The sequence below is a fragment of the Wolbachia endosymbiont of Drosophila tsacasi genome, assembly GCF_028982115.1.
Lineage (GTDB): Bacteria > Pseudomonadota > Alphaproteobacteria > Rickettsiales > Anaplasmataceae > Wolbachia > Wolbachia pipientis_B.
In genome coordinates this window covers 1-43,539 of sequence record NZ_JAPQLJ010000047.1, presented here as the reverse complement: position 1 = coordinate 43,539, position 43,539 = coordinate 1, and the positions used below count along the sequence as shown (strand labels likewise).

54 protein-coding genes and 2 pseudogenes are annotated in these 43,539 nt (G+C 34.5%); 12 read left to right on the top strand and 44 right to left on the bottom strand.

Annotated elements, in window-relative coordinates; genetic code table 11:
• From OZD70_RS03700 to ychF, 3 genes are all read right to left on the bottom strand, one after another.
• Positions 1-848 (bottom strand): IS110 family RNA-guided transposase (locus OZD70_RS03700; protein ID WP_275020111.1); only part of this gene is annotated, 848 nt, incomplete at its 3' end.
• Between the two features lie 14 nt (positions 849-862).
• On the bottom strand, positions 863-1,093 hold the full coding sequence (locus OZD70_RS03695; RefSeq protein WP_275020106.1) for a hypothetical protein: 231 nt from the start codon (positions 1,091-1,093) through the stop codon (positions 863-865).
• A gap of 65 nt (positions 1,094-1,158) precedes the next feature.
• Positions 1,159-2,253, bottom strand: coding sequence for a redox-regulated ATPase YchF (ychF, locus tag OZD70_RS03690; protein WP_275020988.1), 1,095 nt, complete (start codon positions 2,251-2,253; stop codon positions 1,159-1,161).
• 118 nt (positions 2,254-2,371) lie between these two features.
• Here ychF and OZD70_RS03685 point away from each other — a divergent pair, with 118 nt between their 5' ends.
• The 3 genes from OZD70_RS03685 (at position 2,372) to OZD70_RS03675 (ending at position 4,476) form a co-directional block, all read left to right on the top strand.
• Entirely contained in the window at positions 2,372-2,968 is a 597-nt protein-coding gene (locus tag OZD70_RS03685) for an OTU domain-containing protein (RefSeq protein ID WP_275020987.1), read from the top strand.
• 8 nt (positions 2,969-2,976) lie between these two features.
• Positions 2,977-3,222 (top strand): hypothetical protein, encoded by a 246-nt coding sequence (locus OZD70_RS03680; protein ID WP_275020985.1) that lies wholly within the window; start codon positions 2,977-2,979, stop codon positions 3,220-3,222.
• 81 nt (positions 3,223-3,303) lie between these two features.
• Entirely contained in the window at positions 3,304-4,476 is a 1,173-nt protein-coding gene (locus OZD70_RS03675) for a CCA tRNA nucleotidyltransferase (RefSeq protein WP_275020983.1), read from the top strand.
• On the opposite strand, the gene OZD70_RS03670 is transcribed toward OZD70_RS03675, so the two are convergent.
• Positions 4,473-6,065 (bottom strand): coiled-coil domain-containing protein, encoded by a 1,593-nt coding sequence (locus tag OZD70_RS03670; RefSeq protein ID WP_275020982.1) that lies wholly within the window; start codon positions 6,063-6,065, stop codon positions 4,473-4,475. The genes OZD70_RS03675 and OZD70_RS03670 overlap by 4 nt on opposite strands.
• 135 nt (positions 6,066-6,200) lie before the next feature.
• Complete coding sequence (locus OZD70_RS03665; protein ID WP_182182730.1) at positions 6,201-6,734, bottom strand: HK97 family phage prohead protease; 534 nt, start codon at positions 6,732-6,734, stop codon at positions 6,201-6,203.
• A 908-nt stretch (positions 6,735-7,642) separates the two neighbouring features.
• Between OZD70_RS03665 and gap the strand changes: the two genes are divergently transcribed.
• The 4 genes from gap to OZD70_RS03645 all read left to right on the top strand — a co-directional run bounded on the left by gap (position 7,643) and on the right by OZD70_RS03645 (position 11,184).
• A complete protein-coding gene (gene gap / locus OZD70_RS03660) occupies positions 7,643-8,629 on the top strand; it encodes a type I glyceraldehyde-3-phosphate dehydrogenase (protein WP_275020980.1) in 987 nt (328 codons plus the stop codon).
• Positions 8,626-9,384 carry a twin-arginine translocase subunit TatC gene (gene tatC / locus OZD70_RS03655; RefSeq protein WP_275020978.1) on the top strand — a complete coding sequence of 253 codons (759 nt, stop codon included), beginning with the start codon at positions 8,626-8,628 and terminating at the stop codon, positions 9,382-9,384. The genes gap and tatC overlap by 4 nt, the downstream gene beginning before the upstream one ends.
• A gap of 368 nt (positions 9,385-9,752) precedes the next feature.
• Positions 9,753-10,463, top strand: coding sequence for a hypothetical protein (locus tag OZD70_RS03650; protein ID WP_275020976.1), 711 nt, complete (start codon positions 9,753-9,755; stop codon positions 10,461-10,463).
• A 16-nt stretch (positions 10,464-10,479) separates the two neighbouring features.
• Positions 10,480-11,184: a hypothetical protein gene (locus OZD70_RS03645; RefSeq protein ID WP_275020974.1), complete on the top strand. Its 705-nt coding sequence runs from the start codon at positions 10,480-10,482 to the stop codon at positions 11,182-11,184.
• A 133-nt stretch (positions 11,185-11,317) separates the two neighbouring features.
• Here OZD70_RS03645 and OZD70_RS03640 read toward each other — a convergent pair whose 3' ends face one another.
• The 5 genes from OZD70_RS03640 to coxB all read right to left on the bottom strand — a co-directional run bounded on the left by OZD70_RS03640 (position 11,318) and on the right by coxB (position 18,257).
• Complete coding sequence (locus OZD70_RS03640) at positions 11,318-14,431, bottom strand: YhdP family protein (protein ID WP_275020973.1); 3,114 nt, start codon at positions 14,429-14,431, stop codon at positions 11,318-11,320.
• Positions 14,424-14,861 (bottom strand): ribonuclease HI, encoded by a 438-nt coding sequence (rnhA, locus tag OZD70_RS03635; RefSeq protein ID WP_275020972.1) that lies wholly within the window; start codon positions 14,859-14,861, stop codon positions 14,424-14,426. The genes OZD70_RS03640 and rnhA overlap by 8 nt, the downstream gene beginning before the upstream one ends.
• 176 nt (positions 14,862-15,037) lie before the next feature.
• Positions 15,038-15,925 (bottom strand): heme o synthase, encoded by an 888-nt coding sequence (locus tag OZD70_RS03630; protein WP_182182740.1) that lies wholly within the window; start codon positions 15,923-15,925, stop codon positions 15,038-15,040.
• A 1-nt stretch (position 15,926) separates the two neighbouring features.
• A complete protein-coding gene (gene ctaD / locus OZD70_RS03625) occupies positions 15,927-17,477 on the bottom strand; it encodes a cytochrome c oxidase subunit I (protein WP_275020971.1) in 1,551 nt (516 codons plus the stop codon).
• A gap of 15 nt (positions 17,478-17,492) precedes the next feature.
• Positions 17,493-18,257 carry a cytochrome c oxidase subunit II gene (gene coxB, locus OZD70_RS03620; RefSeq protein ID WP_182182743.1) on the bottom strand — a complete coding sequence of 255 codons (765 nt, stop codon included), beginning with the start codon at positions 18,255-18,257 and terminating at the stop codon, positions 17,493-17,495.
• An 855-nt stretch (positions 18,258-19,112) separates the two neighbouring features.
• Between coxB and OZD70_RS06000 the strand changes: the two are divergent.
• From OZD70_RS06000 to OZD70_RS03610, 3 genes and pseudogenes are all read left to right on the top strand, one after another.
• Positions 19,113-19,283 (top strand): annotated as a pseudogene (locus OZD70_RS06000) (transposase); the annotation flags it as partial.
• Between the two features lie 62 nt (positions 19,284-19,345).
• Positions 19,346-19,987, top strand: a complete 642-nt coding sequence (locus OZD70_RS03615) for a DNA adenine methylase (protein WP_275020969.1) — start codon at positions 19,346-19,348, stop codon at positions 19,985-19,987.
• A gap of 227 nt (positions 19,988-20,214) precedes the next feature.
• A pseudogene (locus OZD70_RS03610) lies at positions 20,215-21,103 on the top strand (HaeIII family restriction endonuclease).
• A gap of 52 nt (positions 21,104-21,155) precedes the next feature.
• Here OZD70_RS03610 and OZD70_RS03605 read toward each other — a convergent pair.
• Positions 21,156-22,676 (bottom strand): HlyD family type I secretion periplasmic adaptor subunit, encoded by a 1,521-nt coding sequence (locus OZD70_RS03605; RefSeq protein ID WP_275020966.1) that lies wholly within the window; start codon positions 22,674-22,676, stop codon positions 21,156-21,158.
• 266 nt (positions 22,677-22,942) lie between these two features.
• On the opposite strand from OZD70_RS03605, the gene fabG reads away from it, so the two are divergent.
• Entirely contained in the window at positions 22,943-23,677 is a 735-nt protein-coding gene (gene fabG, locus OZD70_RS03600) for a 3-oxoacyl-[acyl-carrier-protein] reductase (protein WP_275020964.1), read from the top strand.
• Positions 23,678-23,772: 95 nt separating this feature from the next.
• The gene (locus tag OZD70_RS03595) at positions 23,773-24,108 is read left to right on the top strand and encodes a TrbC/VirB2 family protein (protein WP_096616790.1); all 336 of its coding nucleotides are present in this window, start codon (positions 23,773-23,775) and stop codon (positions 24,106-24,108) included.
• 28 nt (positions 24,109-24,136) lie between these two features.
• Here OZD70_RS03595 and OZD70_RS03590 read toward each other — a convergent pair whose 3' ends face one another.
• The 33 genes from OZD70_RS03590 to tuf form a co-directional block, all read right to left on the bottom strand.
• Positions 24,137-25,417 (bottom strand): M48 family metalloprotease, encoded by a 1,281-nt coding sequence (locus OZD70_RS03590; protein WP_275020961.1) that lies wholly within the window; start codon positions 25,415-25,417, stop codon positions 24,137-24,139.
• Positions 25,418-25,488: 71 nt separating this feature from the next.
• Positions 25,489-26,133, bottom strand: a complete 645-nt coding sequence (ribB, locus tag OZD70_RS03585; RefSeq protein WP_182182755.1) for a 3,4-dihydroxy-2-butanone-4-phosphate synthase — start codon at positions 26,131-26,133, stop codon at positions 25,489-25,491.
• A gap of 6 nt (positions 26,134-26,139) precedes the next feature.
• A complete protein-coding gene (gene greA, locus OZD70_RS03580; protein ID WP_096616796.1) occupies positions 26,140-26,634 on the bottom strand; it encodes a transcription elongation factor GreA in 495 nt (164 codons plus the stop codon).
• A 9-nt stretch (positions 26,635-26,643) separates the two neighbouring features.
• A complete protein-coding gene (gene atpA / locus OZD70_RS03575) occupies positions 26,644-28,185 on the bottom strand; it encodes a F0F1 ATP synthase subunit alpha (RefSeq protein ID WP_275020959.1) in 1,542 nt (513 codons plus the stop codon).
• Positions 28,182-28,742: an ATP synthase F1 subunit delta gene (atpH, locus tag OZD70_RS03570; RefSeq protein ID WP_275020958.1), complete on the bottom strand. Its 561-nt coding sequence runs from the start codon at positions 28,740-28,742 to the stop codon at positions 28,182-28,184. Before atpH ends, atpA begins: the two co-directional genes overlap by 4 nt.
• A 26-nt stretch (positions 28,743-28,768) precedes the next feature.
• Positions 28,769-29,134, bottom strand: coding sequence for a YraN family protein (locus OZD70_RS03565; protein ID WP_182182761.1), 366 nt, complete (start codon positions 29,132-29,134; stop codon positions 28,769-28,771).
• 23 nt (positions 29,135-29,157) lie between these two features.
• The gene (gene rplQ / locus OZD70_RS03560) at positions 29,158-29,586 is read right to left on the bottom strand and encodes a 50S ribosomal protein L17 (protein ID WP_275020955.1); all 429 of its coding nucleotides are present in this window, start codon (positions 29,584-29,586) and stop codon (positions 29,158-29,160) included.
• Between the two features lie 7 nt (positions 29,587-29,593).
• The gene (locus OZD70_RS03555) at positions 29,594-30,661 is read right to left on the bottom strand and encodes a DNA-directed RNA polymerase subunit alpha (protein WP_275020953.1); all 1,068 of its coding nucleotides are present in this window, start codon (positions 30,659-30,661) and stop codon (positions 29,594-29,596) included.
• A gap of 21 nt (positions 30,662-30,682) precedes the next feature.
• Positions 30,683-31,069, bottom strand: coding sequence for a 30S ribosomal protein S11 (gene rpsK / locus OZD70_RS03550; RefSeq protein ID WP_275020952.1), 387 nt, complete (start codon positions 31,067-31,069; stop codon positions 30,683-30,685).
• 24 nt (positions 31,070-31,093) lie between these two features.
• Positions 31,094-31,462: a 30S ribosomal protein S13 gene (gene rpsM, locus OZD70_RS03545; RefSeq protein WP_275020950.1), complete on the bottom strand. Its 369-nt coding sequence runs from the start codon at positions 31,460-31,462 to the stop codon at positions 31,094-31,096.
• 59 nt (positions 31,463-31,521) lie between these two features.
• Positions 31,522-32,163 (bottom strand): adenylate kinase family protein, encoded by a 642-nt coding sequence (locus OZD70_RS03540; protein ID WP_275020948.1) that lies wholly within the window; start codon positions 32,161-32,163, stop codon positions 31,522-31,524.
• The gene (gene secY, locus OZD70_RS03535; RefSeq protein ID WP_275020947.1) at positions 32,160-33,488 is read right to left on the bottom strand and encodes a preprotein translocase subunit SecY; all 1,329 of its coding nucleotides are present in this window, start codon (positions 33,486-33,488) and stop codon (positions 32,160-32,162) included. Before secY ends, OZD70_RS03540 begins: the two co-directional genes overlap by 4 nt.
• 3 nt (positions 33,489-33,491) lie before the next feature.
• Complete coding sequence (rplO, locus tag OZD70_RS03530) at positions 33,492-33,962, bottom strand: 50S ribosomal protein L15 (RefSeq protein ID WP_182182771.1); 471 nt, start codon at positions 33,960-33,962, stop codon at positions 33,492-33,494.
• 3 nt (positions 33,963-33,965) lie between these two features.
• A complete protein-coding gene (gene rpsE / locus OZD70_RS03525) occupies positions 33,966-34,478 on the bottom strand; it encodes a 30S ribosomal protein S5 (protein ID WP_275020946.1) in 513 nt (170 codons plus the stop codon).
• 12 nt (positions 34,479-34,490) lie between these two features.
• Entirely contained in the window at positions 34,491-34,862 is a 372-nt protein-coding gene (gene rplR / locus OZD70_RS03520; RefSeq protein ID WP_275020945.1) for a 50S ribosomal protein L18, read from the bottom strand.
• 5 nt (positions 34,863-34,867) lie between these two features.
• Complete coding sequence (gene rplF, locus OZD70_RS03515) at positions 34,868-35,413, bottom strand: 50S ribosomal protein L6 (protein ID WP_182182776.1); 546 nt, start codon at positions 35,411-35,413, stop codon at positions 34,868-34,870.
• 16 nt (positions 35,414-35,429) lie between these two features.
• On the bottom strand, positions 35,430-35,825 hold the full coding sequence (rpsH, locus tag OZD70_RS03510) for a 30S ribosomal protein S8 (protein ID WP_064124654.1): 396 nt from the start codon (positions 35,823-35,825) through the stop codon (positions 35,430-35,432).
• A 21-nt stretch (positions 35,826-35,846) separates the two neighbouring features.
• Complete coding sequence (gene rpsN / locus OZD70_RS03505; protein ID WP_182182778.1) at positions 35,847-36,155, bottom strand: 30S ribosomal protein S14; 309 nt, start codon at positions 36,153-36,155, stop codon at positions 35,847-35,849.
• A gap of 16 nt (positions 36,156-36,171) precedes the next feature.
• Positions 36,172-36,705, bottom strand: a complete 534-nt coding sequence (rplE, locus tag OZD70_RS03500; protein ID WP_275020944.1) for a 50S ribosomal protein L5 — start codon at positions 36,703-36,705, stop codon at positions 36,172-36,174.
• A 6-nt stretch (positions 36,706-36,711) separates the two neighbouring features.
• Entirely contained in the window at positions 36,712-37,029 is a 318-nt protein-coding gene (gene rplX, locus OZD70_RS03495) for a 50S ribosomal protein L24 (RefSeq protein WP_410543793.1), read from the bottom strand.
• On the bottom strand, positions 37,029-37,388 hold the full coding sequence (rplN, locus tag OZD70_RS03490; RefSeq protein ID WP_275020943.1) for a 50S ribosomal protein L14: 360 nt from the start codon (positions 37,386-37,388) through the stop codon (positions 37,029-37,031). Before rplN ends, rplX begins: the two co-directional genes overlap by 1 nt.
• A 13-nt stretch (positions 37,389-37,401) precedes the next feature.
• A complete protein-coding gene (gene rpsQ, locus OZD70_RS03485) occupies positions 37,402-37,638 on the bottom strand; it encodes a 30S ribosomal protein S17 (protein WP_182182783.1) in 237 nt (78 codons plus the stop codon).
• Entirely contained in the window at positions 37,631-37,834 is a 204-nt protein-coding gene (gene rpmC, locus OZD70_RS03480; RefSeq protein WP_182182785.1) for a 50S ribosomal protein L29, read from the bottom strand. Before rpmC ends, rpsQ begins: the two co-directional genes overlap by 8 nt.
• Positions 37,835-37,845: 11 nt before the next feature.
• Positions 37,846-38,259 (bottom strand): 50S ribosomal protein L16, encoded by a 414-nt coding sequence (gene rplP / locus OZD70_RS03475; RefSeq protein ID WP_182182787.1) that lies wholly within the window; start codon positions 38,257-38,259, stop codon positions 37,846-37,848.
• Positions 38,260-38,270: 11 nt separating this feature from the next.
• Positions 38,271-38,885: a 30S ribosomal protein S3 gene (rpsC, locus tag OZD70_RS03470; protein ID WP_275020942.1), complete on the bottom strand. Its 615-nt coding sequence runs from the start codon at positions 38,883-38,885 to the stop codon at positions 38,271-38,273.
• Between the two features lie 39 nt (positions 38,886-38,924).
• Positions 38,925-39,275, bottom strand: coding sequence for a 50S ribosomal protein L22 (gene rplV / locus OZD70_RS03465; RefSeq protein WP_096616838.1), 351 nt, complete (start codon positions 39,273-39,275; stop codon positions 38,925-38,927).
• 5 nt (positions 39,276-39,280) lie between these two features.
• A complete protein-coding gene (gene rpsS / locus OZD70_RS03460; RefSeq protein WP_275020916.1) occupies positions 39,281-39,565 on the bottom strand; it encodes a 30S ribosomal protein S19 in 285 nt (94 codons plus the stop codon).
• Between the two features lie 3 nt (positions 39,566-39,568).
• Complete coding sequence (rplB, locus tag OZD70_RS03455) at positions 39,569-40,393, bottom strand: 50S ribosomal protein L2 (protein WP_275020914.1); 825 nt, start codon at positions 40,391-40,393, stop codon at positions 39,569-39,571.
• 1 nt (position 40,394) lies between these two features.
• Positions 40,395-40,682 (bottom strand): 50S ribosomal protein L23, encoded by a 288-nt coding sequence (locus OZD70_RS03450; RefSeq protein ID WP_275020912.1) that lies wholly within the window; start codon positions 40,680-40,682, stop codon positions 40,395-40,397.
• Positions 40,679-41,293 carry a 50S ribosomal protein L4 gene (rplD, locus tag OZD70_RS03445; protein ID WP_275020910.1) on the bottom strand — a complete coding sequence of 205 codons (615 nt, stop codon included), beginning with the start codon at positions 41,291-41,293 and terminating at the stop codon, positions 40,679-40,681. Before rplD ends, OZD70_RS03450 begins: the two co-directional genes overlap by 4 nt.
• A gap of 2 nt (positions 41,294-41,295) precedes the next feature.
• Entirely contained in the window at positions 41,296-42,018 is a 723-nt protein-coding gene (rplC, locus tag OZD70_RS03440; protein ID WP_275020908.1) for a 50S ribosomal protein L3, read from the bottom strand.
• A gap of 18 nt (positions 42,019-42,036) precedes the next feature.
• On the bottom strand, positions 42,037-42,357 hold the full coding sequence (rpsJ, locus tag OZD70_RS03435; protein ID WP_096616846.1) for a 30S ribosomal protein S10: 321 nt from the start codon (positions 42,355-42,357) through the stop codon (positions 42,037-42,039).
• A gap of 5 nt (positions 42,358-42,362) precedes the next feature.
• On the bottom strand, positions 42,363-43,535 hold the full coding sequence (gene tuf / locus OZD70_RS03430) for an elongation factor Tu (RefSeq protein WP_182183220.1): 1,173 nt from the start codon (positions 43,533-43,535) through the stop codon (positions 42,363-42,365).
• Positions 43,536-43,539 lie beyond the last annotated feature (4 nt).

Here is a 43,539-nt window from a genome sequence, read left to right as displayed (position 1 = left end):
TGCAGTTCCTCGTGCAAAGCAAAGTCAGGCTTACTTTTTCTGTGCTTATTCTTTTCCTTACTCAACTGTTTACTTTCGTTAGATTTTGTTTCAAACGTTTTGTAATAGACCTCAATATTTCTATCACATTCTGCTATTTTTTCTTGATAAATATTATATAGTTCAAATTCTTGCTTTAGCGTGAATACATGTTCCTCTCTATAATCGCCAGCTAACGCTTTTGCTATAGTAGACTGATCATTTTTTATTCGTGCATCCCTGAATTGAGCCAATTTCCCAGAATCTCTTTCGCCTTTAATTATAGCCTTGATAATTTTCATACCAGTTACTTCTGTTATATCTCTTATAACTCTATGCAGTTGTATATTCATTTGAATTAATGCCTTCTGCATACGCAGAACATGTGTAGATGCACTTTCAGTGAGGTTCTTACGTTGTCGCACGTAACTACGCAATACACACATCTGGCTATCTGGCCTAAATGACCCTTGGAGTAATCCATAACTATGTAGTTGTTGTAACCACTGACAGTCCTGAACATCTGACTTTCTCCCAGGTACATTTTTTACATGTCGCGCATTTACCAACTTAACTTCAAAACCGTAAGATTCCAGTATTTGAAACAAAGGAATCCAATATACACCAGTTGATTCCATCGCTACGGTTGTAACTTTACACTTTTTTAACCACCTTGCTAAATTATGAAGGTCTTCAGTGAAGCAGCCAAATTTTTGAACACGTTGCTCATCTCTTCTCTCGGGTATACATACATAATGTACAGCCGAACCAACATCTATCCCTGCTGCATCAGGATTCATTACCTCTAATTTACTTTTTGTCATTGTAATTGACCTCCTATAACTTATAATGAAGAAGTATTTAAGCTTGGGACGGTTAGATTATACAATCTTCTAATCGAGGTAGTTGTAATAGACTCCATCAGTGGTTTAACCGTTCCTCCAAAACCATGCTCCCAAACGGGCACTCTAGCACCATTGAGCGTTCCGGTTATAACTGCAAAAATACTTCTTAATAAATTATATTTAAAAATTGTTATAGCACTGGATAAAATAGTTTCTTTCAGGTTTAACAAGATTTTTCCTTGTTCGATGCTCCTAAACGAATACACTGTAGAAGGAGGAGTTTCTTCTCCCAAAGCTACACATTAAACCTAAAGTGCATTATATCGCCATCTTGCACGATATAATCTCTGCCTTCAAAGCGAATTTTTCCTGCGTCTTTGCAAGCTGATTCACTTCCATATTTTATATAGTCTGCAAAGCTTATTGTCTCTGCTTTTATAAAGCCTTTTTCAAAATCAGTGTGAATTACACCTGCTGCTTTGTCAGCTGTTGATCCTATTTTTACTGGCCATGCCCGTGCTTCTTTGGGGCCCACAGTAAAGAAAGTTATCATACTCAGCACTTCATACATAATATGCGCTACTCCATCAAGACCTGATTCTTGTAAGCCAAATTCTGACAAGAAACTCTGTTTTTCCTCTTCACTATCAAGATTTGCAATATCTGCTTCAAGTTTTGCTGAAATGCAATAAAATTTGCTTTTATTTTCCTCCGCCATTCTCTCTACCTTTTTAGATAATTCATTGCCAGTTATAACATTTGTATCTTCAACATTGCAAACGTACATAACGGGCTTTGTTGTCAGCAATTGAAGCAACTTCATCTCATCTCCATCGATATTCTCCAAACTTCTTGCAGATTTACCTAATTTTAAAGTAGCTAATACCTCTTGCATTAATTCAAGTTGTCTCTTTAGCTCTTTATCACCTTGCTTTGCTTTCTTTTCCAATTGAGAAAGCCTTTTTTCTATGCTATCAATATCAGCTAGGATTAATTCCATTTCCACTACTTCAGCATCTGATATTGGATCTATTTTACTGTGTACATAGCTGATATCGTCATCCGTAAAGCACCTGAGCAGATGAACGATGGCATCAACTTCTCTGATATGGCTTAAAAATTTATTACCGAGCCCTTCACCTTTGCTCGCACCCTTTACCAGGCCTGCAATATCCACAACTTCTAATTGGTTATAGATTGTCTTCTCTGAACCGGCAATTGCTGCGATTTGTTTCAAGCGCTGATCTTTTATCGAAATCCTGCCTATATTTGGCTCGATTGTACAAAAAGGGTAGTTCGCAGCTTCAGCTACACTTGACTCTGTAAGTGCATTAAATAAGGTTGATTTTCCTATGTTTGGTAACCCAACTATACCACAGTTAAAGCTCATATTTGCTATTTAAAGCCATAATTATTGCATAATTTAAAAATTTCTGCTATACTTAATTAGTCGCTTATTAACAATTTTGTTGGTATAGTAACATATAGCTTAAATTAAGGTAAAAGTTATGTTTGAATCTAGGAAACGGAAGCTACTAAGTGATTTTCATGATGTTAAGAGTGAAGTAACTTCTTTAAATAGTAATTCTTACCCTGACAATTTCCATATAGGACAAGCAATTGGTAATGGAAGCTGTTTTTTTGACTCGTTTAGACAAAGTTTAGAGCAACAAAAGGGGATAGAAGTTACTGTCGAGCAGTTACGAGAAAACTGCAAGGAATTTGCACAAAACAATCCGCCAGAATGGTTTGTACATTCTATTGCTAACAGTTACGATAATGATGGCCAGCACCATAGTGAAACTATAGATGATTATACAGCAAACATTATGCGTAACGATAGATGGGGCGGTCCTGAAGTTGAAGGCAGAATACTTTGTGAGAAGTATGATGTAAAATTGCATGTTATAGAGAACCAGACTGTTGATAACCAAGATCTGTCTTTGCATCAATTAATAGATGATTCAGGTTCAAAAAGTACAGGTGAAGTTGATTATGACGACAGTAGTGTTTTGCATGTAATAAACAAAGGCCATGCTCATTTCGAGCCATTGCTTGATAGGAAAAAAAGTTTAGCAAAACAAGAGCAAAAAAACTTCAAATAGACGAGATCTTGGAATATTGTAACCTTTCAAAGGATATCTCTGAGAGAGCAGAGGTTGAGAAGAGATTTGATGAGTTATTGGCAGAAAATGCTGATGGAAAAATTTGTGATGTTGTAGAACAGTGCGTTAGTGATATAAAGCAGCACATAGGGCGTTCTGAAGAGCAAAACCCTTCAAGTTTACTAAGTTCAAGATGTGGTACGGAATCGATGGCAGAACAACCATTTCATCCACAACAAATACTTGTAGAATAAATTTTCATAGCCCTGTATATTTTTATATAGGGCTTTTTGCTTGCATTTCATATAATATGAACTGCAGCATATACTAACTAAATGCAAGTTGACCATGAGACTAGTTTAATTATCGATGCCATAGAGGAATTTGGTGGTGAGGCTAGGCTTGTCGGCGGGTGTGTGAGAGACTCAATTTTGCAGCGTGACGTTCGCGACATTGACCTCGCTACCAATCTTCTGCCTGATCAAGCAATTAAAGCGTTAAAACTCCGTAATATAAAAACTATTCCAACTGGCTTAAAACATGGAACTATCACTGCAATCTTAAATCAGAGGTCTTTTGAAATTACAACACTAAGACATGATGTGAAATGTGATGGCAGGCATGCGAAAGTAGAATTTACTAATAATTGGCAAACAGATGCTTCAAGGCGTGACTTTACATTTAACGCTCTATATGCAGATAAGCATGGCCATATATATGATTACTTTGGTGGTATAGAGGACTTAAAGGCGCGAAGGTTAAACTTTATAGGCAACGCTGAAGATAGAATTAAAGAAGACTATCTACGTATTTTAAGAGCATTTCGTTTTCATGCAAAAATATGTATCGGAGATTTGAGTGATGAAATACTAAGCGTATGCAAAAAGCATTCGCATATGATCCAAAACCTCTCTGGAGAGAGAATAAGAGATGAAATACTTAAATTGCTGGAGTGCAATGATCCTTTTCCAACACTTAAGAGCATGCAAGAATCTAATGTTTTGCAAAAGATTATCCCAAAAGAAGTAAAATGCGAAATTCTGTCTTCGTCACTTCTTTTCGGCATTGATGCGCTAGTAAAATTAGCGTTACTCCTTAGGACCACCAAAAATGACAGGCTAAGTCTTGGAGAATATGTAAGCAAGTTTCTACGTCTTTCGAACAAGCAAAAGAAAAAGCTGTCGTTTTTACTATCCAACAATATCAAAATAGAACTCTCAGAAAAAGAGCAAAAAAAATACATATCTTTGTTTAGTAGAGAATTATATTGTGATTTAGTGAAAATTTGTGGTGTTGAGTCTGGAGAAAATATTGATAAATACATTTCGTTTGCTAACACATTCAATATTCCAAAATTTCCTTTATCTGGCGATGATTTAATAAGTATAGGTCACCAGCCAGGAAAAAGTTTAGGTAGGAGCTTGGAGTTGCTAAAACAACATTGGGAAGACAGCTCCTACACTTTAACAAAAGAGGAGCTGGTGCTTTATGGTAAGGGTCTACTTTAGTCTACTCCCTGAGCATTCAATAAATGTACGCTTACAGTATTAGCATGACCCATCGAGGAATTAGGTGTGTATTCTTTTGATAAAAATTTATCTCTTATGCTTGATGTCAGTTTTAACTCTTGAATCTTATCTAAAAAAAATCTCATTCTAGCTTCTACTAGCTCTTTCACAACATTTTTTTTAAGTAAATTTCCTGAGTTATTATTATTATTATTTTCGCTATTAAAGCTGTGCAAGATAGAGTTTACAATCTTATTTACCCCTTCTTTTTGTTTGAATTCTTTTACGCATTTTCTAACAGGAAGTGACAACTTGGTTTTTAACGTGTCATCTTGTAGTTCTTTACCTACATTTTTTCCAATGTTCCAATGTTTATTGACAACTTCTTTAACCTTGGCTTCTATGATCTCCCTTGCGGATTGTTTCAAATTACTTTCTAATAATTCAAGCAGCTTACTGCTTTCAAATTTGCCATCATCTTGATTTGATAGAGACTTTATAGTTTCATTAAGCACGTTATAGCAAAAGTGTTTTTCTTTAAATTCAGGAAAACCTTTTTTTAACTCCTCGTTTTTCCCAGATAAAAAGTTATTGAGACCCTTATCCCTAGAAAACTTATTGGGCAAGTTTTGTAATTTTGAAAGAGTTGATTCAGTAGTTGATTTTGCAGTAGATACTGTACTCACTGCACCTACCTTTTTAGCCAATTGACCTTCTTTTGCTTCCTGTAGTTTCTTAGTGTCAGCTTTCAATTGACCTTCTAAATCAATCTCCAATTGTTGTTTAGATTCTTGAACACTTTGTAATTGCTTCCCCAAGTTCTCCATTTCACCCAATTGAGCAGTCAATGTATTCACACTTAATCGTAGAGCTTCGTTTTCATGACCTAAGTCACTGACTTTATTTTCTAATTCAGTATTTTTGTTTTTAGCCTGCCGCAATTTATCAGTCCGTGATTTAAGTAAAGCCACTAATTTACTAGCTTGCCATTGTTGATTCAATTCAATTAATTTATCCTCCTTGTCCTTTAACCTACTCTTAAGTTCTATTATTTGTGCTTGCAGACTTTCATTATCTTTCCTAGTAGCTTCAATTTCGTTTCCTTCGCCTGCATCTTCTGTAAGTCCCTTATAACTCTTTTCAAGTCCTTCAATTGCAGATCGTAATTCTCTATTTTCTCCTTTTAAGGAAGCATTTTGTAAACGTTCAAGTTCTAATTCCTGACTTATGCCCTCCAGCTGTTCTTTTAATGCTTCATCATCTTCCTCTGTTATCAATGCTACTCCATCAGTCTGAACCCCTCCATCTTTGTTTATCACTACACTTTGGCTCTCTTTCTCTACAACTTCAGGTTTTAAGTCAACTTGAACACTTCCATCTATTGTCTTAAAAGCATCAGTTTGAACTTCATTGTTTGCAGTAGTTTTATCGTAGTACAAAATATTTTCTGCCCATCTGTTCCATCTCTTGGGGAATATTCGTCCAATCGTTTTTAGATATAACCAAGCAAATACAGTAGACCAGCTGTATTTTTTTTCCTTTCGTTTAATATTAATTTTATAATTAACTTTATCATTAATATTTAGCATAAAATTACCTTATTTTTTAACTTTAATTTACAGAAAATTTTAATAGTAATAAAGTTATATATATTAGTATAAATGTTAAATAAATACTAACGCAGGTATCAAATTATGGTAAAGTCTTTGCCCGCCTAATGCACTTTAAGCAGAAATGTACATGTCTGCAAGTACAGCATTTGCTTTTTCTATCGCTCTTGCTAATATTTCCTGTTCATTGTTCTGATTTTTCACATTGATTACCTGAGCAGCTAAGTTTGCAGGAAAAGTGACTAAACTGACTTCCCATAATTCTACTTGTTTTAATATTCTTGCCCCGCTTTCATGATCAATGTCATATTTTATAGGTATATAGCCGATGGAAAGTCCATTGATTACTCCAGTTTTGAGCATTAAGTACGCTTCCTCTGCTTTTTGGATGCCCAAAAGTAAGTGTGCGGTTATATACAGGCCAACATCATTTTCGCAAATATCTATAATATTACCTATAGGTTCACCTAGATTGTGCTGCCAAAGGAATTTTATTTTATTTCTGTTTAAATTTTCCTTAAATGCTCCGGGTAAGATCAGGTCATTTTGTTTATCAACTATATTAAAAACGCTAGCATAACCAGAAAATACACCGTTTTCTCCTATGCTTTTTATTGACAATGGTGAATAGAGAAATTTCTTATTCATAAAGCCTCCTGTAGTATTGGAAATTTTGTTTGCACAATGCACTGCAATGTCAAATCTATTATATGCAGTTCTCTAAAAAGGGGAAGCACTTTTCTTAGTTACTGAAAACGCTAACTGGAATCCAGATTGGACACTGGGTTATAAAATTCTACGTCATACCGCCGCGGTATCTCTTAGCCGCTAACTCGTAGCGGTATGATGATTTTTCAAATCGTCAAGGTGTCATCCAAGTAGCCTTCTTTTCCTGTCATCCAAGTGCTTGACACTGGGATCCAGAAGACGTAATTTCAACCAAGTGGCTGCATAATAAAGGCTGGATTCCAGTGCCAAGCACTGGAATAACACCTCTCTTGGGCTCTTTTAGCTATAAATATTTAAGAAATTTACCAAACGAAAAAAAAGGCAAAAGAAGCCCTAGTCATTGTCTATTTTCAGTATTGGCGTTTTTTAAGTCTTAAACACTGCAATTTAGCTGCTTTTAAATGCAACTAACCTTAGCTTTAATATTTAAGAAATTTACTAAGCAGAAAAAAAGGCAAAAGAAACCCCGTGTTAGCTAGTTGTCACTCTCTAATCCTGCAAATTGGCGTACTATACTGTCTTAAACGACTTATAAGCGCGTTTCAGCTTATATAGGTAAAAACCCAGAAATGTTGTGAAGACATAAGGTGCACATAGTGCAAAAAATTAAAAATAAGATGCCAACTACGTTGTTTTCTTGCTGTTTAATCTGCACAGATGAAGATAACTGAATAGCTTCACTTTCATGATAAGGGGGCTGGCGGGGTTTGTCAAGTAAGTTTTTAGCCCTGTCTCCTTGCTATAATGTTCATATCGATAGAAAAGCAAAAGAATAGAATGAAATATCAAGCGATATCCTCTATAATCAAATTTTTTTGAATGAAGAGATGACGATTCGTGTAGGAATTAATGGTCTGGGTAGAATAGGCAGAGGCATATTGCGTGCTATTTTCGAAATAGAAGAATATAGCAAACAAATAGAAGTTGTAGCTGTGAATGGATCGCTCAGTGCAAAGCAGCATGCACATTTGATTAAATATGATTCTGTTCATGGCAAATTCAGTGGTGATATTGACTTTAAAGAGTCTCAAAATTGGCTATCTATAAATGGCAAAAAGTTTTCTTTATATAGAGAACGGAGCCCTGAAAATATTCCTTGGAATGTTGATGTAATACTTGAATGTACTGGTGCATTTAACAAGCATGAAGAAGCAACAAGGCACAATGCAGAGAAAGTGATTGTCTCTGCTCCAGTTCCAGATGCTGATGTAACTATAGTTTATGGTGTGAATAATGATATGCTCAAAAAAGAGCATAAAGTAATATCAGCAGGTTCTTGCACTACAAATTGCCTTGCTCCGATTGTGAAAGTCCTACACTCTAATCTAGGTATAAAAAGCGGTTTTATGACTACTATACATGCCTATACGAATGATCAAAATATCCTTGATGGTAATCATAAAGATTTGCGTAGAGCAAGAGCTTGCGGATTATCTATGGTACCAACTACAACCGGGGCAGCAAAAACAATCGGTTCTGTAATTCCTGAATTAAAGGGAAAGCTAGATGGCACTGCTATCAGAGTTCCAGTTAGCAATGTTTCTATGGTTGATTTTAAATTTATAGCTGATAAGAAAGCAACGGCTGAAGCAATAAATGAAATGTTTAAAAATCAAGACTCTTCCGTATTTTCTATATGCACAGAGCCTTTAGTTTCAATAGATTTTGTGCATAACCCTTATAGTGCAATTGTGGATTTAACGGGTACGTATGTTACAGGTGATATATGCAGGGTTGCAGCATGGTATGACAATGAGTGGGCTTTTTCACTGAGAATGTTAGATATAGCACTATTGTGCTGGAGTAGAGCATGAATGGAAAATACGCTTCATTTTATGAGCACTTTGCAGAACTCAGAAAAAGAGTTATCTTTTGCTTCCTGTTTTTTCTCATTGCTTTTGGTTTTTGCTACTACTTTAAAGAAAGTATATACCGTTTTTTACTTGCACCTTTGATAGAAGTCACAAAAGATAGCGATGATTTTTCTTTAATTTACACAGACTTAACAGAAGCGTTTTTTGTGTATCTTAAAGTTGCGGTAATGAGTGCACTTTTATTTTCTTTCCCTGTATTTGCATGGCAATTCTATATGTTTTTAGCACCTGGGCTATATAAAAGTGAAAGGGCAGTGTTGTTACCATATTTGATTGCAACACCTGTTTTATTTGTAACGGGAGCCGCTGTAGTCTATTACTATATATTTCCTTTAGCCTGGAAGTTTTTTATCAATTTCGAACACAGTGGTAAATCCTTCGATATACCGATAGAGTTTATGCCGTCAGTTAGCGAATATTTAGACCTTGTTCTCCAATTTATGTTTGCATTTGGCACTGCATTTCAAATTCCAGTCATACTCACATTGATGGTGAGAGTAGGGTTACTCACTACACAAAATTTGTCAAATAAACGCAGAATCGCGATAGTAGTAATTTTTATTATCGCTGCAATCTTAACTCCACCTGATGTGTTAAGCCAAGTAGGGCTTGCAATACCAATGCTAATGCTATATGAATTGTCCATTTTGATATGTAGGTATATTGAGAGGAAAGCAAAAAATTCTGATAAATAAAAAGCCATTATAGCTGTCATTCCAAGAAAATTACATAATATACATTATGGAAAATAAAATTACATAACATAAGAAGCAACGCTAAAAATAAAATCACATAATATAGCAAACTATAGCTAACCCAAGAAAGGTTTTCCTACGTCATACCGCCGCGGTATCTCTCAGCCGCTAACAAGTAGCGGAATGACGGTTTTTCAAATTGTCGCAAGTCAGTTTAGCTATATAAACATAGTATAAAAAGAGCTATTTTAGCAAAATTTCAAACAAATAAAGTTCATTAGCCTCACAATTGGCACTTTACAAGTTAACGAATTATTATAACTTCTACCAAGATAATAATATAGTAAGGTTTGGTAGTGAGGTATCAAATGGGAGAATACACCAACGCATGGTCTGATAAGAAGACTTACCTAAGTAATCACGATTGTGCAAACGATGGCACTTGTGGACAATCTATAAGGGATTTTAGGATTGGTAATTCTGACATTTCTTTCTACGATAACTATGGAAGAACGATCGCACAGATACCTAAGTTGCCTAACGAAAACTCTATTACATACTATAATAATTTATATAAAACTGCACAATCAAAAAACTTTGGTGAGAATACAAAATACGTAAGATTACAAGATGTACTGCCTAATCAATTTAATTTTGAACACGGAAAGTTGAATTGCGTAATACATTATGACAATGTATCGCAACAAGAGCAGGAGCAAATGAAGCTCGATATTAAAAATGCTTATGAAGCATATAAAGCAAAGTTTTGTATTGCTAGTAATATTCAAGTTACTGTGCATACCTATATTTTTAATAATGAAGATGATTATAGGAGCTATGGCACTTTGGTTCCTGGGTTTTCATGGAGTCAATCTTCGCTCAATATTTCTGGTGGGATGACGAACGGAAAAAGCGTATTGCTCTATAAAGACGCTTATACGGACAACGTTTTAGCCCATGAATTTGGTCATGTATTTCAAAAGAAGCTTTCTGAAGCAAAAGCAAAGGAGTTAGACGATACAAATAATCAGCTGATGGCAAATGCAATTGGACTTGAGGTAGAAGAAAAAAAATTATAAAGCTATTTGCAAGCAGATGGGTGTAGATGAATATAAAAACCATGGATGGATATTTAGTTTTAAATACAAAGGTACAACTGCTAGTATATACCGCAAGGGCCTTTCAGAAGAAGAAAAATTTCAAATTATACAACGTGTCAAGAATTCTGGACTAGACGAATATAAAGACAATGGATGGATGTTTAGTTTTAAATACAAAGGTACAACTGCTAGTATATACCGCAAGGACCTTTCAGAAGAAGAAAGGTTTCAAATTATCAAAGACATTAAGAACTCTTATGAATCGCTCGTTAGTGAATGTGATGGATTGGGAAATGAGAATACAGCTTTATCGATTTACTTTGATGAAAATAAGGAAATAAGTCGAATGTTTTTTCGTAATCCAGACAAGAATATATCAAAATGGTTAGATAAGACACTCATAAGCAGAAGTAAGCCTGAACAAGATGTGGATGACACAGCAGGAAAAGAGCCTGAACCAGAATCAGCCGAAGAGGATACTCAGCAACCTAGTAATTTCTTATCCAATATTTTTTCAGCAATTAAATCCGTTATTGATTCTATCTCATCATTCTTTTCATGGTTATTTGGGTCTAAAGAGGAAAAATCTGATGACAATCTTTCTTTGTTTAAGCTTGATGCTAATGAGTTAGGTCACGATGTTAGAGACCACTTATCAGACAATTATAATCATTACAACTCATCTGATGGGCTAATGTAATATAGCTAATTTACAACCACTCCCCTACCCTTTTTAGTTGTTCAGCAAATATAGAGAGGTTAAAGGGAGTGGTATTACTTAAATAATTAGATAAAAAATTAGGTGGATCATTCTGAAATTCTTGCATTTTTGGTCATATCGAACCAAATTTCTTTTTCACACCACCTTTTAAGCCACTGATGTTAGTTTTTGTCATAATGCGATCAAACACTCCCAATAACCTCTTTAATAGGCTTGGAGTTAGCGAAGAGATAGGGTTAACGGATACACTACTGTTTTTGTCATCACCACTTGCTTTATAGTCTATTGAAACGATTCCCCTACTTTTCCCGCCAGTAAGAAGTTTTCCAATTATAGGAATTTTTAACAAAGATTTATTAATTGAATATGCTGGTATTACCTGTCCTTCAACTTGGAATTTATAATTTCTAATGTCGAGCTTACCGCTAGTGCTAATGCCTAATTCCGCCCCTTCAAGCCAAGATTCTTCAACTTCAACAGAGCCATCTTTGTATGAGAAAGGTACATTGCATTTATAAAAGTATACACCTTCATCCTTTATAGCATTTACAATACCAGGAAGCGAAGACATCGATAATAAAGTAGTGAGTAGTGGAGCATCTTTGATATAAAAATTACTAATAGATAACATGCCATAATGTTCTTCATTTTCTCTTTGAAGAGATAGATAAAGAGAAAGTTTACCATTTTTGAATGATTTACTAACGCCTAAGGAACGCGAAAGTATACCTGCATTATCCGCATATATTTCGAGCCCTATTCCACTGTATTCCGCTAGTATGTTGCTGCTATCTTCTAGAAACTGTCCTGTAAATTGACTTCCATTGCAATTACCTTTAGTACAGGTTACATTCAGCTTAGCATTTTTGATAACGATGCCTTCTTTCATAATTACATTGTCAACATTCATACTAATTTCTATATCTTTGTTTAATCCATTATTGTTTTTGCCAAGCAAGCCTAAAATATCACTCAAATTGATTTTCTCACCATAAATAGTTATGGCATTTTTTTCCTTACTTGATTCAATTTCTATACTAAAATCATTATCAGGCAATTTAAAACTACTAGAATTTAAATATAAATTTCCATTTCCTACTCTTCCGCTGAATTTTATATCTAGGTCATTTCCTATAACATCTAATCTGTCTATTAACAATTCATCGGCACCTTTTAATTTTACAGAGAACAAAACTTTATTGTGATCTTCAAAACGATTTTTCCACCCAAAATAACTTGAATGTGATTCAAGCTCTGATAAATCCATATTACTATTAACATGTCCCGTCTTATCTTGATTTATCACCGATTCTATATTTGTATTGACATAGCCACCTATATTTTCATCAAAATCAAGTATTTGAGCAGGTAAATCTCCGGTCAAATTCCAGGCGAAACTTTCATTCCTATTGCTACTTTTCAGGTCAAATAATAGCTGTGTGTTATTCACCATACCACTACCATTTAAATCTATAAAGTCACTGCCAAAACTAAGCTTAATGTCATATTTACCAAGACTTGCATTATAGACGGCCAAATTGTCAATTTCAGAATGAAAATTTGCTGAGAAGTCTACTTTGTTGTCATCAGCATTTAGATTAAAAATGCGAAAATTAAATACAGATTTTGCCATTCCACTTACTTTATCCCTTTCAATCTTCACCACATCATCCAGCTTAAATCTTATAGGCTCATATAAACCATACGCATCACTTACAGCTTGGCCATTAATGGTTAGAACTGAATTTTCCTTATTGAGAGATTTCATTTCAATATCACCACCATTAATAGTGAAATTCTGAAACTTAGCGCTATTTACAGTAATCTTAAGATCGTTATTCTTGATAATCAAATCACCCTTTAGTTCCTTTACTTGCTCAAAATCTTCATCAAATTTTACGCTACCATTTTCTATATCAGCAACAATTACAATGTCTGACAGATCGTCATTAACCAAATTGTTAATTTTGCCATTGAAACTTACAATGGTATTTGAAACATCCCCATTAATATTATCACAATACCAGCTTTTAGATTTACTATTCACTACACCATCTGATACATAAGTACATAAATCCTTTGCAGCAAACTTGCTAATATTAATTCTAAGCAAAGCATGACTTGTACTAAAGTTCATCTTGCCTATTAAAGAGAGATACGTGTCATTTAACTTAAAATGGAAGTTTTTTACACTAATAATTCCATCACTATATGTTAAATTTATATTTACATTAGTTAAGGCCAAATTTTTGTTCAAATAATTTTCTGTATTCAATACGTATATATTTCCATCTACAATTTCATCCTTTTTATTAATTTTTACTGAGAAGCTTCCTTTGAATCCTATATTTTTGTCCAAATTGTAGCTTTTAACTAATGTAGAAAACTCGCTCAATAGTCCCAATTTTAGATTATAAAATGTCCCGTATACATTTAGCAAGTTGTTGCGATTTTTTATTGTAATTGATAAATCATCCAAAAATCCCTTTCCATCTTTTGTATTCACATGAATATCTAAAACATTAAAATCTTCCCCCTTCCCTATATATAATTTATCAATAAAAAATTCATCTTCTGTGCTTTTATCAATAGCGATGTTAGTAAATTCAATTTTTGAATCCGCATTTAAGTCAAAAAAAAATTCCCTTATTGTTTTTAATAGATTTTTTGCACTGCTTTCTGTCATCTTGAAATTCTTCCCTGTTATCCCAGCACTCGTCCTTGTCATCCCAGTGCTTGACACTGAGATCCAGGTTTCTTTTTTTCTAGATTCCAGCGTCACGCGCTGGAATGACACCGAAGGAAGGTGGTTATCACTTAAATAATGATTATCCAAAAGGTCTAATGAGTTTTGCGGATTAGCATTAGTTTCTTCTCTCTTGATACATACATGCACATTATCAGCTGAAACCTGAGAGAGATTTGTACTAGCTTTAAATAAGGAACTTAACTTAAAATGTACAAAAAGCTCAGGAACTTTTATAGTAAAATTAGGGTTTGCTATTGCCAAATCTGTAATGACTAAATACGGATTTTTGCCATCTTTCTGCCAAACAACTGAGGTATTCTCCATATTAACGCTTGAGCCAACAAATATTTTTGATATTTTATGTTTAACATAAAAATTAATATAATTAATATTGATTTCTAAAGGCTTTAAAAAAATAAAGAAGCACAATATGAACAATAAAACTACGGAAAATAATATAATAATTTTTTTAAGCATCGATTATTGCTTTTCTTGCTAAACTATCAGCCTCCTCATTATATTTATTGCCACTGTGTGCTTTAACCCACTTCCAATCAATTTCGTGTTGTGAAGCAACGTTGTCTAGCTCTTTCCACAATTCCATATTTTTTACTGATTTTTTATTACTTGTTTTCCAGCCATTCACTTTCCACTTATTTATCCACTCTGTTATGCCATGCTTAATATAAACACTATCCGTATATAAATTAATATTACAAGAAAATTTTAACGCTTTCAGCCCATTGATCACCGCTGTTAACTCCATTTTATTGTTTGTGGTATTTTCTTCTCTACCATAAATGTCTTTTCTATAATCTTGAAATAATATGATAGCTGCCCATCCTCCCGCTCCAGGATTACCAGAACACGCCCCATCCGTGTATATTATCACTTCCTTTTTGCTCATCTTTAACTGTAATGAATTAATAAAGTATATAGTTGCTTCTATGAAAGCACAATTTCTAAAGATAGTTTAAGCTGCACCTTTAAATTTTATTATAGAAACAAAAAAAAGTGTGACAACGAGCATTACCAAAAGGAAAAGTAAAAAATAGTTTTTATGCTTCTGCCGTTCTTTCATAACTAAAATAAATCAATAGAACAAAAAATAATACTGGCGAATAGGAAAAATAGATAAGAAATTGAATAAGAAAACATTTGTTTCTGTGAGTTGTGGTTCTTGAATCTGAGAATTGATATAGCGTACCAAATAAAGATGCAACCTGCAAAAATTGCTATGCTTAGATAAAGTAAAGCCTTTTTCAAAAATAGAGCTGGAAGCAAGCTGGTTAATACCAGCAACACACTATAAATTAATATATATTTTCTTGTTTTTTCCGGACCATAAACAATATTGAACATTGGAATCGATGCACTTGCATAGTCTTCAGACTTATTTAAAGATAGGGCCCAAAAGTGTGGTGGAGTCCACATAAAAATTACTAAAAATAAAATGAAACTTTCCCAACTGACAGAATTAGTCACAACTGCCCAGCCAATCATTGGAGGAAAAGCACCCGCTGTACCACCGATAACGATATTCTGCGGAGTACGCCTTTTTAGCCAAATTGTATATACGAAAACGTAAAATAATATGCTAACTGCAAGCAAAGCAGCAGAAATATAGTTTACTGCTATTGCCATGATAAATACTGACAATATTCCAAGAGTTATACCAAATTCAAGCGCACTTTCTGCAAGAACTCTGCCTGAGGGTATAGGGCGGTTTTTTGTCCTTTTCATGAGTAGATCTATGTCTCTGTCATACCACATATTTATAGCACCTGCAGATCCTGAGCCAAGAGCAACACATATAAGAGATATTAGTGCTAGAAAAGGGTGCATACTACCTGGTGCAGTAACCATACCAGCAGCTGCAGTAAATACCACAAGATACATTATCCTTGGCTTCAGCAAACGCCAAAAATCCAGTATTGTTGATTCAACATTTAGCGAAACACTTGTGTACATTCTATTTTACCACTGGTGGCTTTTCGAAAGTATGAAAAGGTGGTGGTGAAGATACCGTCCATTCCAAGGTGTCACCTTCCCAAGGATTATCTCCAGCTTTTTTGCCCCATTTAAAGAGATGTATAACTATAAACACAAAAAACATAACTGAAACAAAGGACATATATGAGCCAATTGAGGATATATAATTCCAAGGGATAAACGCATCAGGATAATCAGGTATACGCCTTGGCATGCCAGCTAATCCTAAGAAATGTTGAGGTAAAAAAGTGATATTGGTACTAATAAAAGTAAGCCAAAAGTGGATTTGACCTAAGCGCTCATTATATTGTTTACCCGACATTTTACCAATCCAATAATAAAAGCCAGCAAAAGCTCCAAATAATGCAGCAAGTGACATGACATAATGGAAGTGAGCAACAACATAGTAGGTATCATGCAGAAGCTTATCTATTCCACCATGAGAAAGAATTATTCCCGTTATGCCACCGCCAACAAACATGAAAATAAAACCTAGTGCAAATAGCATAGGGATCTTAAACTCAATTGCTCCACCCCACATAGTTGCAATCCAGCTAAAGACTTTTACACCAGTTATAACACCGATAAAAATTGTGGTAGTGCTAAAAAATGCAGCAGCGTCAGCACTAAGCCCAACAGTGAACATATGATGAGCCCAAACCATAAAGCCAAATACTGCTATACCTATCATTGCATAAACCATCCCTATGTAACCAAATACAGGTCTGTGAGAAAAAGTTGATACAACCTGACTTATGATGCCGAATGCAGGAAAAATAATTACGTAAACTTCTGGATGACCAAAAAACCAAAATAGATGTTGAAATAACACAGGATCTCCGCCACCGGCAGGATCAAAAAAGGAAGTACCAACATTGCGATCAGTAAGAAGCATAGTTATAGCACCGGCAAGCACTGGTAAAGCAACAATCAACATAAATGCTGTTAGCAGGACAGACCAAACAAACAGTGGCATCTTAGTTAATGACATGCCTTTTGCGCGCATGTTAAATATAGTAACTATAAAGTTGATCGCCCCAACAATTGACGACATACCAGCAACATGAAGTGCAAGTATAGCCACGTCAACTCCTGCACTTGGATGGGACATTACCTGTGATAAAGGTGGATATAAAGTCCAACCTGTACCTGGACCTTCACCAATAAACACTGAGAGAATGAGCAAAATAAAAGATGACACTAATAACCAAAAACTTAAATTATTCATACGAGGAAATGCCATATCTGGTGCGCCAATCATGAGAGGTACAAACCAGTTACCAAATCCTCCCATGAGGGCTGGCATTATCATAAAAAACACCATTATCAACGCATGCCCTGTAACCATTACGTTATATAATTGATAATTATTGTTAAGTATATTAATGTGCATTAGCTGAGTGCGAATAATCACCGATAATAATCCACCAATAACTCCAGCTAATATGGAAAAAATAATGTACAGTGTCCCTATGTCTTTATGATTAGTGGAAAACAACCAACGCTTTATGCCCTTTGGTACGTCACTCATATCTATACTCCAAATTTAACTCACTAATTTTCTATTTTCAATCCACTTATTAAAATCTTCTTTGCTTACTGCTTCAACAACAATTGGCATAAATCCATGGCCTTGACCACACAATTCATAGCATTGCCCGTAATAAACACCAGACTTTTTGATATTAAACCACGCCTCATTCAGCCTACCTGGTATCGCATCAATTTTTACACCGAAAGCCGGTACTCCCCAGCTGTGTATCACGTCTCCTGCTGTAACTTGTAAACGAACGTTAGTATTAATGGGTAAAACGATGTTGTTATCAACAGAGAATAGCTTTAAATCTCCTTCGATAAAGTCTTCTTTTCCCTTAATATAACTATCAAATGACACACCTTGATATTCTGGATATTGGTAACTCCAATACCATTGATGGCCAATAACTTTCAGTGTTATATCAGCTTTCGGTATTTCTTCCTGTAGCTTCAGTAATTTAGCGTTTTCAAAGGCTAATATACCAACAATAATCGTTGGTATAACAAACCAAACAATTTCTAAAAGGACATTGTGGTTAGTTTGGCTTACGTTTGCCACTTTGCTTTTGCGAAAGCGAAATACTACATAAGCAAGCAGCGCCCACACAAAAAGCATTATTGCAACCATCACAACCATTACAAACGAATGTGACCTAACTACAGCCTCCATTACTTCAGTTGCAGGAGCAGGAAATCCAAATTGCCAGGAAGTAGGAGCAGAGGCAACAGATATATTTGAGTAAAATATTATCAATAGTGCAAATAACTTCACCATATCTTTTGTTTGTTTGCTATAAAACTAAATGATATACTGTATAATAGTATATATAAACTTACTATGCAAATAGAGATTAGTGATGGTTAATAATTTTTTAGCATTCAACAAGTATAATAGTACAATACTAATTTGAGTAAAAAAGCATTTACATAAATCTATTGTAAGTAAAAATATTATAATATTTTAAATTAAGTATTTACTTTAAGTGAATTCTATAATAAGTTTAATAGTGTCTGTTACTGCTAATAACCCTCTAGCTTCACACCTAAAAGCAGTAACAGACACTATTAAACTTTATGACAAGTTTATAATTTGCAAGATCAAAATCTTACAAGTTCCTTTATTTTATTATACATTACAGTTTGTTAATTAACTTTTAATGCCTATGGTAGCATTACAGCTTGGGCCAAAAGTTTATGCATTATAGAAAATAATTATAAAAAACACACTATATTTGTATACCATACAAACTTTTTTCATTCTGCATAGCTAAGTTACTAGATTCTGTAAACGAAATCTTTAGAGAAGCCAAATGGGCAAAGTTTCATGAAGGTCTTTCGCCAAAACAAGGCAAAATACGCTAAAATTCCTGATTTGACAAAAAAAATATTCAATTATGGACGTTTTATAAATATGTTCATCTTCTCTCCTATTACATTTTTGCCCACAGAACCTAGAAAATTTTGGAATTTATATGCATAATTAGACAAGTAGTTTTTAACACATAACTCAGAAGACGGCATGGTGTATGTTGCAAAGAGTTAGGGAATCATGGACAATTGAAAATGTTATGTTTCTAGGAGAAATAGGAATCGACAATGATTATGGAGATTATTAGGTTTAGCTTATGAAAGTGCTAGGCATTCTGCCGGTAAATATGTTAAACAACAAGCAAGCACTGATGGAGTTGAAAGTTTTTGGGTTGTTCTAAAGCATGGTACATTTCATCACTTCAGTGTTAAATATTTAAATCGCTATGTAGATGAATTTTCAACCGGCATAATACGTTTACATGGACTTTAATAAATGTTTTAACACATATGGTCCAAAGTTCGGAAAAGGACCACATATTTTGAGCCAACTATATGAATGAAAAGAAAGTTAAAATAAATGCTTCTTTTAACGAATTAATGCTTGCTAGTGTAGGGAAAAAACCAAATAAAGAAAAAGAAACAAATAAAGTTGTTTTGCCTGTAAAGTCTCCTCTTCGTTATCCTGGCGGTAAGAGTCGTGCTGTTTCCCAAATCATTAATGAATATATTCCAAAAGGGTTACCTACGCTTTGCTCTCCTTCTATAGGCGGAGGATCAATAGAGTTAGCGTTAGCCAGCATAGGAACAAAAGTTTATGGTTATGACGCCTTTGAGCCATTAGTAAGATTTTGGCAGGTGCTTTTAAAAGATGCTTCTTACCTTGCAGAAGTGGTGCGGAAGTATCAAAATATGACATCCATCATGTCTTATAACTTACAAAAAACATTTTTCACCTTGAAAGATAGAGTTAAAATTGCTGCAGCATTTTTTGCATTAAGTCGCTCATCTTTCAGCGGTACAACATTGTCGGGCGGTATGTCCCCAGGACACCCACGTTTTACACCAAGTTCAATAGAAAGATTGGCAAAGTTCTCAATTAAAAATCTTACTGTGAATTCAGCTGACTTTAAAAAAAGTATTCCTAAACACGCAAATGATTTTTTATATTGTGATTCTCCCTATCTAATTGATTAAAAACTATATGGAAAAAGAGGTGATCAACACACAGATTTTGATCATAAAGGACTTGCCAAACTTTTAGCGACTCGTGATGGATGGATTTTGTCGTACAATGATTGCGAAGAAATACGGGATATGTATACAGGGTATCGTATTATTACACCCAAGTGGACTTATGGGATGGGTAACTCTAAAAAATCAAATGAGGTTTTAATCTTGAGCAAAGACTATAGGAAGATAGCATGAAGCAAAACATAAACGGAAAGGCGTTTGAGTATACATTAGCTATAGCGTTTTATCAAATAACAAAAGCAAAGATTCAAGAAAATTCTTCTTTTGAGGTAGCTAAAAATTGCTATAGAAGTTTAGAAGATTTACATCAATATATATTAGAAAAAGCCTCCAGTGAGGCAGCAACGTTTTTGCAAGCGCATGATGCTAGAGTAACAAATGCACGTTCTATTTTGCTTCAAGATGACGGTGTTGGAATACAGGGTGATGTTCGAGATATTGTGATTGAAATCCCTAAAGGTCAAATTGGAATTTCAGCTAAATACAATCATGCTGCAATAAAACATTCTCGACTTTCAGATAAAATTGATTTTGGTAAAGAATGGACAGATCATCCATGTGGCGAAAAATATTTTAAAGCCTGTATTTATACAATTAAGAGAAATGCGTGCTCAGAATATGCTATTTAGAGATATTCAAGGAAAAGAAACAAGAATTTATTTGCCGGTTTTAACAGCGTTTGAGGATGAGCTTAAACGGCTATGTGAAAGTTTTAGAGGTGTATTTGTTGAAAAATTTTTCAGATATTTACTTGGGCGTCATGATTTTTATAAGATTATGTTAAAAACAGCATGTAAAAGAAAAACAGTCTCTTTGCAGTCCGTCAATATTGGCGGCACATTAGAATACGGTTCAAAATAGAAAATACCTGAAAGAATAAGAGTAATAGAAAGAAAGTCTGGCTCGTCAAGTACAATAGAAGTAATGTTTGAGGGTGGATGGACTATTTCTTTTAGGCTTCATAATGCAAGTAGCAAAACAGAGCCTTCTTTAAAATTCGATATTCAATTTATAGGGATTGCAAGTAGTGTAGGGCTACATGTTATTGATATTGTCTAACTATATACCTAAATTTTATTACGGCACTTTCACTACTACTTTAACGAGTGAGCTACCTTTCTATAAAAGACCTATCGACTGTTGCAATTATAGGCGTAAACAAGAATGATAAAAGAGTACGGGATTGAGTAACTATGTACACTTCTGCTGGCATACCAGGGTATAGGTATACATTTTTAAATTGAGCAAGCTCTGACTTTGGTATCACTACACGCACTGAATAATAACGCCCTAGTCTTGAATCATCAAGAGCATCAGGAGAAATATGGCTTACTATACCACTAATTAAACTTAAACGACGTGCACTATAAGCACTCAGCCGGACTTTAACCTTTAGCCCTTCTAGCCCATCAATAGAGACTATGTTGCTATCTTTCTTTTGTGCTGACAGTACCTCTTCTATGTTTCTAGTTTGAATTTTAGCATCTATTATTAAGTCATCATCCGATGGCACTACGCTCATGATTGGAACTCCAGATTGTATAACACCACCTTCAGTATGGTATCTTATATCTGTGACTATCCCATCTTGAGGCGATTTAATTATTGTACGTGCTAATGAATCTTCAGCAACCATCAGCCTCTCTTTCAAGTCTGCAATAGACGTACTAACTTCCTTAAGTTCAGCGTTTGCCCTTTCTTGAGAATCATTTCTCACGTTTATAATTTCTAATTCGTTCTCTCCAATTTTTTGCTGCACTTGAGATATTGCAGAACGGCAATGTCCAACTCTGCCTTCAATTTCAGCAAACTGTTTTTCTAAAGCTAAAATGTGTGGTTTGCTTATATGGCCACTATCAAGTAATTGTCTTTTTGTTTCCAACTCCTCAGTTATCAAGTCGTATTGCTTATGAGCTGCATTTAGTTGAAAGTTTAGCCCCGCTAATTCATCATTTAACTGCTTTATACGTTGTTGCAGTATGTCTGTTTTTCCCAATATGCTCTTTCTCTGAGAGTTGAACAACTTTACTTGATTCTTTATCGCTTTATTTACAAGTTCATCGTGAGATAATTTTTTAACCTCATCAGGAAACTCGAGCGTGTCTAAATCTCCTCTGATTGCAACAAGCCTTGCTTCTGTTGCTAAAAATGATAAGAGCTTCTCTTTGATAATACTTAAATTCGCCTTCTCGTTAACGTCACTCAACAAAACTAGAGGCTCATCTTTTTTAACTGCTTGGCTCTCTTTGACTAAAATTTTGCTTATTATTCCTCCGCCCAAGTGTTGAACTATTTTCCTATTTGAAGATACAATAACTTCTCCACTTGCATGCACCGCACCGTCAATTGGAGCTATAGCCGACCAAATACCACCTATCCCAAAAAAGATGAGTATTACTACCAGACCAAAAAATAGTGGTCCCCATGTTACTCTCAGAACTTCATTTACGTTATTACTTTCGCGTTTTAAAATAAAATTTATCACTACATCAATCAATGCAAACGTCTTATCCAAAAATTTTGGATACTTCTTCTTTTTATTTCTTGCTCCTTGCATATTTATATTATCACTATGGCCAATCAGGCCTGTCAAAGAAAATCCAGCGCTAAGCTTTTTCAACTTACTTATCATAATACTACTGTGAATTTGTGTTAACTCAAGATAACACACAAAAACAAAGAATCTATAATTTAGGCATTCCATTTAGACTGCAGAGCACCAGAATAAACTATTTAGTAACAATTCCTGCATCAACTATGTTTTTAAAATTTTTTGACGTTTAACTTTATTATAACTTTTCCTTTATTTTGTGAATATCTGAATTACTTATATTATGTAAGAAATCTATTGCCAAACAGTCAATATTCTGTTAGAAATTAAGATAATATAAAGTTATTATGTTTAAATTGGAAAGCAGAAAGTTCCTGATTACTGGCGCATCAGGCGGAATAGGGCAAGCAATTGTAAAAATTATGCACAAAGCCGGAGCAACTTTATGTATTTCTGGCACAAAAAAAGAAATGCTCGAAGAAGTTGCTAAACAATATGAAAAAAATATGCATATACTCCCTTGTGACTTATCAAACGCTGAGGAAGTAAATCAACTAGTAAATAGAGCAAGTGAGTTGATGGAAGGCTTTGACGGGCTTGTATGCAATGCGGGCATTACGCGAGACAGTTTATTATTGAGGATGACAGATGAAGCATGGCAAAAAGTAATTGATATTAACTTGAGTTCTACATTTAAGCTGAGTAGAGAAGCATGTAATAGACTAATTAAGAATAATTGGGGAAGAATTATAAATATTTCCTCAATAATAGGGCTGACAGGAAACGCCGGGCAAGCAAATTATGCAGCGTCTAAAGCTGGAATAATAGCTATGAGCAAATCTATAGCAAAAGAAGTTGCAAGTCGTAATATAACAGTAAATTGTATTGCTCCTGGGTTTATAGATACTAAAATGACTGAAGTTTTAAGTGAAGGACAAAAGGGAAAAATATTAGATAATATTCCAATGAAAAGAATGGGAACAGGGGAAGAAATAGCAGCAGGGGTCTTGTTTTTAGCAAGTGATGAAGCAAAATATATAACAGGGCATGTGCTTAACATTAATGGTGGGTTATTTATGTAGCAACACTTATGTATGGACAAATTATAATTTTTACTTTAAAATAAAAATATGTGTAGGTTTGCGTTTGCGTTAATTTATTATTTAAAGGCAAGAAAATGAGCTCTATAATAAAAAGATTTTTTAGTGTTTTTTGTGTGGTATTACTTTTCTCTTTCTCAGGTTATGCAGCTACCACTGATCCTGATATGGATGACACAACTAAAGTAATATGCAATATTATTGGTTACGTTTGGGGAATAGGCGGTCCACTTATGACGGTAGTAATAATTGGTGCAGCTTTGCTTGCAATATTTGGCAGGATGCCGTGGCCAGCCCTCTTTGCTCTAGGCATGTTCTGTGGTGTATTTTTTGGCGCTAAAACTATCATAATGAAAATTATGCCCAACGTAAGTAATGAAGCAAAAGCTATGTTGGAAAAGTGTGGAAAATAACCCATAAAAGTGCAGGAATGCTTTTTTGTTATCCATTAAATCGCTTCATATCTTCAACTTGCAACAAATAAGGGCTATCTTTTGGTAAAGTTTTAACAGCTAGCTCAGCATATTTTGTAAATTGCTTTAAATCACCTTCAATACAAGCCTTTTTTGTTAAGGCAAAATAATGCATTGCCGTATCAGCTTCACATTTATATGCAATGCTTAAATATTTCCAGATAAAAGCGTTATTTGGTTCTACATTCAAAATCTGCTCCAAGTAAAAAATCGCCTTTTTTGCATCACCGTGTAATAATAAAGTATGAGATAATGCAAGTTTCACTAAATAACTGTTTTTCTCAGATAAATACCTAAGCGATTCCTCATACATTTTTATTGCTTCACTTAAATTTCCGGCCTTGTATAGCATTTCTGCTTTTAATTCATATAGGTATGGGTCATTGCGTGACCCTTGAATCAATGAATTAACTTTAGCAATAGCCTCTTCTATCTTTCCTTGCCTATAGCAAACTATAGCATTTACATACTCAGAATTATTTTCATATTTACTAGATAACACATGAATAGGAGCAAAGAAAGAGTCTAGCTTTGCAACCACACGCTCAAACTTTAGTAACTTATCCGCAAAAATTGGTTTTACGTTGTTTTTGACCTTATAATTTCGTACAGCAAATATGCGTTTCTCACTAAGTGGGTGAGTGCGGAAATATTCCTCGGTGTTCTCATGCTCAATACTTTTAAAATAATCAAAAATCTCTTTCATACCTGAATTATCATAGCCAGATTCATCAAGGTACCTTAAAGCATAGCTATCTGCCACACTTTCTTGCTCTTGAGAGTAGTTAAAAAATAGCCTTGAACTGAGTGCTACACCACTAAGCAAAATTGCACCAGCAACCTGAGGGTTAATGATAATACTAGAAACTAATCCTACCATATAACTAATCATTGCTATCGATTGAAAATAACCCATAGCACTACTCATTTGCAATATATGACCAGCAGATATGTGAGCAATCTCATGTGCTAATATACCAAGCAGGACATAAGGTTTAGCCGAGTATTGTAAAATTCCTAAATGAATGAAAATACTGTTGTTGTTAATTACAAAAGCATTAATCGAATTATCATTAATTATAAAAACTTTCATTCGGTCACTATCAATGTTTGCAGCGAAAAATAAAGGTTGCGCTAGCTCTTTCACTATTGCTTCCACTTCACTATCTCTAATAATGTTAATAGAGTAAGCATTATTATAATATGCAAAAAAGAACAACAAGGTCAAAAACTTAGCAATTCTAAACATGGAAATCCTGTGCTTGTATAATTTATAGGAATTCTATATTTTAGCACTTAAATTATATAAATTTATAAACGCTAGTTTAATTTTTTAACGTAACTAATAAGTTTGTCGATGGTAGTTAACTTAATTTTATGTTGTTCAGCAAATTTAAGTAACTGAGGTAAGCGCATCATAGAGCCATCATCATTTACTAATTCACAAATAACTGCTGAATGATCAAACCCTACCAATTTCGCCATTTCAACACTCGCTTCAGTATGACCAGCACGTTGTGCCACCCCACCTTTATGTGCAATTACAGGAAAAACATGACCTGGAGTTATGATGTCATCCTGAGTGCCATCCTTGTTGATAGCAGCATGTATAGTTTTCGTTCTATCCTCTGCTGAAACACCGGTTGTAATGCCATAACGTGCATCAATTGATGTAGTAAATGCGGTATGATTTTCACCAATATTTTTCTTTTCCATGAAATTAAGGCCCAACCTCTTCATGTGAAATTTAGTCATTGCTAAGCACACAACCCCTGTACCGTACCTAACCATAAAAGCCATATGTTCTGGTTTTACTTTTTCAGCTAATACAACCAAATCACCTTCATTTTCTCTACTTTCATCATCAACTAAAATGAATAATTTACCGGAACGAGCATCCTCTAATACATCTTCCACAGAAGAAATACCGGGTAGACTCATTGAAGCATAAGTGGCCTGTACCATAATAATTTACTTAAATTCAATCTTAGCTATTTTATACAATTTCTCTCCATTTGGCACTGTCACTTCCACATACTCACCTACTTTTTTGCCGATTAAGGCACTCCCGAGTGGTGAACTAGTAGATATTAACTGCTTTGAAACATCAGCTTCATATTCGCCTACAACCTTATAAACATATTCCACTTCACCGTTATTATCACTTAACATGCTTAATGTCACAGTTGCACCAAACATTACTAAATCACCAGACAAATTTTTTACTTCTATTACTTCCGCATGTGAGAGCTTACTTTCTATCTCCATTATACGGCCTTCAATAAAACCTAACCTTTCCCGTGCTGCATGATACTCTGCATTTTCAGACAAATCACCTTGATCACGAGCATCAGAAATAGCCTGTATCACAGAAGGTTTTTCTTCCTTTAATTTTTCAAGTTCGGCTTGCATATTCTCAAAACCTTCCCTCGTCATAGGAAATTTATTAATAATGGATGAAGCCATAATCACCACCTAAATGCAATTAAATTGAGTAACGAAATTACTCACAATGTTAAAAATATCACCTTTTATATCATCTCTCATGTCATTTGACAACTTTTTTAAAACCCCAGGGTGTACAGTATGAAAATAATTAATAAGATCATGTTCAAATTTATTAATGTAACTTATTTGTATTTTACTTAACTGATTATATAGGTTAGAAAAAATATACATCAGCACTACTTGCTCTTCTATTGACATAGGTAAATGTTGTTTTTGCTTTAATAACTCGACAAGATATTTACCCTTATTCAAGGATAATTGAACACTAGCATCAAGATCAGAACCAAATTTTGCAAAATCTTCTAATTCTCTATACTGAGCTAAGCTTAGCTTTATAGAACTAGCAACTTTCTTCACAGACTTTAGTTGTGCAGCAGAACCAACCCGTGAAACTGACAAACCTATATTTACTGCAGGTCGAAATCCTTTATAAAATAATTCAGACTCAAGAAAGATCTGCCCATCGGTAATTGAAATAACATTTGTTGGCACATATGCAGATACATCACCAGCTTGAGTTTCGACAATCGGCAAAGCAGTTAAAGACCCCTGCCCTTTTTTATCAGACATTTTAGCAGCTCTTTCAAGCAAGCGAGAATGTACATAGAATATATCTCCAGGGTAAGCTTCACGACCAGGAGGACGTCTGAGCAATAAAGACATCTGCCTGTATGCCACAGCATGCTTAGATAAATCATCATATACAATCAAACAATGCATTCCATTGTCACGGAAAAATTCTCCAATAGTACAACCAGCATAAGGTGCTAAAAATTGCATAGGCGCGCAGTCAGATGCACTAGCCACAACTACAGTTGTATACTCTAACGCTCCGCTTTCTTTCAGCTTATTTACCACTTTTGCTACTGTTGAAATTTTTTGTCCAATAGCAACATAAACACAGTAGATTTTTTGATTTTCGTTTACCTCATCGTTAATCTTCTTCTGATTGATAATAGTATCAAGCGCAATAGTAGTTTTACCAATTTGTCTATCGCCAATAATTAATTCACGCTGCCCTCTACCTATTGGAATTAGCAAATCTATAATTTTAATTCCTGTTTGCAGTGGCTCATGCACAGACTTACGATCAATAATGCCTGGCGCTTTAGATTCTATATCCATTCTGTTTTTGGCTCTAATTTCCCCACCATTGTCTATAGGATGGCCCAACGCATTTACAACTCTCCCTAACAATTCATGCCCTGTAGGCACCTGCACAACATCACCACTACATTTTACAACGTCCCCTTCTTTCACATCACGGTCATTACCAAGCACAACTATTCCAGCCGTGTCATGATCTAAATCAAGAACTATTCCTTCTACACCGCTTGCAAAAAATACCTTTTCACCGAATTTTGCTTTTTCCAGCCCATAAACCAATGCGATACCATCTGTTACTGAAATTACTTCACCTATATTTTCCCGCTTTATAGGGTTATCAAACGTCTCAACTTTTTCCCTTATTACACTTGCTATCTCAGAAACATTCATACTGTTCTTCATACAAAATTCTTTATTTTTAATATTTCCATTTTACTTAAGTCAACTAACCTATCTAAGTAACTTTTTAGCGAAGCATCGATCAAATTAAAACCATACCTAACTACGAAGCCACCTAGTATAGAAGGGTCAACCACATTGTTTACTTTTATTATTTTACCAAGAAAGCTCAAAGATTCAGTAATTATTTTTATATCAGATTCCTTTAAAGCTTCTGCTGACTTTATAGTAATTTCGAATTCATTTTCATTTTCTTTTGCAAGACTTAAGAATTTTTCTAATATAAAGATCAATAAACTAGAGCGTTTGTTTGCAAATATAACCATAATAAATTTTATTAAATTTTCACTCAAGTGCTCATTTATAGAAAGCATCACTTCTTTTTTGTGTGCAAAAGAAATCATAGGATGAGATAGGTACACAAAAATATCATGTTGATCCTTAAAAAAAACCAATAAAAATTCTACTTCTTTCCTTATAATACCTAACCTGCTTCCTGAGACATGAAACAGCACTCTAGCGTAAAATGGAACTAAATTATTGTATTGGGTCTTTTTCATATTAAATCCAGTAAATCTAAATTAATTCAGCTACAAACCTTCCATTCTTCAATCCAAGCATTTTTTATATAAACAGGTCCTCTCTTTAAGGAAAGAAAACATAAATCATATCTGACTGAATAATCTAAAAAACTAAGGTTTTTACTTAAGAAATACTTAGAAGAATTTATAATAGACTGACATTGAAAATGAGATATCGGTATTTCTTTTCCAAGTAAACTTGTTTTAACTTCTATAAAAATCAGCTCCTTTTTTTTAGACACAATTAAGTCAATTTCACCGAACTTACAACGGTAACGGCGTTTTATAACATTATACCATTTCAGCTTTAAATATGCTAAAACTAACAACTCGCCAAAGTAACCTACAAAGTAGCGTAACCTACTTACCATAAGAAGAACAATTATGATAACAATTAACTTTGTGTAACTACTTTACCTCCTTCTCTATTTTTACTATAAACCTTACCTCTTGCTGCAATATCCCTATTAACCAGTTCTATCGCTGCCATTGAAGCGCAATCACCCTTTCGAGTGCTAAATTTTATTATTCTAGAATACCCACCTTTACGATCTTGATAACGGATGGCTAAGACATTTAATAACTTATCAACTGCTAACTTACTACTATGAAGGCGTGAAAGCAAAAGCCTTCTACCATGTAAAGTATTCTTATTCTTAGCAATTGTAATAAACTTTTCGACATATGGACGAAGTTCCTTAGCTTTTGGTAAAGTAGTTACAATCTGCTCATGGTTAATTAATGAGATAGATAGATTCTTTAACGTCGACAATCTATGTTCAGTGCAACGAGATAGTTTACGTTTTTTTATTCCATGTTTCATATATCACCTAATCTTCATCAGTATGTTGTTTAGCCAACTCATCTATATCCTTAGGCGGCCAGTTTAGCACATTCATACCCAAAGACAAACCAAAATTAGTCAAAACTGCCTTAATCTCATTCAAAGACTTCCTGCCAAAATTAGCAGTTCTTAACATTTCACCTTCTGTCTTTTGCACAAGATCACCTATATAAGTGATGTTTTCGTTTTTCAGACAGTTATGAGATCTGACAGATAATTCCATTTCATCTACCTTACGCAATAAGACAGGATCATAACCCAAATCTTTAGCACCACTAGACGAAGAAACCTGCGATTTTTTATAACTTACATCAGAACTAATAAAGGGCTGAAGTTGCTCCTGTAATATTCTTGCAGCAGAATCAACAGCTTGACTCGGAGAGATTGTACCATCAGTTTCAATTGACAATATCAGCTTATCCTTATCAGTCACTTGGCCAACACGACTATTCTCTACCCTGCATGAAACCCTGTTGACAGGGCTATACAAAGCATTAACTGGAATAAAACCAATTAAATCCTGTTCACTCATAAGCTTCAAAAGTTCATTTTCTTTATACTTAGTTACAGGAAGATAACCTTTTCCGCTAGCCACATATATGGTCATGTTAAGCTCTACATTTTGCCCCAGCGTACATATTAGCAAATCTTTATTAACAATAGAGGATTGATCATCAGTTTCTATCATCCCAGCTAATACCTGGCAAGGCCCTTTAGCGTTTAAATTTAAGCATTTATTAGAAGCACCATTTAATTTATACCGCAACATGCCCATATTTAATACTATATCAGTTACGTCTTCTCTTACCCCTTGAATTGAAGTAAACTCATGAGTTATACCTTCAATTTTTATTCCATAAACAGCACTACCTTTAAGAGAAGATAACATTACACGTCTTAATGCATTACCTAATGTTAAAGCAAAACCACTTTCCAACGGTTCTAGGACTATATCACTTTTTTCACTTGAATTATCTGATATTACCTTAACTGAACTAGGTTTAATCAATTTATCTAAATTGCTACAGAGAGAAACATCATTATTATAATACATAAAACAACCTTTTCAAATATCCTATACTCTTCTTTTTTTTCTTAACCTGCACCCATTATGAGGAATTGCGGTTTTATCTGCAATTGAAGTCACAGTCAACCCACAGCTCTGAAGTGCTTTAACCGCAGCTTCGGTACCAAAGCCAGGACCACGAATTATTACAGAGACAACCTTCATACCAAATCTCTCCATTGCATTCTTCGCAGCAGCCTCCGCAGCCTTACCTGCAGCATAAGGTGTGGATTTTCTCGAACCTAAAAAACCACATGCACCCACAGAAGTTTGACATAGCGTATTACCATGAACATCAGTTACATTTACAAAAGTATTATTAAAAGTTGCACGAATATGAACAACACCAGTAATAAACTCCTTTGTACTCTTACCAACCGTTTTGACTTTTTTCATTAAAACTCACAATAATAATAAATTTTATTTTTTCCCAGCAATAGGCAACCGAGATCTACCTTTACGAGTCTTAGCATTAGTATGAGTCCTTTGCCCTCTCACAGGCAAACCTTTTCTATGTCTCACTCCTCTATAGCATCCCATTTCCACTAAAGATTTTATGTTCATAGCAACTTCTTTTCTGAGCTCACCTTCTATAACATAATTTTGTCTAATGAAACTGCTGATCTTTTCTATATCTTCATCTCGTAATTCTGAAACACGTTTGCGCTTATCAACTTTGCAAGCATGACAAATTACATTCGCAGTAGCAATACCTATACCATATATATAAGTTAATGCAAAAGGAACACATTTCCTCACTGGAATATTTATGCCTGCAATACGTGCCACTGGTACCTCGATACTTTATTAATAACAACTCTTAATTTATACCATAAAACAACTCAGAGTCAAACCAAATTACAAGAAATTTTACTTTCAATATCTTGCGTTACCTCATCAACACTCAAATTAGCGTCAATTGTTAATAATTTGCCTTTATAATACTCGCGTAAACCTTTCATTTGAAGGTGATATTCACTTATTCTCTTATTAATTGCAGACATATCAGCATCATCAATTCTTTTCTCTAACCTCGTACTTTTACATTTAGCACAAGTAGTACTCTTAAAAGAAGATACACTATATATGCTTTTACAGTCCAAACACGCGAGACGATTTTTTAATCTGTCGATTGCAATATTATCGTCAAGCTGCAGCTCAATTACAATATCAACATCCCTATTATATTTTTCTTGCAAAACTTGAGTCAAAAAATGAGCCTGGTTTAAATTTCTCGGAAAACCATCTAATAAGCAATTATCATCCATTAATGCAAGCTGGTCACGCAATAATCCACATATAATTCCATCTTGAATTAAATTACCAGATTCCACGGTACCCTTTATTTTTTTACCTAACTCACTGCCATCAGATATAATATTCCTTAATAAATCCCCCACTGAAATTAATTTTAAATTATATTTTGCTATTAACAAGCTCGACTGAGTACCTTTACCAGAACCTGGAGGACCAAAAATCGTAATGATCATCTTACTTTCCTCGTTTTAGACTCATATTTCTTTATCCAGCTATCGTACCTATTCGAAAAAATATAAGATTGTATTTGCATAATAGTATCAGTAATAACGTTCACTATAATCAGTAAACTCGTCCCACCAAAAATGAATGGTATATCATAATAATATCTCATAATTTCAGGTACAGTACATATGACTACCAAATACGCAGAGCCAATGAATGTCAACTTAAAAACTATATCTTGAAGGTAATCAGAAGTATGTTTCCCAGGCCTTCTACCAGGTATAAAACCACCATTTTTTTTAAGAAAATCTGCGTTTTCCTCTGGATTAAATATAAAATTGGTATAGAAAAAATTAAAAAATACTATCAGCACCAAATAGGCTACAATATATACCACTTTATTTGCCATAAAGTAATTTAAAATAAAATCAGAAAAAGCGTGCCCCTTATAGAAATTTGCAATTGAAATAGGTGTCAATAAAATTGCATTAGCAAAAATGGTTGGTACTACACCAGATAAATTAATCTTCAATGGAATATAAGTAAAATCGTCATTATGTAATCTTTTAAATTGCTTTTTAGGATGTTGAACAATAACCTTTCTATAAGAAGACTCTACAAAAATGACTAAGACTAGCAGCAAAAAAAACAATACCAAAACAAAAAGGATAATAAATAACGATACGCTACCGTTTTTATTTAACGTTAACAGAGATGACAAAGCGCTGTGTAACTCTGATATTATGCCCGTGAAAATGATCAATGAGATACCATTACCTATACCGCTAGCACTGATTCGTTCACCAAGCCATATTAAAAGCATAGTTCCACCTAAAAGGCTGAAAACACCTATTGTACGGAACATAACACCAGGTTCGATTACAACCAATACCCCTTCCCTATTCATCCCTTCTAATCCAACCAAAATTGGAATTGATTGAAATATACAAATTACTATGGTCAGATAGCGTATATAAGAATTCATCTTTCTACGGCCTGATTCTCCATCATTCTTAACTTCCTTCATTCCTTTAATGGCAGAAGAAAGCAACTGAATAATGATAGAAGCCATTATATATGGCATAACGTTCAATGCTAGAATTGTCATTCTAGCTAATGCACCACCAGAAAATAAATTAAATACTCCAAAAACACCTGAGCCCTCTTTGGGAAATATATCATTAATTATATCAAGATTAATTCCAGGAATAGGCACATAAGTACCCAAGCGATAGCAAATTAAAGCTATTAGCGTAAAAAATATACGTTTTAATAAATCTCCTTTATATAACAACGTAGGATCCAAGCTATTAAATGCGGATTTATTGCCCATGATTTACGATAGTATTTCCACACTACCACCAACTGAAGCTACAGATTTTTTTGCAGCTTCTGACGCAAAATTAACATGAAACACAAATTTTTCGCTCAACTTACCTTTATTAAGAAGTTTAATTTTATCCTTAATAGACTTTATAAAGCCTAATCTATACAGCCTCTCCTTATCTATAACAGAGTCTTTCACTATTTTTTTAGCTTCCATTAAGCGCTGTATATCGCCAACATTAATTATAGAGTATATGTTCCTACGTATAGGCTTAAAACCTCTTTTAGGCAAACGAGTATATATAGACTGTTGTCCACCCTCAAAACCATTTATGGAAACTCCGCTTCTAGCCTTCTGCCCTTTATGCCCTCTACCGGATGTTTTACCTTTACCACAACCGATACCTCTACCCAGCAACTTAGGCTTCTTTTTCTTAGATAACTTAGTAAATATAGAGTTTAATTTTACAGCATTATTCATACTTTACCTGTTTTCAACTATCTCGCTAATCTTTTTGCCTCTTTTGCTTGCTACCTGACGAGGAGATAACATACTATCAAAAGCCTTAAATACCGCACATATAACGTTATGAGGATTATTTGATCTAGTGGATTTAGCTACCACATCCTTTATACCTAACACCTCAAAAACTGATCTAATCGCTCCACCAGCAATAATACCTGTTCCGGCTCTTGCGGTTCTTAAAACTATCTCACCAGAACAAAATTTAGCTTTAATATCATGATGCAAAGTTCTACCTTCACGCAAGTACACTCTAATCATCGATTTCTTTGCAGCATTTACAGCCTTGTCTCTTGCTTCAGCAACTTCTGCGTGCTTACCTATTCCACATCCTACTCTACCCTTTTCATCACCAACAACAACCAAAATTGAAAATGAAAATCTTCTACCACCTTTGGTAACCGTTGTCACTCTTCGTACCGAAACTAAAAGCTCTGATAAATCATTATTATTTTGTAAATTCTTTATAGCCATATTCAAAACCTTCTAAAATTCAAATCCAGAACTTCTTAAAGCCTCAGCAAATTGAGAAACTAATCCTGTATATTTATACGCTCCACGATCAAACGTAAGCTGCTGCTCTAATCTCATGCCAGACAGACGCTCAACCATTAAAGAAGAAACCTGTTTTATAGTTTCAGCGTTGACTTTCCCTTTACATATATCCTTAATTTTAGCATCCAAAGTAGAAGCCGAAGTGAGAGTTACTCCTTTTACATCATTAATTAACTGGACATAAAAATACCTATTAGATTTAAATATGGATATACGTAAACGTTCAGCGCTCTTATCAAGCTTCGCTCTATTACGTAACTTCCTTTTTTCAGAATTACTTAAAAAATTATACGATCTTTTCATTTTAATTACTTCTTTTTACTTACAACCTTACGCAGCATAAATTTGCCTTTTATTACAACACCCTTACCTTTATAAGGATCGTACTTCCTAATCCTGCATATATCGGATGCCACCATATAGACCTTTTGCTTATCCATACCACTCACTACTAAATGAGTTGGCTTTATGCACTTAATCTCAACATCTTTAGGCACTTTATATTTAACATTATGGCTATAACCAAGATACAAAGTCAAATACTTACCATCATACTCTGCCTTATACCCCACACCGTTAATCTCAAGATTAACAGAAAAACCATCAATCATGCCGTTAATGATATTATTAATATTACTCCTATAAGTGCCCCACATAGGCTTTATTTCATCATAATCATCTTTATCTTGATCCACAGAAAGGAATAGCTGATTATCAACAATACGGCACACAACATCACTGATTAAGCTGACTTCTTTTTCAGCCTTAGCGCTCTTTATTAACATCCTACCATTATTATATTCAACTGAAACACCAGCAGGAATATTGATAGGAGCAGCACCTACACGAGACATGAATTTCTCCTATTATTTAAAACACACGACACAAAACTTCTCCACCAACCTTTAACTTATGTGCATTATAATCAGTCATCACTCCTTTGGGTGTCGATATAATAAAAATACCAAGACCATTATATGCTTTAGAAATGTCCTTATACTTAGAATAACAACGACAACCAGGCTTTGACACCCTAACTATGTCACTAATTACAGGTGACTTCTCATAATACTTCAATTTTACAATGAAAGAAGGTAAATTATCTACAACTTGCTTTTCATAATCAAGGATATACCCTTCATCTTTTAAAATCTTCAGTATAGAAGAATTCACTTTAGAAAACAACACTCTTGTTGTTCTATGCATTGCCAATTGAGCATTACGTATTCTCGTTAAAAAATCACCAATACTATCAGATAACGCCACAATATACTCCTTATATTATATTTACCAACTAGACTTTGTAACTCCTGGAACTTGTCCAAAAGAACATAAATCACGCAAAACAATCCTACATAAACCAAATTTTCTATATACTCCTCTTGACCTCCCAGTTAAAGCACACCTATTTCTAATTTTAGTTTTAGAAGAATTTCTAGGCAATTTTTTAATTAATTTATTTTGAGCTGTAAACCTTTCTACAATAGACAAATTCTTATTATTTATTATAGATTTCAATTTCTCTCTTTTTTCTTTATATTGATCGCACAGCTTTATTCTGCGAAGATTTCTTTCTATCATAGATTTTTTTGCCATATATTTCTCCTCTCAATTAATCAAAAAAAGGAAATTTAAGAGCCAGTAATAATTCCTTTGCTTCCTTATCACTAACTGCACTTGTTATAATATTAATATCCATACCTCTAATTTTACTTATTTTATCATAGTCTATTTCTAAAAACGAGATATGTTCCTTTATACCAAAGGAAAAATTACCATTACCGTCAAATTGCTTCACACTAAATCCTCTAAAATCTTTTTCCCTTGGCAAAGCAATATATATCAATCTTTCTAAAAACTCATACATTTTATCTCTACGCAAAGTTACTTTGCAACCTACTGTAGCACCTTTTCTGATCTTGAAGCCAGAAATAGATTTTTTTGCAAAAGTTGATAGAGGCTTCTGCCCAGCAATCAAATATAGGCTATCAAGTGGTTCATTTATTGCTTTACTATCTGTAGCAGCATCTCCAACGCCCATATTGATACACACCTTGACAAGTTTAGGTGCTTGCATTACATTGCCGTAATTGAACTTATCCTTTAAGGACTTTGCTATGCTATCTTTATACAATTCTTTAAACATATCAACCTAATCTATCACTTCTCCAGAAACTTTTGCAAAACGCACTTTTCTACCGTCTATAACCTTAAACCCCACTCTAGTTGGAGTTTTATATTTAGGGTCCAATGTTGCAACGTTGGATATATCAATAGCTAACTCTTTATTTAATATACCACCACTACTACCAGCTTTTGGTTTAGTGTGTCTCTTATGTACATTTACCCCAGAAACAATTACTTTCTTTTTAGCATTACATGCCACAACTTTAATCACTTTACCAATTTTTCCCTTATCTCTACCAGTTAAAACTATAACGTCGTCACCACTTTTTATTTTAGCACTCATTATAAAACCTCAACAGCTAATGACATTATCTTCATAAAAGAACCAGATGATAACTTTTTTACCGGACCAAATACCCGAGTACCAAGTGGTTCACCTTGATCGTTAATCAAAACTACAGCATTGCTAGAAAAACGAATTACAGAACCATCAGATTTTCTAATAGGGCTTTTCACTCTCACCACAACTGCTCTATATACTTTTCCCTTCTCAACCTTCCCTCTTGGAATAATAGATTTAGTAGATACAATAACTGTGTCACCTATAGATGCAGACTTTCTACTACCCAATAAACCAATACAAAGCACTGCACGCGCACCAGAATTATCAGCTACTTCCAACAATGTATTTTTTTGAATCATATAAATATCCTATTCAATATGAGCTATTAACAACAACCCATTTTTTAGTAGTAGAAATAGGCTTGTGTTCTTGTATTAAAACCTTGTCCCCTTCTTTACAACTATTATTCTCATCATGTGCTGTGTACTTCTTGTATTTTTTTATAACCTTTTTATATAGCTCATCCTTATACACTTGTAATACCGAAACCTTTACAGTCTTATCACACTTAGCCTTAGTTACAGTACCACAAAAAACCTTTTTAGGCATTCTTTCCCTCTCTTCTTCTTTTATTTAATGTAGTTAGAATACGAGCTATGCTCTTTCTTATTAAGCTAAAACGCGAAATATTGTTGCACTGCCCCAACTTCTTTTGAAAAACCAAATTAACAAACTCTTTTCTCAAACTCACAAGAATTTCATGCAATTCTTGCGAAGACCTCGATTCAATGTCAGCTATATCCATTGCAACTCCATTTAATTATGATTAGATACAAATTTACACTTCATAGGAAGCTTAGCAGTTGCCTTTTCAAGCGCCAATCTTGCTAAATGCATGGGAACATCACTGCTAATTTCAAACAACATTCTACCGGGCTTAGCTTTAAACACCCAAAATTCAACACTACCTTTTCCCTTACCCATACGTACATCCGCTGGCTTTTTACTAACAGGAGTGTCAGGAAAAATCCTTATCCAGACTTTACCAGAACGTTTTAAAGTTCTAGATATTACACGCCTTGCGGTTTCAATATGTTTAGATTGAATCCTACCAGCTTCCATAGCCTTTAGACCATAATCTCCAAAAGATAGCGTACTACCACCTTTCGTGTTACCCTTAATTCGTCCTTTAAATACTTTTTTATATTTACTTTTTTTGGGAACAAACATCTTAATATACCTTAATTACCAATATAAACCCAAACCTTAACTCCTATAATACCATATATAGTTTTTGCTTCACAAAAAGCATAATCTATATTAGCACGTAAAGTGTGTAAAGGCAAACGACCTTCTTTATACCATTCAGTACGAGCTATCTCAGCTCCGCCAAGGCGCCCAGAACAACTTACTTTAATACCTCTAGCACCCATCCTTAAACAACTTTGAATAGCTTTTTTCATCGCTCTTCTAAATGAAACCCTTTTTTCTAACTGTTGCGCAATGCTGTTTGATATTAAAGTTGCATCTATTTCAGACCTTTTAACTCCTACTACATTCACTTCCACATTATTTTTTACTTTTTCAGCTATTTTTTGCTTTATCTTCTCAACATCTGAGCCTTTCTTACCTATTATCACTCCAGGTCTAGAAGAATGTATTATTACAGACACCAAATCGATCGTACGCTCTATAATTACTTTAGAAACACCAACATGCTTAAAAGATTCATTGATATAACTGCGAATAGATAAATCTTGATGCAACCCTTGTTTATAACCCTTCTCAGCATACCAAACAGATGACCAAGTATTAATTATTTTTAACCTAAATCCTTTAGGATTAACATTTCCCATACTTTTGCACTTTCCTTATTAATTTTCTATTTTTATGAATCATATAATTTCCCCCAACTTTACAGTTATATTACTATAACGTTTACTAACTCTATTAGCTCTACCCATAGCTTTTGGACACACCCTACGCAAAGTAAGAGACTTACCTATTGAAATTTCTTTTATATATAAATTATCGATATCCAATCCATAATTATATTGAGCATTAGCAATCGCAGAATTTAATACCTTCCTTATAAGACCCGCAGCCTTCTTTTCACAAAATCTTAATTGCACAGTGGCAAAAGAAACTTTTTTATTACGTACTAAACCAGCAACCAAATTCAATTTACGAGGAGTTGATTTTAAAACCCTAGAACCAGCTTTAACTATTACATCTCTGTTTTTCATATAAATTACCTCCTTGTCGCCTTTTTATCACCACTATGCCCAGTAAATTTACGAGTGGGCGAAAATTCACCAAACTTATGACCTATCATATTCTGATCATTAACATTAACAGGAATGTAATCCTTACCATTATAAACAGCAAACTTTAAACCTAAACAATTAGGAAGAATTACAGAAGCCCTGGAATGAACTTTTATAGCCGTGTTAACAAACCCCTTGTTTAAAGCATTATTCACCGACTTTAATATAGAAGGATGACAAAAAGGAGGCTTCCACGCAGATCTACTCATAAACTAACCTTTCAATTGTTTTATATACTTATCACTAGATTTATTTTTCCTCCGAGTTTTCTTTCCTTTTGTTGCAACACCCCAAGGAGTAACAGGATGACGACCACCAGAGGTTTTTCCTTCCCCACCTCCATGAGGATGGTCAACCGGATTCATTGCAACCCCACGCACAGTAGGTCTAATTCCAAGCCACCTACTTCTTCCAGCTTTGCCCAGCTTTCTATTCTTATGGTCAGGGTTAGATACTACACCAATAGTAGCCTTGCAAGAAGATAAAATCAACCTAATTTGACCAGACCTGAGTCGTAATAAAACATATTGGCCATCACGACCAACGATTTGCGCATAACAACCAGCAGCTCTAGCAATCGCAGCACCATTACCTGGCTTCAGCTCAACATTATGAACGAAAGAACCAACAGGTATATACTTGAGTAGCAAACAATTACCTGGCAAAATATCAGCATCATTTCCAGCTGTAACAATATCACTAGGCTTCATACCTTGAGGAGCTAATATATAAGACTTAATATCATCTTCCTTATATGATATTAACGCTAAAAACCCACTTCTATTTGGATCATACTCTATTTTTTCAACTATACCGTGACCACTTCTATTACGCTTAAAATCTATAACTCTATATTTCTTTTTGTGACCACCACCCCTATGACGAGTTGTAATTCTACCATAATTATTTCTTCCACCACTGGACTTTTTACCGGATGTAAGAGACTTTTCTGGCTCATCTTTTGATAAACCAACTTTACTTACTAACACAGTCCCACGAGAAGACGGAGTAACAGGATTAAAAAATTTCATACCCATATTAAACGCTCATTATATCTAATTTTTGACCATCTATCAAAGAAAAATAAACTTTCTTTTTCTGTTTTTCACAACCAACCACACCCCTGAAACGCCTATATTTAGGCTTAATTCTAATAACACTTATAGAAGAAATTTTAACATCAAATAGAGACTCTATTGCCAACTTTATTTGACGCTTATTTACATTTATAAAAACATACAAAGAATATTTATTAAACTTCTCCCTCAAAAAAGAGGCCTTTTCTGTAATTATAGGAGATTTTATTATATTATTATATTTGATCATAACAATCTACCTTCAAGATGCTTTAAAGTATCCTTTGTCAACATTACGCATTCGTGATTCAATATATCAAAGACATTTAACCCAATAGGTTTGATTAAGTCTACATAATGCAAGTTTCTAACAACACGCAACAAATCATCTCCATAATCACCAACTATCAAAAAGGAAGAAAATTTAAAATTTTTAATACATTTACACATTTCAGACGTTTTCTTCACATCAATATTTAAATTATCCAGAATAATCACTTGATTATTTAAATACTTTAGAGATAAAGCAATTTTTAAACCAAATTTGCGTACCTTCTTATTAAGAGAATAACTATGACTCCTCACAACAGGGCCGAAAATAACCCCACCACCTCTAAATTGAGGAGATCGCAAGCTCCCTTGTCTTGCCCTACCGGTACGTTTTTGACCATAAGGTTTAGCTGTTGTACCAGAGACATCACTGATACCTTTTGTTTTATGAGTACCAGTTCTTCTCTTCGCTAATTGCCATCTCACTATATCATGCAAAACACTCAATTTTTGCTTAGCAGAAAATATCAAAGGATTGAGCTGAGCAGTACCTACATTATTATTAGATAGATTAACTAAATTACATTCCATAACTAACTTACCAAATTACTAGCATCATCATTTACATCTAACAGTAAACCTACCGGAAAAGGAACATCTTTATGTAAAGATTTTTTAACTGCATCTCTTACAAAAACATAGGAATTTTTAAACCCAGGAACATTATTACCCTTCACAGCAATTATACTATTTTCATAATCAATGGATAATATCTTCATATTTTGTACAGTTATTCTGCTGTTACCTAAATGACCAGCCATTTTCTTTCCTTTGAACACTCTACCAGGATCCTGACATTGACCAGTGGAACCTTGTGATCTGTGAGCAATAGAAACACCATGAGATGCCCTAAGCCCACTGAAGTTATGCCGCTTCATCACACCAGCAAATCCTTTACCTATAGAATAACCCGTAATATCAAGATATTGACCAACCACAAAATGATTGATTCCCACTTTTTTACCACATTCTATTCCCGACAAGTCATTTAATCTACTTTCGTATAACTTACATTTATTATTTACACCCTTTTTCTTTAAATATTCCAACTGAGGTTTTGCTATATTTTTAAAATCTCCTGTGCCTAAAATGACTGAATTATAGCCACATTTATCTTGTCCTTTTATATCAACAATATGAGTTTCGCTGAGATGCAATAAAATTACAGCCATGCGACTATTGTCAGAGTATATAGCAGTATGACCAATATTCGTCATTAACAAACCAATTCTCCTCAGTGAATTTATTCTCTTCATTTCCTTCTCCTAAACCTCCTAAACCTTAACTTCCTTGACTTTTAAATCCACTTCCACGCCAGCAGAAAAAGATAAACCTGTAAGCATCTGCATCATAGTAGGAGTAAGATCATGTAAAACAATCAAACGCCTAGAAGTTCTCATTTCAAACTGTTCACGAGATTTTTTATCAACGTGAGGAGATCTATTAACAATAAATTTAGAATCTTTTCTTGGCAACGCAATCGGACCAGATAATTTTGCATTGGACCGCTTTAATTCATCAACAAATTTTCGAACACACTCCTCCAATAAAGAACAATCGAAAGCCTTAATGTTAATATATATATCTTGCTTCATCTTAGTTACTCCAAAATCTCAGAAACAACACCAGAACCAACAGTTCTACCGCCTTCTCTTATCGCAAAACGCAATCCCTTATCCATTGCTATCGGTACTTGCAATTCTACTTCTACACTCACATTATCTCCTGGCATTACCATCTCCTTCCCATCTAGCAATTTTATGCTCCCAGTTACATCCGTTGTTCTTAAATAAAACTGTGGCTGGTAATTTGCAAAAAATGGTGTATGCCTTCCTCCTTCTTCTTTCTTTAATATATAAACCTCCGCCCTAAACTTTCTATGCGGCGTTATCGTCCCCGGTTTTGCTAATACTTGCCCTCTCTCCACTTCTTCTCTTTTTGTTCCTCTGAGCAATATTCCTACATTGAGTCCTGCACTCCCCTTATCCAGCAACTTCTTAAACATTTCTACACCTGTGCATATCGTCTTTTGCGTCGCTTTCAGACCTATTATCTCTATCTCTTCTCCCGTCTTTATCTCCCCCTTCTCTATCCTTCCTGTTACCACCGTTCCTCGCCCCGATATCGAAAATACATCCTCGATTGGCAATAGAAATGGTAAATCCACAGGCCTTGGTGGGACCGCCACATATTCATCTAACTTTCCCATCAATTTATCTATTGATTTCTTTCCATATTCGCTGCTGTCATCCTCCAGCGCTTTCAATGCAGACCCCACTACCACAGGCACTTCATTCCCTGGAAATCCGTATTTATTCAGCAATTCCCTCACTTCCATTTCTACCAAATCTATCATATCAGCATCAGCAACATCAGCTTTATTTATATACACCACGATATATCCAACACCTACCTGCTTCGCTAGCAATATATGCTCTCTCGTTTGTGGCATTGGCCCATCAACCCCCGACACTACCAATATTGCCGCATCCATCTGTGCTGCACCTACTATCATGTTCTTTACATAGTCAGCATGTCCAGGACAATCAACGTGTGCATAATGCCTTTTTTCCGTCTGATACTCAACATGCGCTGTTGCTATCGTTATCCCCCTCTTCCTTTCTTCTGGCGCTTTATCTATCTGATCGTACGCTACAAAATTTCCATAATGCTTTGTTATTGCCGCTGTTAACGTTGTCTTCCCATGATCCACATGGCCTATTGTTCCCACATTTACATGCGGCTTTCCAAATGCTTCCACTACTGCTGTCATAATT

Excerpts from the sequence above, each read along its gene's own strand:
- secY (WP_275020947.1), bottom strand. The coding sequence starts at position 33,488 with ATGGGCAATAAATCCGCATTTAATAGCTTGGATCCTACGTTGTTATAT.
- rplR (WP_275020945.1), bottom strand. The coding sequence starts at position 34,862 with ATGAAAAGATCGTATAATTTTTTAAGTAATTCTGAAAAAAGGAAGTTA.
- OZD70_RS03665 (WP_182182730.1), bottom strand. The coding sequence starts at position 6,734 with ATGAATAAGAAATTTCTCTATTCACCATTGTCAATAAAAAGCATAGGA.
- rplV (WP_096616838.1), bottom strand. The coding sequence starts at position 39,275 with ATGAAAAACAGAGATGTAATAGTTAAAGCTGGTTCTAGGGTTTTAAAA.
- rplX (WP_410543793.1), bottom strand. The coding sequence starts at position 37,029 with ATGAGTGCTAAAATAAAAAGTGGTGACGACGTTATAGTTTTAACTGGT.
- ychF (WP_275020988.1), bottom strand. The coding sequence starts at position 2,253 with ATGAGCTTTAACTGTGGTATAGTTGGGTTACCAAACATAGGAAAATCA.
- atpA (WP_275020959.1), bottom strand. The coding sequence starts at position 28,185 with ATGAAGAACAGTATGAATGTTTCTGAGATAGCAAGTGTAATAAGGGAA.
- OZD70_RS03450 (WP_275020912.1), bottom strand. The coding sequence starts at position 40,682 with ATGATCAAATATAATAATATAATAAAATCTCCTATAATTACAGAAAAG.
- OZD70_RS03630 (WP_182182740.1), bottom strand. The coding sequence starts at position 15,925 with ATGTACACAAGTGTTTCGCTAAATGTTGAATCAACAATACTGGATTTT.
- OZD70_RS03640 (WP_275020973.1), bottom strand. The coding sequence starts at position 14,431 with ATGCTTAAAAAAATTATTATATTATTTTCCGTAGTTTTATTGTTCATA.
- tuf (WP_182183220.1), bottom strand. The coding sequence starts at position 43,535 with ATGACAGCAGTAGTGGAAGCATTTGGAAAGCCGCATGTAAATGTGGGA.
- rpsJ (WP_096616846.1), bottom strand. The coding sequence starts at position 42,357 with ATGAAGCAAGATATATATATTAACATTAAGGCTTTCGATTGTTCTTTA.
- rpsS (WP_275020916.1), bottom strand. The coding sequence starts at position 39,565 with ATGAGTAGATCTGCGTGGAAGCCTCCTTTTTGTCATCCTTCTATATTA.
- OZD70_RS03565 (WP_182182761.1), bottom strand. The coding sequence starts at position 29,134 with ATGGTAAGTAGGTTACGCTACTTTGTAGGTTACTTTGGCGAGTTGTTA.
- rplN (WP_275020943.1), bottom strand. The coding sequence starts at position 37,388 with ATGATTCAAAAAAATACATTGTTGGAAGTAGCTGATAATTCTGGTGCG.
- ribB (WP_182182755.1), bottom strand. The coding sequence starts at position 26,133 with ATGGTACAGGCCACTTATGCTTCAATGAGTCTACCCGGTATTTCTTCT.
- OZD70_RS03555 (WP_275020953.1), bottom strand. The coding sequence starts at position 30,661 with ATGTATTATAATAATGATGTTTCTCTCTGTAGCAATTTAGATAAATTG.
- rpsN (WP_182182778.1), bottom strand. The coding sequence starts at position 36,155 with ATGGCAAAAAAATCTATGATAGAAAGAAATCTTCGCAGAATAAAGCTG.
- rplP (WP_182182787.1), bottom strand. The coding sequence starts at position 38,259 with ATGTTTGTTCCCAAAAAAAGTAAATATAAAAAAGTATTTAAAGGACGA.
- fabG (WP_275020964.1), top strand. The coding sequence starts at position 22,943 with ATGTTTAAATTGGAAAGCAGAAAGTTCCTGATTACTGGCGCATCAGGC.
- rnhA (WP_275020972.1), bottom strand. The coding sequence starts at position 14,861 with ATGAGCAAAAAGGAAGTGATAATATACACGGATGGGGCGTGTTCTGGT.
- rplC (WP_275020908.1), bottom strand. The coding sequence starts at position 42,018 with ATGAAGAGAATAAATTCACTGAGGAGAATTGGTTTGTTAATGACGAAT.
- rpsQ (WP_182182783.1), bottom strand. The coding sequence starts at position 37,638 with ATGCCTAAAAAGGTTTTTTGTGGTACTGTAACTAAGGCTAAGTGTGAT.
- rpsC (WP_275020942.1), bottom strand. The coding sequence starts at position 38,885 with ATGGGAAATGTTAATCCTAAAGGATTTAGGTTAAAAATAATTAATACT.
- OZD70_RS03540 (WP_275020948.1), bottom strand. The coding sequence starts at position 32,163 with ATGATCATTACGATTTTTGGTCCTCCAGGTTCTGGTAAAGGTACTCAG.
- OZD70_RS03645 (WP_275020974.1), top strand. The coding sequence starts at position 10,480 with ATGGGTGTAGATGAATATAAAAACCATGGATGGATATTTAGTTTTAAA.
- OZD70_RS03605 (WP_275020966.1), bottom strand. The coding sequence starts at position 22,676 with ATGATAAGTAAGTTGAAAAAGCTTAGCGCTGGATTTTCTTTGACAGGC.
- gap (WP_275020980.1), top strand. The coding sequence starts at position 7,643 with ATGACGATTCGTGTAGGAATTAATGGTCTGGGTAGAATAGGCAGAGGC.
- rpsE (WP_275020946.1), bottom strand. The coding sequence starts at position 34,478 with ATGGCTATAAAGAATTTACAAAATAATAATGATTTATCAGAGCTTTTA.
- rpmC (WP_182182785.1), bottom strand. The coding sequence starts at position 37,834 with ATGGATATAGCTGACATTGAATCGAGGTCTTCGCAAGAATTGCATGAA.
- OZD70_RS03685 (WP_275020987.1), top strand. The coding sequence starts at position 2,372 with ATGTTTGAATCTAGGAAACGGAAGCTACTAAGTGATTTTCATGATGTT.
- OZD70_RS03675 (WP_275020983.1), top strand. The coding sequence starts at position 3,304 with ATGCAAGTTGACCATGAGACTAGTTTAATTATCGATGCCATAGAGGAA.
- OZD70_RS03590 (WP_275020961.1), bottom strand. The coding sequence starts at position 25,417 with ATGTTTAGAATTGCTAAGTTTTTGACCTTGTTGTTCTTTTTTGCATAT.
- OZD70_RS03670 (WP_275020982.1), bottom strand. The coding sequence starts at position 6,065 with ATGCTAAATATTAATGATAAAGTTAATTATAAAATTAATATTAAACGA.
- OZD70_RS03615 (WP_275020969.1), top strand. The coding sequence starts at position 19,346 with ATGAATGAAAAGAAAGTTAAAATAAATGCTTCTTTTAACGAATTAATG.
- OZD70_RS03650 (WP_275020976.1), top strand. The coding sequence starts at position 9,753 with ATGGGAGAATACACCAACGCATGGTCTGATAAGAAGACTTACCTAAGT.
- ctaD (WP_275020971.1), bottom strand. The coding sequence starts at position 17,477 with ATGAGTGACGTACCAAAGGGCATAAAGCGTTGGTTGTTTTCCACTAAT.
- tatC (WP_275020978.1), top strand. The coding sequence starts at position 8,626 with ATGAATGGAAAATACGCTTCATTTTATGAGCACTTTGCAGAACTCAGA.
- rplO (WP_182182771.1), bottom strand. The coding sequence starts at position 33,962 with ATGAATAATGCTGTAAAATTAAACTCTATATTTACTAAGTTATCTAAG.
- rplD (WP_275020910.1), bottom strand. The coding sequence starts at position 41,293 with ATGGAATGTAATTTAGTTAATCTATCTAATAATAATGTAGGTACTGCT.
- greA (WP_096616796.1), bottom strand. The coding sequence starts at position 26,634 with ATGGCTTCATCCATTATTAATAAATTTCCTATGACGAGGGAAGGTTTT.
- rplQ (WP_275020955.1), bottom strand. The coding sequence starts at position 29,586 with ATGAAACATGGAATAAAAAAACGTAAACTATCTCGTTGCACTGAACAT.
- rplF (WP_182182776.1), bottom strand. The coding sequence starts at position 35,413 with ATGTCTCGTGTAGGTGCTGCTCCTATCAATATTCCTGCTGGTGTTTCA.
- coxB (WP_182182743.1), bottom strand. The coding sequence starts at position 18,257 with ATGGTGAAGTTATTTGCACTATTGATAATATTTTACTCAAATATATCT.
- rplB (WP_275020914.1), bottom strand. The coding sequence starts at position 40,393 with ATGGGTATGAAATTTTTTAATCCTGTTACTCCGTCTTCTCGTGGGACT.
- atpH (WP_275020958.1), bottom strand. The coding sequence starts at position 28,742 with ATGAAAAAGACCCAATACAATAATTTAGTTCCATTTTACGCTAGAGTG.
- rplE (WP_275020944.1), bottom strand. The coding sequence starts at position 36,705 with ATGTTTAAAGAATTGTATAAAGATAGCATAGCAAAGTCCTTAAAGGAT.
- rpsK (WP_275020952.1), bottom strand. The coding sequence starts at position 31,069 with ATGAAAAAAGTCAAAACGGTTGGTAAGAGTACAAAGGAGTTTATTACT.
- OZD70_RS03595 (WP_096616790.1), top strand. The coding sequence starts at position 23,773 with ATGAGCTCTATAATAAAAAGATTTTTTAGTGTTTTTTGTGTGGTATTA.